Source organism: Pikeienuella piscinae (genome assembly GCF_011044155.1).
GTDB classification, from domain to species: Bacteria; Pseudomonadota; Alphaproteobacteria; order Rhodobacterales; family Rhodobacteraceae; genus Pikeienuella; species Pikeienuella piscinae.
In genome coordinates, this window is record NZ_CP049056.1 from 3,486,909 (window position 1) to 3,542,992 (window position 56,084).

54 protein-coding genes and 2 tRNA genes (2 of these 56 cut by a window edge) are annotated in these 56,084 nt (G+C 65.6%); 33 read left to right on the forward strand and 23 right to left on the reverse strand.

Features of this window, described 5'->3' with window-relative positions:
- On the forward strand, positions 1-71 hold the 3' end of the coding sequence (locus tag G5B40_RS16565) for a GAF domain-containing sensor histidine kinase (RefSeq protein ID WP_165100850.1). 1,207 nt of this gene lie to the left of the window's left edge; the window shows 71 of its 1,278 coding nt (coding positions 1,208-1,278); the start codon falls outside the window, past its left edge; it ends in the stop codon at positions 69-71.
- Here G5B40_RS16565 and G5B40_RS16570 read toward each other — a convergent pair.
- The gene (locus tag G5B40_RS16570) at positions 49-1,017 is read right to left on the reverse strand and encodes a metallophosphoesterase family protein (protein WP_165100853.1); all 969 of its coding nucleotides are present in this window, start codon (positions 1,015-1,017) and stop codon (positions 49-51) included. The genes G5B40_RS16565 and G5B40_RS16570 overlap by 23 nt on opposite strands.
- Positions 1,018-1,111: 94 nt before the next feature.
- Here G5B40_RS16570 and G5B40_RS16575 point away from each other — a divergent pair, with 94 nt between their 5' ends.
- From G5B40_RS16575 to G5B40_RS16585, 3 genes are all read left to right on the forward strand, one after another.
- Complete coding sequence (locus tag G5B40_RS16575; RefSeq protein ID WP_165100856.1) at positions 1,112-1,918, forward strand: diacylglycerol kinase family protein; 807 nt, start codon at positions 1,112-1,114, stop codon at positions 1,916-1,918.
- Between the two features lie 65 nt (positions 1,919-1,983).
- On the forward strand, positions 1,984-2,796 hold the full coding sequence (locus G5B40_RS16580) for an aspartyl/asparaginyl beta-hydroxylase domain-containing protein (protein WP_165100859.1): 813 nt from the start codon (positions 1,984-1,986) through the stop codon (positions 2,794-2,796).
- Between the two features lie 4 nt (positions 2,797-2,800).
- Positions 2,801-3,598: a hypothetical protein gene (locus G5B40_RS16585; RefSeq protein WP_165100862.1), complete on the forward strand. Its 798-nt coding sequence runs from the start codon at positions 2,801-2,803 to the stop codon at positions 3,596-3,598.
- Between the two features lie 168 nt (positions 3,599-3,766).
- Here the strand turns inward: G5B40_RS16585 and spt are convergent, their stop codons facing one another.
- Positions 3,767-5,092: a serine palmitoyltransferase gene (gene spt / locus G5B40_RS16590; protein ID WP_165100865.1), complete on the reverse strand. Its 1,326-nt coding sequence runs from the start codon at positions 5,090-5,092 to the stop codon at positions 3,767-3,769.
- A gap of 28 nt (positions 5,093-5,120) precedes the next feature.
- Positions 5,121-5,372 carry an acyl carrier protein gene (locus G5B40_RS16595; protein ID WP_165100868.1) on the reverse strand — a complete coding sequence of 84 codons (252 nt, stop codon included), beginning with the start codon at positions 5,370-5,372 and terminating at the stop codon, positions 5,121-5,123.
- Positions 5,373-6,520: 1,148 nt separating this feature from the next.
- Here G5B40_RS16595 and G5B40_RS16600 point away from each other — a divergent pair.
- Complete coding sequence (locus G5B40_RS16600; RefSeq protein ID WP_165100871.1) at positions 6,521-7,261, forward strand: class II aldolase/adducin family protein; 741 nt, start codon at positions 6,521-6,523, stop codon at positions 7,259-7,261.
- A 7-nt stretch (positions 7,262-7,268) separates the two neighbouring features.
- Here the strand turns inward: G5B40_RS16600 and G5B40_RS16605 are convergent, their stop codons facing one another.
- The 3 genes from G5B40_RS16605 to G5B40_RS16615 all read right to left on the reverse strand — a co-directional run bounded on the left by G5B40_RS16605 (position 7,269) and on the right by G5B40_RS16615 (position 11,574).
- Entirely contained in the window at positions 7,269-9,110 is a 1,842-nt protein-coding gene (locus tag G5B40_RS16605; RefSeq protein WP_165100874.1) for a TRAP transporter permease, read from the reverse strand.
- Between the two features lie 70 nt (positions 9,111-9,180).
- Complete coding sequence (locus tag G5B40_RS16610; RefSeq protein WP_165100877.1) at positions 9,181-10,164, reverse strand: TAXI family TRAP transporter solute-binding subunit; 984 nt, start codon at positions 10,162-10,164, stop codon at positions 9,181-9,183.
- A gap of 126 nt (positions 10,165-10,290) precedes the next feature.
- Positions 10,291-11,574, reverse strand: coding sequence for a Rieske 2Fe-2S domain-containing protein (locus tag G5B40_RS16615; RefSeq protein WP_165100880.1), 1,284 nt, complete (start codon positions 11,572-11,574; stop codon positions 10,291-10,293).
- 109 nt (positions 11,575-11,683) lie between these two features.
- Between G5B40_RS16615 and G5B40_RS16620 the strand changes: the two genes are divergently transcribed.
- Genes G5B40_RS16620 through G5B40_RS16635 form a run of 4 tightly spaced genes read left to right on the forward strand, consistent with a single transcriptional unit; the run spans position 11,684 to position 15,210 of the window.
- Positions 11,684-12,634, forward strand: a complete 951-nt coding sequence (locus G5B40_RS16620; protein ID WP_165100883.1) for a PDR/VanB family oxidoreductase — start codon at positions 11,684-11,686, stop codon at positions 12,632-12,634.
- A complete protein-coding gene (locus G5B40_RS16625) occupies positions 12,624-13,790 on the forward strand; it encodes a Gfo/Idh/MocA family protein (RefSeq protein WP_165100886.1) in 1,167 nt (388 codons plus the stop codon). The genes G5B40_RS16620 and G5B40_RS16625 overlap by 11 nt, the downstream gene beginning before the upstream one ends.
- Complete coding sequence (locus G5B40_RS16630; protein ID WP_179961586.1) at positions 13,787-14,773, forward strand: PhnD/SsuA/transferrin family substrate-binding protein; 987 nt, start codon at positions 13,787-13,789, stop codon at positions 14,771-14,773. The genes G5B40_RS16625 and G5B40_RS16630 overlap by 4 nt, the downstream gene beginning before the upstream one ends.
- Before the next feature lie 8 nt (positions 14,774-14,781).
- Positions 14,782-15,210 carry a hypothetical protein gene (locus tag G5B40_RS16635; RefSeq protein ID WP_165100889.1) on the forward strand — a complete coding sequence of 143 codons (429 nt, stop codon included), beginning with the start codon at positions 14,782-14,784 and terminating at the stop codon, positions 15,208-15,210.
- Positions 15,211-15,213: 3 nt separating this feature from the next.
- Here G5B40_RS16635 and G5B40_RS16640 read toward each other — a convergent pair whose 3' ends face one another.
- The 9 genes from G5B40_RS16640 to hslV all read right to left on the reverse strand — a co-directional run bounded on the left by G5B40_RS16640 (position 15,214) and on the right by hslV (position 22,489).
- Positions 15,214-15,771: a MarR family winged helix-turn-helix transcriptional regulator gene (locus tag G5B40_RS16640; RefSeq protein ID WP_165100892.1), complete on the reverse strand. Its 558-nt coding sequence runs from the start codon at positions 15,769-15,771 to the stop codon at positions 15,214-15,216.
- A 280-nt stretch (positions 15,772-16,051) separates the two neighbouring features.
- Positions 16,052-17,380, reverse strand: a complete 1,329-nt coding sequence (locus G5B40_RS16645) for a M16 family metallopeptidase (protein WP_165100895.1) — start codon at positions 17,378-17,380, stop codon at positions 16,052-16,054.
- A complete protein-coding gene (locus G5B40_RS16650) occupies positions 17,377-18,714 on the reverse strand; it encodes a M16 family metallopeptidase (RefSeq protein WP_165100897.1) in 1,338 nt (445 codons plus the stop codon). The genes G5B40_RS16645 and G5B40_RS16650 overlap by 4 nt, the downstream gene beginning before the upstream one ends.
- 98 nt (positions 18,715-18,812) lie before the next feature.
- On the reverse strand, positions 18,813-19,364 hold the full coding sequence (locus tag G5B40_RS16655; RefSeq protein ID WP_165100900.1) for a DUF3035 domain-containing protein: 552 nt from the start codon (positions 19,362-19,364) through the stop codon (positions 18,813-18,815).
- A gap of 80 nt (positions 19,365-19,444) precedes the next feature.
- On the reverse strand, positions 19,445-19,918 hold the full coding sequence (gene lspA / locus G5B40_RS16660; protein WP_165100902.1) for a signal peptidase II: 474 nt from the start codon (positions 19,916-19,918) through the stop codon (positions 19,445-19,447).
- 18 nt (positions 19,919-19,936) lie between these two features.
- Positions 19,937-21,247: an ATP-dependent protease ATPase subunit HslU gene (gene hslU, locus G5B40_RS16665; RefSeq protein WP_165100905.1), complete on the reverse strand. Its 1,311-nt coding sequence runs from the start codon at positions 21,245-21,247 to the stop codon at positions 19,937-19,939.
- Positions 21,244-21,612 carry a hypothetical protein gene (locus G5B40_RS16670; RefSeq protein ID WP_165100908.1) on the reverse strand — a complete coding sequence of 123 codons (369 nt, stop codon included), beginning with the start codon at positions 21,610-21,612 and terminating at the stop codon, positions 21,244-21,246. The genes hslU and G5B40_RS16670 overlap by 4 nt, the downstream gene beginning before the upstream one ends.
- Before the next feature lie 19 nt (positions 21,613-21,631).
- Complete coding sequence (locus G5B40_RS16675) at positions 21,632-21,949, reverse strand: DMT family transporter (RefSeq protein WP_165100911.1); 318 nt, start codon at positions 21,947-21,949, stop codon at positions 21,632-21,634.
- Between the two features lie 3 nt (positions 21,950-21,952).
- On the reverse strand, positions 21,953-22,489 hold the full coding sequence (hslV, locus tag G5B40_RS16680; protein ID WP_165100913.1) for an ATP-dependent protease subunit HslV: 537 nt from the start codon (positions 22,487-22,489) through the stop codon (positions 21,953-21,955).
- Between the two features lie 156 nt (positions 22,490-22,645).
- On the opposite strand from hslV, the gene G5B40_RS16685 reads away from it, so the two are divergent.
- The 5 genes from G5B40_RS16685 to G5B40_RS16705 all read left to right on the forward strand — a co-directional run bounded on the left by G5B40_RS16685 (position 22,646) and on the right by G5B40_RS16705 (position 27,506).
- Complete coding sequence (locus G5B40_RS16685) at positions 22,646-23,908, forward strand: adenylate/guanylate cyclase domain-containing protein (RefSeq protein WP_165100916.1); 1,263 nt, start codon at positions 22,646-22,648, stop codon at positions 23,906-23,908.
- 61 nt (positions 23,909-23,969) lie between these two features.
- Positions 23,970-24,560 carry an imidazoleglycerol-phosphate dehydratase HisB gene (gene hisB, locus G5B40_RS16690; protein ID WP_165100919.1) on the forward strand — a complete coding sequence of 197 codons (591 nt, stop codon included), beginning with the start codon at positions 23,970-23,972 and terminating at the stop codon, positions 24,558-24,560.
- Positions 24,557-25,192, forward strand: coding sequence for an imidazole glycerol phosphate synthase subunit HisH (gene hisH / locus G5B40_RS16695; protein WP_165100922.1), 636 nt, complete (start codon positions 24,557-24,559; stop codon positions 25,190-25,192). The genes hisB and hisH overlap by 4 nt, the downstream gene beginning before the upstream one ends.
- Positions 25,193-25,292: 100 nt before the next feature.
- A complete protein-coding gene (locus G5B40_RS16700) occupies positions 25,293-26,681 on the forward strand; it encodes an MATE family efflux transporter (RefSeq protein WP_165100925.1) in 1,389 nt (462 codons plus the stop codon).
- A gap of 36 nt (positions 26,682-26,717) precedes the next feature.
- Positions 26,718-27,506 carry an alpha/beta hydrolase gene (locus G5B40_RS16705; protein WP_165100928.1) on the forward strand — a complete coding sequence of 263 codons (789 nt, stop codon included), beginning with the start codon at positions 26,718-26,720 and terminating at the stop codon, positions 27,504-27,506.
- Here the strand turns inward: G5B40_RS16705 and G5B40_RS16710 are convergent.
- Positions 27,479-28,141, reverse strand: coding sequence for an SDR family oxidoreductase (locus tag G5B40_RS16710; RefSeq protein WP_165100931.1), 663 nt, complete (start codon positions 28,139-28,141; stop codon positions 27,479-27,481). The genes G5B40_RS16705 and G5B40_RS16710 overlap by 28 nt on opposite strands.
- Before the next feature lie 222 nt (positions 28,142-28,363).
- On the opposite strand from G5B40_RS16710, the gene G5B40_RS16715 reads away from it, so the two are divergent.
- The 3 genes from G5B40_RS16715 to tuf all read left to right on the forward strand — a co-directional run bounded on the left by G5B40_RS16715 (position 28,364) and on the right by tuf (position 30,238).
- A complete protein-coding gene (locus G5B40_RS16715) occupies positions 28,364-28,639 on the forward strand; it encodes an HU family DNA-binding protein (protein ID WP_165100933.1) in 276 nt (91 codons plus the stop codon).
- A gap of 33 nt (positions 28,640-28,672) precedes the next feature.
- Positions 28,673-28,746: transfer RNA gene (locus tag G5B40_RS16720), tRNA-Gly, on the forward strand.
- A gap of 316 nt (positions 28,747-29,062) precedes the next feature.
- The gene (tuf, locus tag G5B40_RS16725; RefSeq protein ID WP_165100936.1) at positions 29,063-30,238 is read left to right on the forward strand and encodes an elongation factor Tu; all 1,176 of its coding nucleotides are present in this window, start codon (positions 29,063-29,065) and stop codon (positions 30,236-30,238) included.
- A gap of 258 nt (positions 30,239-30,496) precedes the next feature.
- Here tuf and G5B40_RS16730 read toward each other — a convergent pair whose 3' ends face one another.
- Complete coding sequence (locus tag G5B40_RS16730) at positions 30,497-31,699, reverse strand: glycosyltransferase (RefSeq protein WP_165100939.1); 1,203 nt, start codon at positions 31,697-31,699, stop codon at positions 30,497-30,499.
- A 106-nt stretch (positions 31,700-31,805) separates the two neighbouring features.
- On the opposite strand from G5B40_RS16730, the gene G5B40_RS16735 reads away from it, so the two are divergent.
- The 14 genes from G5B40_RS16735 to G5B40_RS16800 all read left to right on the forward strand — a co-directional run bounded on the left by G5B40_RS16735 (position 31,806) and on the right by G5B40_RS16800 (position 49,331).
- Entirely contained in the window at positions 31,806-32,252 is a 447-nt protein-coding gene (locus G5B40_RS16735) for a hypothetical protein (RefSeq protein WP_165100943.1), read from the forward strand.
- Between the two features lie 4 nt (positions 32,253-32,256).
- Positions 32,257-32,850 (forward strand): hypothetical protein, encoded by a 594-nt coding sequence (locus tag G5B40_RS16740; RefSeq protein WP_246209586.1) that lies wholly within the window; start codon positions 32,257-32,259, stop codon positions 32,848-32,850.
- Positions 32,850-33,515, forward strand: coding sequence for an SCO family protein (locus G5B40_RS16745; RefSeq protein ID WP_165100946.1), 666 nt, complete (start codon positions 32,850-32,852; stop codon positions 33,513-33,515). The genes G5B40_RS16740 and G5B40_RS16745 overlap by 1 nt, the downstream gene beginning before the upstream one ends.
- Positions 33,516-33,565: 50 nt before the next feature.
- Positions 33,566-33,641, forward strand: a tRNA-Trp gene (locus G5B40_RS16750).
- Between the two features lie 27 nt (positions 33,642-33,668).
- Positions 33,669-33,866 carry a preprotein translocase subunit SecE gene (secE, locus tag G5B40_RS16755; RefSeq protein WP_165100949.1) on the forward strand — a complete coding sequence of 66 codons (198 nt, stop codon included), beginning with the start codon at positions 33,669-33,671 and terminating at the stop codon, positions 33,864-33,866.
- Positions 33,867-34,024: 158 nt separating this feature from the next.
- Positions 34,025-34,558: a transcription termination/antitermination protein NusG gene (gene nusG, locus G5B40_RS16760; RefSeq protein WP_165100952.1), complete on the forward strand. Its 534-nt coding sequence runs from the start codon at positions 34,025-34,027 to the stop codon at positions 34,556-34,558.
- Between the two features lie 103 nt (positions 34,559-34,661).
- A complete protein-coding gene (gene rplK / locus G5B40_RS16765) occupies positions 34,662-35,090 on the forward strand; it encodes a 50S ribosomal protein L11 (protein WP_165100955.1) in 429 nt (142 codons plus the stop codon).
- A 4-nt stretch (positions 35,091-35,094) separates the two neighbouring features.
- A complete protein-coding gene (gene rplA / locus G5B40_RS16770; protein ID WP_165100958.1) occupies positions 35,095-35,796 on the forward strand; it encodes a 50S ribosomal protein L1 in 702 nt (233 codons plus the stop codon).
- Between the two features lie 251 nt (positions 35,797-36,047).
- The gene (gene rplJ, locus G5B40_RS16775) at positions 36,048-36,563 is read left to right on the forward strand and encodes a 50S ribosomal protein L10 (protein ID WP_165100961.1); all 516 of its coding nucleotides are present in this window, start codon (positions 36,048-36,050) and stop codon (positions 36,561-36,563) included.
- Between the two features lie 75 nt (positions 36,564-36,638).
- Entirely contained in the window at positions 36,639-37,019 is a 381-nt protein-coding gene (rplL, locus tag G5B40_RS16780) for a 50S ribosomal protein L7/L12 (protein ID WP_165100964.1), read from the forward strand.
- Between the two features lie 235 nt (positions 37,020-37,254).
- Complete coding sequence (gene rpoB / locus G5B40_RS16785; RefSeq protein WP_165100967.1) at positions 37,255-41,385, forward strand: DNA-directed RNA polymerase subunit beta; 4,131 nt, start codon at positions 37,255-37,257, stop codon at positions 41,383-41,385.
- Between the two features lie 5 nt (positions 41,386-41,390).
- A complete protein-coding gene (gene rpoC, locus G5B40_RS16790) occupies positions 41,391-45,638 on the forward strand; it encodes a DNA-directed RNA polymerase subunit beta' (RefSeq protein ID WP_165100970.1) in 4,248 nt (1,415 codons plus the stop codon).
- A 233-nt stretch (positions 45,639-45,871) separates the two neighbouring features.
- The gene (gene fdhF, locus G5B40_RS16795) at positions 45,872-48,652 is read left to right on the forward strand and encodes a formate dehydrogenase subunit alpha (RefSeq protein WP_165100973.1); all 2,781 of its coding nucleotides are present in this window, start codon (positions 45,872-45,874) and stop codon (positions 48,650-48,652) included.
- A 103-nt stretch (positions 48,653-48,755) separates the two neighbouring features.
- Entirely contained in the window at positions 48,756-49,331 is a 576-nt protein-coding gene (locus G5B40_RS16800) for a lipid-binding SYLF domain-containing protein (protein WP_165100976.1), read from the forward strand.
- A gap of 6 nt (positions 49,332-49,337) precedes the next feature.
- Here the strand turns inward: G5B40_RS16800 and G5B40_RS16805 are convergent, their stop codons facing one another.
- Complete coding sequence (locus G5B40_RS16805) at positions 49,338-49,994, reverse strand: RluA family pseudouridine synthase (protein ID WP_165100979.1); 657 nt, start codon at positions 49,992-49,994, stop codon at positions 49,338-49,340.
- Positions 49,995-50,078: 84 nt separating this feature from the next.
- Between G5B40_RS16805 and G5B40_RS16810 the strand changes: the two genes are divergently transcribed.
- Together G5B40_RS16810 and G5B40_RS16815 are read left to right on the forward strand one after the other, a co-directional pair.
- Entirely contained in the window at positions 50,079-50,819 is a 741-nt protein-coding gene (locus G5B40_RS16810) for a sulfite exporter TauE/SafE family protein (RefSeq protein WP_165100982.1), read from the forward strand.
- A 4-nt stretch (positions 50,820-50,823) separates the two neighbouring features.
- Complete coding sequence (locus G5B40_RS16815; RefSeq protein WP_165100985.1) at positions 50,824-52,128, forward strand: NAD(P)/FAD-dependent oxidoreductase; 1,305 nt, start codon at positions 50,824-50,826, stop codon at positions 52,126-52,128.
- 72 nt (positions 52,129-52,200) lie between these two features.
- On the opposite strand, the gene G5B40_RS16820 is transcribed toward G5B40_RS16815, so the two are convergent.
- The 5 genes from G5B40_RS16820 to G5B40_RS16840 form a co-directional block, all read right to left on the reverse strand.
- Positions 52,201-53,574 (reverse strand): aminotransferase, encoded by a 1,374-nt coding sequence (locus G5B40_RS16820; protein WP_165100988.1) that lies wholly within the window; start codon positions 53,572-53,574, stop codon positions 52,201-52,203.
- 113 nt (positions 53,575-53,687) lie between these two features.
- On the reverse strand, positions 53,688-53,987 hold the full coding sequence (locus G5B40_RS16825) for a 4a-hydroxytetrahydrobiopterin dehydratase (RefSeq protein WP_165100991.1): 300 nt from the start codon (positions 53,985-53,987) through the stop codon (positions 53,688-53,690).
- Positions 53,980-55,167 carry a GNAT family N-acetyltransferase gene (locus G5B40_RS16830; protein WP_165100994.1) on the reverse strand — a complete coding sequence of 396 codons (1,188 nt, stop codon included), beginning with the start codon at positions 55,165-55,167 and terminating at the stop codon, positions 53,980-53,982. The genes G5B40_RS16825 and G5B40_RS16830 overlap by 8 nt, the downstream gene beginning before the upstream one ends.
- Positions 55,164-55,928, reverse strand: a complete 765-nt coding sequence (locus G5B40_RS16835; RefSeq protein ID WP_165100996.1) for a glycerophosphodiester phosphodiesterase family protein — start codon at positions 55,926-55,928, stop codon at positions 55,164-55,166. The genes G5B40_RS16830 and G5B40_RS16835 overlap by 4 nt, the downstream gene beginning before the upstream one ends.
- A 7-nt stretch (positions 55,929-55,935) precedes the next feature.
- Positions 55,936-56,084, reverse strand: partial view of a RidA family protein gene (locus tag G5B40_RS16840; protein ID WP_165100999.1) — the 3' end only. Its footprint extends 316 nt past the window's final position; 149 of the gene's 465 nt are visible here — the last part of the coding sequence; the start codon falls outside the window, past its right edge; the stop codon is at positions 55,936-55,938.

Here is a 56,084-nt window from a genome sequence, read left to right on the forward strand (position 1 = left end):
AGGAGGGCAAGGGCGCGCTCTTCTGGTTCAATCTGCCGCTGGAACGGGTCAAGACGCAGACGGAAGGCTGAACCGGCCGCGATCGGCGAATTCTCCCGTAGCCGTGACGGCGCGGCGCAGGATTTCGATCCGGTGCCCGCGTCCCTCCGCTGAAATGGTTATAAGCCGCCATTCGGCCGGCTCATGACCCGTTCCTGGCGGGGTCGAGGCCGAGGGCGCGCCGAGCACCGGAATACGGATCGCGCCGGCGTCGATCCAGCTCAGCTGGCTCTTGTGGTTATGACCATGGAGGACCAGGTCCGCGCCGGCCTCCGCGATGGCCGCGGCGACTGCCTTGCGGTCGCGGAGCGCCTTGCGCGGCTTGCTCATCGCGGTCGGCGGATGGTGGATCAGGACGATGCGACAGAGTCCGCGCGTCGCGGAGAGATGGGCGCGAAGGCCGTCGATCTGCGCCAGGCCGGCCGCTCCCTTGGCGTATAAGAGGGGCGTTGCGATCGCGGTGGAGACGCCGATCAGCGCGACCGGGCCGCGCCGACGAACCCACGGCCAGCCGGCGCCCCGGTCGCTGGCGATGAAGGGCGCAAATCTGGCGTCGCGCTCGGTTTCGACGCCGGCGACAAGGGCCTCGTGATTGCCGGGAACGAAGCTGACCTGCTCGCCCGGCCCGAACCCCGCCAGCCATTCTGCGGCGCCTCCAAACTCGCGCGGGAGTCCGAAATTCACCGCGTCTCCGGTCATTGCGACATGATCCGGACGGTGCGCCATGACGTCCGCGCGCAACCTGTCGGCGATGGTGCGCAGATGCAATGCGCGCCGGCTCCGCGCCCAGTTCAGCGCGCTGAGCGCCCGCTTGCCGAGAAGCTCGCGGGCGCTGAAGCCGCCGTGGAGCGGCAGATGCGCGTCGGTGAGATGCGCGATGGTGAACCCGGTCATGCATCCAGCCTTTCGCAACCCGTCCTTGCCCGGCGCCAACTCAACCGATAGGGGAGAGTGGGTCAATCCGCCGGGTGCGTTCATGTCCTCCTCCCTCACGCCTCCCACTGTCGGCCATATCCGCAATCCGGCCGCGACACGCGTAGGCGCGCACGCGCTCGACGTCAGAGCGGGTTTTATGACTCGCGCGCCCGAAGGGTTACCGGCGCTCGACGCGGCGCTGGCGGAAATGCGCGCCGCCGGAGTGCGCCGTCTGGTCGTGGAGGGCGGCGACGGCACGGTGCGCGAGGTGATGAGCCGCGCCTTCACGCTATGGGCCGGATCGCCGCCGGAATTCGCGATTCTCGCCGCTGGCAACAGCAATCTTATCGCGAGAAGCGCCGGTCGGATCGAAGAGGCGGATCTGGACCGTCTCATCGCCGCGAACGGCGCGCGCCGCCGTGCGCTGGCGGTGCTCAGGGTCGCGCGCGCGCGGGCGCCCGAGATTCGCGGCTTCGTTCTCGGCGCAGGCGCCTATGTCGCTGCGACGCGGCTGGCGCGTGAGGAGATCGGCGCGCGCCACGGCCCGCAGATCGTGCTGGCGGTGCTTCGCCTTCTCCGCTCGAAGGCGCTTCGCGCGCCGTCATCGATCGGCTTCGGATGCGACGGGGCGCCGGACGAGCCCCGCCAGCGGATGCTGGTCGGGCTCACTTCGCTCCCCGGCGCGCTCATCTATGGGCTCGAGCCGTTCTGGGGCGGGGGAGACGGGGCGATCCGCTGGCTCGATATCGCGGCCGATGCGCCGCGCCTGATGCTGGCTGCCCCTTTCGTCGCGTTCGGCGCGCCGCGACGCTGGATGCGTGGCGGTTATGAAAGCGGCCGGGCGGCGCGGGCGACATTGGCGCTCGACGCTCCCTTCGTCATGGATGGCGAGGAGTTCGAGGCCGGCGCCGACGGGCGGATCGAAGTGACGGCGGCCGAGAGCGCGACCTTTCTCTCCTTCTGATCGGCTCGACATCGGCCCGTTGAGACGCTATCTCCGCCGGGAACGGAAAGGAGCGTGTGAAATCCATGGCCGCCGCCGAAGATCTCAAGTCCACGAAACCGAAGACGCTGAACCGGCCGGTCCGGAAATTCGTCAAGAAGCGTGGCAAGAAGCTGATGCGCTGGATCGCCGGATTCCAGAGTCGGCAGAGTCTCGTGCCCGACACCCCGTTCATCGACGTCTCTCATTTCCCCTTTCTCGCCGAGTTTGAGGAGAAGTGGCGTGAAATGCAGGACGAGGCGCGCGCCATCCTCAAGCATCGGGACGCGATTCCGGGCTTCGAGCAGGTCTCGCCCGACCAGCATCGCATCGCCAAGGCGCAGAAGTGGAAGACTTTCATCCTCTATGGCTTTGGCGATCGGCTGGAGAAGAACTGCGCCATGGCCCCGGTCGCGGCCGAAGTGCTGTCGCGGGTGCCGAACGTGCAGACCGCGTGGTTTTCGATTCTCGCGCCCGGCTATCACATTCCCGCGCATACCGGCGTCACCAAAGGCATCGTGCGCGCCCATCTCGGCCTGATCATCCCGAAGGAGCGGGAGAAATGCCGCATCCGCGTCGCGGACGAGGTCAGAGCGTGGAAGGAGGGTGAAGTCTTCGCCTTCGACGACACGTTCGAGCATGAGGTCTGGAACGACACGGATGAGGAGCGGGTCATCCTGCTCTTCGATTTCGACCGACCGATGAAATGGCCGGGCCGGATGCTTAACAAGCTGATGCTGCGGCTGATGAAATTCACCGCCTTCTATCAGGAGCCGAAGAAGAACCTCGCTGATTTCGAGGCGCGGTTCGAGGCGGCGACCCGGCGCGCGGACGAGAATCTCGAAAAGCTGAGCGACTGACGCCGTGCGAGCGCCCGACCCGGCGCTCACCGCCTTCATCGCGGATGAGCTGGCGCGGCCGACCCTGCCGGAAGCCGGCGCCTTCGCCGCGCATCTCGCCGAAAGGCCGGGAACCGCCGCCGTTCTGTTCTATGGCTCCTGCCTCCAGCGCGGGACGACCGAGGGCGTTCTCGATTTCTACGTCCTCACCGATGGCGGCGACTGGGGGCAGGGCGCGCTCGCCGCCGCGGCCGGGCGTGTCCTGCCGCCAAATGTCTATGTCGTGGCGTGGAAAGGGCTGAGAGCGAAGGTCGCCGTCACCCGTCTTGCCGATTTTGGCGCCCGTTGCGGGTTGGAGACGCTGGACACGACCTTTTGGGCCCGGTTCTGCCAACGCGCCGCCATCGTTTGGGCGCGCAACGACGAGGCGGAACGGGCGGCGGCGGAGGCTGTCGCTACTTCGGTGGAGACGGCGGCGATCTGGGCCGCCCGCCTCGCGCCGGGCTTGCAGGGCGCGGCCGCCTGGCGCGCCCTCTTCGCGCGCACCTATCGGGTGGAGATCCGGCCTGAGCGGAAGGGGCGCGGCGACGCAATTGTCGATGCGGATGAAGCACGATTCGCCCGTTTGTGGGCGCTGACGTCGCCGGCGCGGTCGGTTGCGCCCCCGGCCTCGGCCAACGCCTGGCGCGCGCGCTGGTGGGTGGGCAAGCCGCTCCACCTCGGGCGGTTGGCGAAGGGGGCGTTCACCTATGAAGGGGGTGTGCGCTATCTGATCTGGAAGATTCGCCGACATCGCCGCGACCCGTCGCGCCAGACGCGATAGCGCCGCCGTCGCAGGCTCCTACTTTCCGAACCGGGAATGCGCGTGCAGCCGGACGCCAGATCGAAAGGAGCGCCGGACGATAGGCGCGGCCTTCGAAAACGCCGCCATGAACGCGGAACCGCCCCGAACGCGGCGCGCTCGGGGCGGTTCAATTCGATGAGATCGAGATCAGCGCTCGGCCGCGGTCTTGGCTTCGGTATGCGCCTTCTGCTTGTCGATCGGACGCGCGGGCGAGCCGCCGCCGGTGACGATACGGAGCGCACCCTGAGCCGCGGCGAGGCGGCGGCGGTCCGCCTTGGAGGCCGGGATCAACTCCATCTCCGCGCCGACCTGCGCGAAGATATCGAGCGCAGTGGCGATCTGCTCACGGCTATGCGCCGCGGAGATCGACGATCGCAGCAGCGAAAGCGCGCCCGGAGTCGAAGGCGGGATCGCGATGTTCGTGTACACGCCGGCCTCGATCAGCGCATTCCAGAACCGGACAGCGACTTCCTTGCCGGAGAGCTTGACCGCGACAACCGGGGAAACCTCCGGGCCAAGTTCGAAGCCGAGCGCCTCCAGCCCGTCATAGAAAGTCCGGGCGTTGCGCCAGAGCTGCTCGCGCAATTGCGGGTTCGCCTCGATCTGGTCGAAACTCTGCCGCGCCGCCGCGATCACCGCCGGCGGCAGCGAGGCGGTGAACATGTAGGGCCGTGAAATTGAACGGAGGATCTCGACGCCCTCATGGTCCGAGACGCAGAACCCGCCGACCGTGCCGACCGACTTCGAAAATGTGCCGACGATGTAGTCGCAATCCGCTTCGACCCCTGCCTGCTCGCAGAGCCCGCGACCCTTTTCGCCGAGCGTGCCGAGCGAATGCGCTTCATCGACCATCAGGTATGCGCCGTATTCGCGCTTCACCGCCGCGATCTCCGCGAGCGGCGCAGTGTCGCCGAGCATCGAATAGATGCCTTCGGTGACGATCAGCTTGTCACCGGGCTTGCCCTTGAGGCGCGCCAGTTTCTTGGCCAGGTCGTCAGGATTGTTGTGACGAAAGCGGATCACCTCCGCGTCGGAAAGCCGGCAGGCGTCATAGATCGAAGCATGGCTGTCCGCGTCGATCAGCAGATAATCGCCACGCTGCGCCAGCGCGGAGATTGCGCCGAGATTCGCCGCGTAGCCGGTCGAGAACACTACGGCGCATTTCTTGCCGTAAAAATCCGCGACCCGCCGCTCCAGCGACTTGTGCAACTCATAGGTGCCGTTCGCAATTCGCGAACCGGTCGTGCCGGTGCCGAAACGGTCGATCGCGGCCTTGGCCTCGGCCACGCAATCCGCGTCGAACGTCATCCCGAGATAGTTGTTGGTGCCGAGCAGGATTGTCCGCCGACCCTCCAGCGTGGCCTCGGTCGGCGAAATGACCTCGTCGAACTCGAGCCGGGTCGGGTCGCGGCCCAAAGCTTTTAGCGCGCCAAAGGCCTTTTCGACGGCCATGACCTTATCTTCGATGCTCACTGCCTTCTCCTGCGTCCCGCGTGGCGCTTCAGGCGTTTTCCAGTATCAGGCCATGGATCGTGGCGGCGAGTTGCCTCACCGTTTTCACGTCCGAGATACGGTCCAGAGGAACCGTGATCCCGAACTCGTCTTCCAGCTCGAAGACGAAATCCATGACGCTGACGGAGTCGAGGCCGGTATCGGAAACGATATTCGTATCCGCGCTGAGCTTCAGGTCGCCTTCGACCTTTTCGCTCAGCAAGCGGATGATGTCGTCCTCGACGGAATCCAGCGTCGCCATTAGCGTCTCGTTTTACTGTCCAACGCCGCTTTTGCGACGATCGTTCCCACTCTGGGCATACGTTCTGGATGCGCTCTTCCGGCGCGACATTCGCCCTTCAGTCTCAGATAGACGAACATGCCCGGAAGTGACAGAAATTTAAAGATCAATTCCGTTTTGGCATCACAAGTCTTGCAGCCTGAAATCTTTCCGCGAGTGCGAGATTGCAAGGGGTGCGGCGGTTCGCCGCTATTCTTGAGCGATGTTCATCTCCGAGTTTGCATGAACTGACGGGTGACGGCCGACAGGATGAGATCGATTGTGTTTCTGTTTCCTGGACGCAAGCCAATGGTTTTCAACCGCCGCGCTACGGCGCGTATTCCGATGAAGTTCCGATCCGGGCGCGGCCCCCTCGGCCGACGAATTCATGGGCGGAACAGATGTTCATCGCCTGACGGATTAGCGAACACGCGAGAGTATTTCCAGCTTCATGAACCTCCATTCGCCCGCCATAGCTGGCGATCGGTCACATTCGCTTGTCACGAAGCTTCGATCGTGGAGATGATCGGGCGCCTTCTGCGAACGAGATACGGAAGATCGGATCGGGCCGCCCGCGCGGGGCGCCGGGCGTCCGTGGCGGCCGTTCTCCATGCCCCTTCGCATCGGTGACGCCGGGTCGGAACGATCCTTCAGTGCTGAACATTGGATGTCAGCCGCCGGGTGGCGGTCGTGAAACCATCGCCTGTCCATCATATCCCTTCCGACACGTCCGGAAATTGAAGTCCAGCTCGCGGACGCTCGCGAATTTGTAATCCAGCCGACGGGTTCAACGGCCGGTCGGGCGTCGAACAGAGGGGTGGAATCAGCGGCGATGATTCGATTGACACGCGAACTGACCCGATTTTGGATGGTGAAACGAACCGGCGCCGTGCGCCCGACCGGAGGGAAGAGTCCATTCTCACGCCGCGCGATTCCACCGCTATCGCCCTTCCCGGCTCTGGCGCACTCCGGGCGTCGAGCTTTCGGACGATGTTCGACGTTCCCGATCCGCCTTGCACCACCAGCCGGAGGACAGGTCCGGCGCTTTTCGTCCGCGGCAACGCTGGTATTCGCTCGCGCTCCGGACTGTCGGCGCGGCTCGCGTCCTGGATGGAAGAACGGGCGCCGTTTTGACAGGCGGTGATGCGGAGGCGACGGAGGTCGAACGGGTTCTGGGCGAACTCGTTCTCGCCAACAGAATACTGGCGAACGAACGCGTGATCGACGATTTCGGCCATGTCAGCGTCCGTCATCCGGCCGACCAGGGCCGTTATTTCATCGCCCGCGCCCTGAGCCCTTCGCAGGTTACGCGCGAGGATATTCAGGAGTTCACGCTGGATAGCGCTCCGACGACTGATCTTGGCGGCCGCCGCCCCTACGCCGAGCGGGCGCTTCACGGCTGCGTCTACGCCGCGCGGGCTGATGTCGGCGCCGTCGTTCATCATCACGCGCCTCCCATCCTGCCGTTCACGATTACGGGAGAACGGCTGCGGCCGGTCGTTCATCTCGGTTCGGTGATGGGCGAGGCGGCGCCGCTATGGGACAGTCAGGACGAATTCGGCGACACGACGCTTCTTGTCGATGACAACGACAAGGGCGCATCCATGGCGCGGGCCCTGGGCGGCGCGGCGATGGTCCTCATACGCCGGCATGGAGCGACCGTGGTCGGCGATTCGATCCGGGATGCGGTCTTCACCGCGATTCATTCGACGGCGAACGCAAGACTTCTGCTGCAGGCGCTGGCGCTCGGCGCCGTTCAGGAACTGACGAAGGGCGAGATCGAAAAAGCCCGCGCGCTTCATCGCTCCGCGTTCGCCCAAGGGCGGGCCTGGGATTTCTGGCTTCATCGGGCCGGCCTCTCCGAGGCATGACCGGGCGTCAGAGAAAGTGAAGCGTGACCGGTCGCGCGAAGATAAGGAAAAGTCCGATTCCAAGGCAAAGCAGCCTTCCCCCCGCGCCGATCGGTCGGTTCAGGTAACCTTCCTGCGCGACGGCGACGAGCGCCAGCCCGCTGGCGACCAGAACGCAGGCGAGGGCGATCTCCGGGGCCGCGCCCTGAAGGATCAGCGCGCCGTCGAAGATGAACGCGAATGGGATGAGAAACGCGCCGATGGCGATGCTGACCGCAGTGACGGCGATCTTCAACGGCGCCTCGTCGGCGATCGCGCTCGCGGCGTAGGCGGCGACGGCGACCGGCGGCGTCAGCGCCGACATGACCGCGAAATAGAGGAGGAAGAGATGGCCCGCCATCAGGTCCACGCCGAGCCGGCTCATCACCGGCGCGATCAGCGTCGCGGCGAGGATATAGGCGCTCGGCGTCGGCATGCCGAGACCGAGGAGAATCGTCAGCGCCGCCGCGACGATCAGTGATATGATGAGCTGATGACCGGAGACGAAGAACACCAGCGTCCCGAATTTCGAGGCGAGGCCGGTCATGGTTATGCCGCCGATGACCAGCCCGGCGGCGGCGCAGGCGCCTGTGACCGCGACCATCTTCACGCATGAATCAGCCAGCACATCCAGCGCATCGCCCGGCGTCATCCGCGTTTCGCGACGCAGCATGGAGACCACCACCACCGCCGCCATCCCGTAGATGGCGGCGTAGGTCGGCGTATAGCCGTCCACCAGCGCCCAGGTGATGACGAGAAGCGGAACGATGAAAAGCCCGCCCTTTCGCAATGTCGCGCCGATCGGCGGGATCTGCTCCGGGTCGAGGCCCTTCAGCCCGATCTTGTTGGCGCGCAGATGCACCTGGAGATAGATCGGCAGATAGTAGAGCAGCGCCGGGATGATCGCGGCGAGGGCGATATCGACATAGTCGATACCGGTGTATTCGGCCATGATGAAGGCCGCCGCGCCCATCACCGGCGGCACCAGGCTGCCGCCGGTCGAGGCCGCCACCTCCACCGCGCCGGCGAATGCGGGTTTGTAGCCGAGCCGCTTCATCATCGGTATGGTGATCGAGCCGGTGGTGACCACGTCAGATGTCGGGCTGCCCGAGATCGTGCCGTAGAGACCGGATGAGATCACCGCGATCTTCGCCGGCCCGCCGCGTGAGCGACCGGTCATCGCCGCCGCGATGTCGAAGAAGAAATCCGCGCCCCCGGTCTTGGCGAGAGCCGTGCCGAAGATCACGAACAGGAAGGCGTAGGTGGCCGCGACGCGGATCGGCACGCCGAAAAGCCCGTCCGTGGTGAAGACCATGATGTCGAGAAAATGCGACAGCGAAATCTCGCCATGGCCAAAGGCGCCCGAAAGCCGGTCGCCGAAGAGGTTGTAGGCGATGAAGAGGAGGACGATCACCAGAAGCCCGAGGCCGACCGCCCGCCTCGTGGCCTCCAGCGCCAGAATGACGATGGTCGATGCCGCGATCATGTCGGCGGTGCTCAACGGGTCGAGCAGCGTGATCCGCTCGGCGATCTCGTCGCCATGCGCGACGAAATAAAGCCCGCAGCCAAGCGCCGCGGCGGCGAGCAGCCATTCAAAGGGTGGGATCCGGGTCCGCTCTCCGCCCGGCCCGGGCGTGATCAGAAGGAATGTCAGCACCAGCATCAGCGAGACGAAGGTGATCGTCAACGTCAGCGTGTCTGCGCGGGAGAACCCGGCGGCGTAGATCGACCACGCGGCGAAGACGCCCGCATAGAGCCGGACAATCCGACCGATCAGGCCTTCCGGTCTGCGACGGGCGCCGGTGTCGAACGCCAGGGCGAAGATGTTCACGAAATTGGGTTTCCTGTCGGCCGGATCAGGCCGGCGGCGCGCGCCGCCGGCCCGCCGGACCGGGCTTCGTTCAGCGCAGGCTTCTGGACTTGAAAGCCTCTTCTGCCGCCGGATGATAGGCCGCCGCCGCGCCGGAGACCATCAGTTCGGTGGTGAGGCCGGCCATCGCCTTGTGGACCGAGCTCACCTTGTCGACATGGTCGACCAGCGCCCCGGCGATGTCCTCGACCATCTTCGGATCAGCGTCTTCGCGCACGAAAAGCTGCGCCGAGACGGTGACCGTCAGCGTGTCGTTCGGGGCGAAGTCATAGACGCCGCCTGGGATCGTGAATTCGCTGATCGTCCATTCCTTGGCCACCGCGGCAGCCGTATCAGGGCTGACCGGCAGAAGCGCCAGATCGATCGCGGAGGCGAGTTGCCGGATCGAGCTGTGATTGACGAAGAGCGAGTTCAGCATTGCGTCCGCGCGTCGGTCGCGCATCAACTCGCCCTGCTCTTTCGACGCGGCGTAGGTGACGCTGCCGCCCCAGGATTCGAGGTTCTCCGGCGACGCGCCGGCCGCGGACAGAAGGGAGGCGCCGATATCGCTGACAACGTTGCCCTTCTTGTTCAGGAGGATGTTGATGGGCAGCTTGTTCGCCGCGATGTCCTCCATCGACTTCAGGCCGTGTTCGTCGGCGTAGTCCTTGTTCACGAGCAGCTGGAGCGGCGCCCATGTGTACATGACCGCGAGCGTTCGCATGCTGTCGACCGTGGCGGAGAAGGGCGGCTCTCCAGCCCGCGCCGCCTTGACCTCGGCGTCATGGATGATCGCGAGGTCGCATTTGCCCTGATCGAGTTGCACGACATTGGCGAAACCGCCGCCGGAGGTCTGATAGGTGACGGTCGATCCGGGGAAGCTGGCCTTGACCGCGGCGTCGACGCCGGCGCCGAGCAGCGACCAGAGGCCGCCCGGACTCGCGCCGCAAAGGGTGAGATTGTATTCGGCGGCGCTGACTGGCGCGCCGACCGCTATCAGCCCTGCGGCGAGCAGGTTGATTGATTTCAGCTTCACGTCATTCTCCCTGTTTTCGGGTCTCTCGCCCTTGCGCGCGGTCTTTTCTCGCGGACCCTGTCTTAGATATCTAAACATATGCGGGCGCTCTCGCCGCCGTCAATTCAATCCTTCGACCGAAAGGACCTATTGCGCCGCGACGCTCGCCGCGCCTCCGCTCAGGTCGCGCCAGTCGACATCCTTGCCGATGACCCCTTCGAAGGAGGCGATTTCGCCCGGCGCGATATTCGGATCGTCGGCGCCAAGCGCTCCGCCGCCGGCGGCGACGGTGTTCGCAGCGTCCACCATCAGACGCCGGAACTCGACAATCGCGAGGTCGGACGCCCCAAGCACGTCCCTCGTGCGGTCCACGATCGCGCCCATGCTGACCCACATCGCGATGTCCTGGTTCGGAATGCCGGCGATTCCGGTGAAGTTCCCCTCTTTCATCAGCGCGCGATCCTGGCCGAACCGGTTCGCCATCGTTCGCTTCGGCGACCAGTCCGCCTCCAGATCGACGCCGGGAACCGCGTGGGTGAAGGCGCGCCATTCCGCCGTGTCAGGTGTCGTCGCGGGATCGCCCCAGGCGATGAAGTGGAAGGCCGTCGTCTCATCGTCGATCGGCACGATCACGCTCGCGACCTTGTAGGAGCCGTTCGGCGGGATCAGCGAGATATAGGGGGCGATATACTCCGTCACGCGAACGTAATTGTGCGTCGCCGCGTTTCGGATCGGGCGACGAATCGCAGCGTAGTGAAAGCCGTAGCTTGTCGTCTGCGTCTGCATCCGCGGCGACTTGTCGGTGGACGGACGATACCAGGCCTTGTCGTCCGCCGCCGCCCGCTCGACCCGCGCCGGCACCATGTCGGATGAGTGCAGGGACGAGGAATGGGCGCTGTCGATCTGGCCCTCGGTGATCTGCGCCCAGTTGGCCGGGATGCGAATCTTGAGGATCGAGACCCGCGCATCGGGCGTCGATGCGAAGCCGGGGGCGCGAAACGCCGGCGCCTCGTCGGCGTCGCCGAGCCAGGCCCAGACGAAACCGCCGGCCTCATGCACCGGATAGGCGCGGTGCTTCACCTTGCTCAGGAGCGGGCTGCCCTCCGGCTCAGACGACATGGCGACGACATTGCCTGCGACATCCATCTTCCAGCCATGATAGAGACAGCGCAGCCCGCACTCCTCGTTCCGCCCCAGAAGCAGGGAGGCGCGGCGATGCGGGCAAAGCTCATCGAGAAGCCCGATCCTGCCCTCCGTGTCGCGGAACGCCACCAGCCGCTCGCCGAGAACCTCGACCAGCAATGGCGCGCCGTCAGGCTCAGGCAATTCTTCCGAGAGGCAGACCGGCGTCCAGTGACGCCGCATCAGCCGGCCCATCGGACGGTCGGCGCCGACGCGAGTCAGAATGTCGTTTTCCTCTGCGGTCAGCATGACCGTTCACCTTTCGCTCACCTTGGAATCGACCGCCAGCATAGCGGGGAAGGTGTGATTGACAAGAAATTCTTAGATATCTAACTAGATTGAGGGAGGCGGAGAACCGATGGTGGATCGAGAGGGCGAAATCGACTTGCGGGTGGCTGCCCGTCGGACGCTCTCGGCGGATATAGCGGAGTTCACGCTGGTCGCTGCGGACGGCGCGGCGCTGCCGGGCGGCGAGGCCGGCGCGCATATCACCGTCCGCACGCCATCAGGCGCGATGCGCAGGTATTCTCTTCTGGACGGCGACCGGAACCCGACGAACTATCGCATCGCGGTGAAGCGCGAGGCCGCCTCCCGCGGCGGGTCGGCCTCCATGCACGACGATCTCCGCGAGGGCGACCCGATCTGCGCGGAGCCGCCGGTCAACGAATTTCCGCTACGGGAGGCGCCGGAATATTTGCTGATCGCGGGGGGAATCGGCGTCACGCCGATCCATGCGATGGCGACCGCCCTGAGCGAGGCTGGAAAGCCCTTCCACGTCATCTACTGCGCGCGCGAAGTCGAAAGCGCCGCCTATCTCGATGATTTGCGGACGCTTTGCGGCGACCGGCTGATCGCGCATTTCGATGGCGGAGAGCCGGCGCGCCTCTATGATTTCTGGGATCACTTCGAGACGCCCACGAAGGCCCGCGTCTATTGCTGCGGCCCGGCGGCGCTGATGGAGGAGATCAGGGCGATCTCCGGCCACTGGCCAGAAGGGGCGGTCTCGTTCGAGGATTTTAAACCCGTCGAAGTCGTCCGCGCCGACGATGTGGCGTTCAAGGTGAAACTGGCGAAGTCCGGCGAAACCATCGACGTTCCGGCGGATCGCACGATCCTGGAGGCGGCGCGCGCCGCCGGCGCGGCGATGGCCAGCTCCTGCGAAAGCGGAACTTGCGGCACCTGCAAATGCCGGCTGATCGAAGGCGCCGTCGATCATCGCGACATGGTGTTGATGGATGAGGAGCGCGAGACGCATATCATGATCTGCGTCTCACGCGCTTTGGAAGGGGATCTGGTCATTGACGTCTGACCCCGTCCGTCTCGGCGTGGTCGGGCTTGGGCGGGCCTTCGCATTGACCGCGCCGGCGTTCGCGGCGCATCCGGGCGTCCGCCTGGTCGCGGCGGCGGCGCCGCGCGCCGAATCCCGGCGGGCGTTCGAGACGGCGTTCAGCGGGCGCACGTTCGAAAGCGTGGAGGCGCTCTGCGCCGACAGCGACGTCGAGGCGGTCTATGTGACCACGCCCCACGGGATGCACCGCGACCACGCGATCGCGGCGGCGCGCGCCGGCAAGCATGTGCTGCTGGAAAAGCCGATCGCCGTTGAACTGGATGACGCTGAGGCGATCGTCGCCGCCTGTGAGTCGGCCGGCGTGCGGCTGATCGTCGGGCCGAGCCACAGCTTCGACGCGCCGGTGGAGCAGGCGGCGAAGCTGATTCGGAGCGGCGAATTGGGGCGCGTCCGGATGGTTCAGGCGCTCAACTGCACCGATTTTCTCTATCGCCCGCGCCGGCCGGAAGAGCTTCGGACCGAGCTGGGCGGCGGGGTGATCTTCAGTCAGGGGGTTCATCAGGTCGACATCGTGCGCCTTCTTTGCGGCGGGCTGGCGACATCGGTATTCGCCAGAACCGGAGCCTGGGATCCGGAGCGCCCGACCGAAGGCGCCTACGCCGCGCTGATCGATTTCGCCGGCGGCGTCTTCGCGTCGCTCACCTATTCCGGTTACGGCCGGTTCGACAGCGACGGATGGCAGGGGGGCGTCGATGAACTTGGCCGCGACAAGGATCCGGGTCTTTATGGCGCCGCGCGGCGCGCGCTCGGCGCTGCGGATGATGAAACGGCGCTCAAGGCGGCGCGGAGCTTCACCTCGATGGCGGAGACCCCCGCCGCAAGCCATCACGAGCATTTCGGCCCGATCATCGCTTTCTGCGAGAAAGGCGACATTCACCTGACGCCGGACGGGATTGAGATTTTCGGCGACGAACGGCGAGAGACACGCCCCGCCCCCTTCCGCACCGCGCGGGCGGAGGTCGCAGATGCGCTTGTCGCGGCGGTTCGGGGTGGGGCGTCGCCGCTCCAGACCGGGCGGTGGGGGCTCGCTTCGCTGGAGGTATGCCACGCAATGCTTGAAAGCGCCGAGAGCGGCCGCCCCGCCGCCCTTCGCCGCCAGATCGGAGTTCCATCATGAGCCGACTTCGCCTCTCGATCGCCATGGGCGATTACGACCGGACCCGGCCGATCGTCGACGGGCGCGTCGCGATCGACGGGGTCGATCCGATCTGCATGCTGCAGTCGCCAGAAGAGATGTTCTTCCGCGCCTTCCGCCATCAGGCCTATGACATCAGCGAGCTTTCGCTCAGCTCCTATTGCGTGTCGCTCGCGAAGGACGATGCGCCCTATGTCGCGGTTCCGGTCTTTCTCAGCCGCGCCTTCCGGCACAGCTCGATCTATATCCGCACCGATCGCGGTATCGCCGCGCCGGAGGATCTGCGCGGGCGAAAGATCGGGATCGCGGAGTATCAACTTACTGCGAATGTCTGGGCGCGCGCCCTGCTCACCGACGCTGGCGTCCCGCCGGACGAAATCTCGTGGGTGCGGGGCGGGATGGACACGCCCGGCCGACCGGAGAAGATGAAGCTGGACCTGCCGCCGGAGATCCGGATCGAAGCCGCCCCCGAGGGCGCGACGCTGAATGGCATGCTCGCCGCGGGAGCGATCGACGGTTTCATGGGGCCGCGCTGGCCGCGCTGCTTCCACGAGGGGCATCCTCATGTCGGACGACTTTTCGCCGACACGATGGCGGCGGCGGAAGCATATCACGCCCGAACCGGGATTTTTCCAATCATGCATGTGCTCGGCGTTCGCCGGTCGCTTGCGGAGCGGCATCCCTGGTTGCCCGGCGCGCTTTTCAAGGCGTTCTCGGAAGCGAAACGCATGGCGGTCGCGGCGCTGTCGGATACGTCGGCGACAAAGGTGACCATGCCGTTCGTCGAGGATACGCTGGCGCGCGCGGCGCGTCTTTCTGATGATCTCTGGAGCTATGGCGCGCGCGCCAACGAGCATGTCCTCACGCATTTTCTCGATCAGCACCACAGGCAGGGGCTTTCGCCCCGAAAGCTGGCGTTCGAAGAGCTGTTTCATCCCTCCACGATGGAAAGCTACAGTCTTTGAGACGCGGAATGAACCCGGGCGATCTGGTCGAGATCAACACGGAAGCCGGCCGCGGTTACGTGCTGGTGACGCATCTGCATCCGGCGTACCCGGAGGCCTTGCGCGTCTATTCCGGGCTCCATGTCGCGCGCCCCGCCAAACTGGCGGAGGCGACCGCGGCGCCCTTCAGCATCGTCCTCTTCCCGCTTTCGGCGGCGATGCTCGACGGGGAGCTGGCCGGAGAGGTCGTTGACCGCCTACCTGTTCCGGCGGCGGAACGGGCCTATCCGCTCTTCCGCACGCCAATCCGCGACCGGAACGGCGACGCGATCTACTGGTGGCTCTGGGATGGCGACGCGATCACCCCTGCCGAGGAGGGGCGCGACATCGCCCATCTGCCGGTGCGCGAGGTGGTCGGCGTCGAGACGTTGCTCGGACTTCTCGCCGGGCGGAGCTAGTTTTCAGGTTCGCCCCGCGCGGCGTCGTGTCGGCAGAATACGTTGGCCGCTGTCGAGCGCCCTGATTTCATCCGCCGCGAGGTTCTTCACCATGAGAAGCAGGATGGCGCGAAGCCGCGCTACGTCCTCCTCGGCGGCGCCGGCGAGCGCCACGTTGTTGGCTTCTTCCGCGAGCGGGACGAGTTCGGCTTCCAGGGCCCTGCCGTGCGGGGTGAGATAGATATGGCTACGCTTGCGCCCCGGCTGCGCCTGCCTGCGCTCCACGAGCCCCAGCGTCGCCATCTTCGCGATCGCCGTATGTGTGGTCGGCTCCATCACGCCGGCGCGGATACTGAGTTCCCGCTGCGAAAGACCGTCCTCGAGCCAGAGTATGCGCAGAAAGGTCCAGTGTCCGAATGAAATAGAATGTTTGGCGAGACGAAACTCCAGCGCCCGCCTCAGCCCGCGCGAAACGTGCCGCAACAGATGCGCCGGCCGGTCGTCGGGCGCAGAATCCCGCCAATGCGCCAGCACCGCTTTCGTCGTTTCGCTTGAAATGTCACTTCGGCGCCGGCTCGCCATCTCCATGTCCTTCCTTTGATCCCGCCCTTATGTCACGCCGGCGGCCGTCAATCGACGTCCGGGCGCCGCAAGACAGGTCGGGGTGGCGCCGGCCCGCCCCCATCACGGTCACAGATCCGGGGAAACGCCACTCGCGAAGCGCGCGATCGGACGCGCGCCCGGTCGGAAGCCATACTAAGACCCAGGCGGCGACGCGAACGACAGGCGGGTCATTCGCGGCGGGGCCGCGTTCGCTTTCGCATCGGGCCGCGCTTGCGCCGCGCTCCGGTATCCCACGCGTTCACTCAGGGTCTTTCTCGCCCTGATCTCCGGGCAGGCCCTCGGGGCGGCCGACGACGACGAAACTGAGCGCGTCGACGTCGAGGATGCGTCTCGCGACGCGCTGGATATCCTCCGTCGTCACTGCTTCAACCAGCGCATTGCGGCTCTCCGGATAGTTTATCGGAAGGCCGGCGGACTGAAGGCCGACGAGCATGTTGGCGATCTTCGCGTTCGAATCGAATTGCAGAGCGTAGGCCCCGGTCAGGTACCGCTTCGCTTTTTCGAGCTCCTCTTCGCTGACGCCGGTCTCAGCCATCCTGCGCCATTCCGCGCGAACGAGATTGACGGTTTCCGCCATCGCGCCGTTCCCCGAGGCGACGCCGCCGATCACCAGCCCGGCGCGCTTCAGGGGGTAGAGGTAGGAATAGACGGAATACGCGAGGCCGCGCTTCTCGCGCACCTCCTCGGTCAGCCGCGACGAGAAGCCGCCGCCGCCGAGAATGTAGTTCATCACATAGGCCGGAATGAAATCCGGATCGTCCCTCAAGATCCCCTTGTGTCCGAAAACCGCTACCGATTGCGGCACGTCGAGGTCGATCACCGTCAGGCCGGGCGGGGCCGCGACGGTGGCCGGAGGCGGCGGAGCGAACGGCGTGTTCGGCAGATCGCCGAGCAACCGGTCGAGGAGAGGGCCAAGCTCCTCGGCGCTGATCGCGCCGACGACGCCGATATGCGCGGCGCCGACATCGAGCAGAAGCGGGCGCTGGGCGCGAAGGTCGTCGGCGCTGAGCGCGGCGACGCTCTCCAGCGTGCCGTCGCTCGGCCGGCCATAGGGATCGTCGGGAAAGGCGGCTTCGAACCACGCCTTGCCGGCGATGGCGTTCGGTTCCGTCTCGTCCGAGCGGATCGAGGAGGCGATCTGCCGTTTCACCCGTGTCAGCGGCTCCTCGTCGAAGCGCGGCTCCGTGAGCGCGAGGCGTAGAAGGTCGACGGAGGCTTCGCGGTTCTCCGCCAGCATTGAGGCGGAGACCGACAGGCTTTCGCGGCCCGCCGAGAAACGGAAACGCGCCGCGAGCGCGTCGGCGGCTTCGGCGAACCCCACCGCGTCGAGATCGCCGGCGCCTTCCTCGAGCAGCCCGGCGAGGAGATTGGCGAGCCCCTCTTTGCCTTCCGGATCGAGCAGGGCGCCGCCCTCGAATTCAATGCCGATGGAGACGATGGGAATCGAGTTCTCCTCCACCAGCCAGGCTTCGATTCCGCCCGGGCTGATGACGCGCTGGATCGGCGCGGCGGCGAGGGCGGGCAGGGCGAAGGCGATGAGCGCGAGCGGCGCGAGAAAGCGGATCATTGCGTCGTCTCCTTCGCTTCGACGAGCCGGCCGGTGACGGAGGCCTCGAGACGGAGCATGGTCGCCGCGCGCTTCACGTCATCGGCGCTCACGCCCGCCAGAATGTCGGGCCAGGCTTCGATCCGCTCGACGGTCAGGCCGGTGGCGAGGCCCGCGCCGTAACGCTGCGCGAGGCCCTGCTGGCTGTCCTGCGCATAGATTTCGGAGGCGCGGATCATGACGCGGGCGCGATCGAGTTCTGCGTCCGTCGGGCCGGTTTCGGCGAGTTCGGCCATCACAGCGTCGAAGCCGGTCTCGATATCGTCGAGCGCGACCCCTTCGGCCGGCACGCCGTAGACCGAGAATTCACCATAATCGAGCCCGGATCCGTTATACGAGGCGCCGGAGCTGATCGCGATCCGATCCTCCAGTTGAAGCTTTTTCGCAAGCCGCGAGGTGACGCCGCCGCCGCCGAGAACCTCAGCCAGAATCGACAGCGCGGCGGCGTCCTCATCGCCGCCTGAACGCCGCGATGGCGTGAGATAGGTGCGGATCACATAGGGCTGGCGGACACGCGCATCCGCCATTTCGAGCCGGCGAGGGGCGAGCTGCGGCGGCTCCTGCGGCCGGCGTCGGGGTTCGACGCCCGCGGCCGGTATCGGGCCGAAATGCGCTTTCGCCAACGCCTCGACCGCCGACGGTTCGACATCGCCGGCAACGACAAGGATGGCATTGTCGGGCGCGTAATGCGCGGCATAGAATTCGAGCGCGTCCTGCAGCGTCAGTTCGGCCATTTCCGACCGCCAGCCGATCACCGGCCGGCCATAGGGGTGGTTGAGATAGAGCGCGGCGTCCATCTGCTCGCGAAACAGCGATCCGGGGTTGTTTTCCGTCCGCTGGTTGCGCTCCTCAAGAATGACGTCGCGTTCGGGCAGGACAAGCGCATCGGTGAGGCGAAGATTGCGCATCCGGTCCGCCTCCATCCCCATCACCAGGTCCAGCCGGTCGGCGGCGATTCGTTGAAAATAGGCGGTGTAGTCGTAACTGGTGAAGGCGTTGTCCTGTCCGCCATTCTCGGCGACGATCTTGGAGAACGCCCCTTCGGGGATCTTGTCGGTGCCCTTGAACATCAGGTGTTCGAGGAAATGAGCGATGCCGGAATTTCCGGATGTCTCGTCCGCCGAGCCGACCTTGTACCAGACCATCTGGGTGACGACCGGGGCGCGATGATCCTCGATCACCACGCCCTGCATGCCGTTTTCCAGCGTGAAGGTGGAGACTTTCGAAGCAGCGAGGGCGGGGAGGGCGAGAAGCGTGAGGATCGTGGCGAGTAGGACGGGCGCGCGGGGCGTCATGCGGCGTCTCCGGGTCTTGGCGCGCCGGAGCCGGCGCGCGGGTGCTCTGGGGAGATGTGGCGGCCCCGGCGCCAGCGCCAGCGCCGTTCACAGGGTCGTTACTCGTCGTCCTCTTCTTCGACCGGCGGCGCCGTTGGCGTAAGGAGACCCTGCTGGCGAAGCCGCTCGTTTTCTCCCTGGCTGTCGACGACGATGTTGGGGTTGTCGAGATTGGCCGGGATCGGCATGCCGAAGAACGAGGTCAAGCCGAATTTCCGTTCGGTGTCGACCTCGGCGTCGATTTCGGCGCGCACGGCGCTGTTGTCCGTGGTGGCCCCGGCCCCTGCGAGAAGCGCCTCTTCGCCGGTGCTGGTCGAGGCGAGACGTTCCGGCTCCTCGGGCGAGCCGAAGAGGGATTCGCGGGCCTCGGCGTAGGGGTCGGGCATCCGCGGGCTCGCGGCCCCGGGCTGCGGCGTCGGCAGACTGTTGTCGGGCGGCATCTGGATGGGTTCGCGCGCGATGATCATGAACGCGTCGGGCGAGCCGACGGCGAAACCGAGCTGCTCGCCGATCGTGCCGTCCTCGGAACTCAGCGTGCAGCCGGTGAGCAACGCCGCCGCCGACAGGAGCGCGACTCGCGCTGAACATGCGGTCAGAAGCGTGCGCGGCATCGACCGGCTCCGTATGGTTGTCTCAGTCATCGGCGGCATAATGCCCGCTCCCGGCTTTCGTCGCAATGCGGCGCACGCGCTCACCGTCCGGCCGCGCGCTTTTCGCCGCTGGTCAGGATCATCAGGCCGGCGCCGGCGAAGATCGCCACATCGGCGAGGTTGAAGACATAGGGGTTGTCGATACCACAGCATGACATGTTCAGGAAGTCCGCGACAGCGCCATAGCGGACGCGGTCGAGCGCGTTGGCGAGCGCGCCGCCGATCACCATGCCGGCCCCGACCAGGAGCCATCGGCCGCCGCGCCGCAGCGCCCAGACGAGCAGAAGGGCCGAAATCGCGATGGCGAGCACGACAAGCGCCCAACGGGCGAGGTCGGCTTCGGTGGTGAGAACGCCGAAATTCACCCCGCGATTCCAGGCCATGATGAAATTCAGGAAGGGTGGCATCACGTCGATTGTCCGCTTTCCGATCAGGTCGAGCCATTCCATGACGAAGAACTTGGAGGCCTGGTCGAGCGCGAAAACCGCGATTGCGGCGAGGGCGATCAGGCGCATCCGATCGCTCCTGCCGGCTCAGAGCACATAGCGGCTGAGATCTGCCGAGGCGGCGAGATCGCCGACATGGCGCTCAACGAAAGCGGCGTCGACGGTCACCGTCTCGCCGTCGCGGTCGGGGGCGGTGAAGCTGATTTCCTCAAACACCCGTTCCATTACGGTGTAGAGTCGGCGGGCGCCGATATTCTCCACCGCCCTGTTCACCTCGGCGGCGATCCGGGCCAGCGCGCTGACGCCGTCCTCGGTGAATTCGAGCGTCACGCCCTCCGCCTTCATCAACGCCTCATACTGTTTGACGAGCGAATTGTCGGGCTCGGTCAGGATTCGGACAAAATCCTCCTCCGTCAGGTCGCGGAGGCTGACGCGGATCGGAAGACGTCCCTGCAATTCAGGGAGGAGATCAGAGGGCTTCGCGACATGAAAGGCGCCGGAGGCGATGAAGAGAATATGATCGGTCTTAACCGCGCCGTGCTTGGTGGTCACCGTCGTGCCTTCGATCAGCGGAAGCAAGTCGCGCTGCACGCCCTCCCGGCTGACATCGGCGCCGCGCACGCCGCCCTCGGATCGAGCGCAGACCTTGTCGATCTCGTCGAGAAAGACGATGCCGTCCTCCTCGACCGCGCTGATGGCGTCTCGGGTGATCTCCTCCTGATCGACCAGCTTGTCGGCCTCCTCGGCGATCAGCAGCTCGTAACTGTCGGCGACCTTCATCCTTCGCTTCTTGGTGCGTCCGGAAAAGGCTTTCCCGAAAATGTCCCCGATATTGACCATACCCATCTGGCCGCCGCCGCCGGGCAGATCGAGCATGCCCAACGGATTGGCGGTGTCGGCGACGGCGACCTCGATCTCCTTTTCGTCAAGCTCGCCCTCACGGAGTTTCTTCCGAAAGGTCGCGCGGGTCGATTCGCCGGCGTTCTCGCCAACGAGCGCGTTCAGCACCCGTTCCTCCGCAGCGTCATGGGCGCGGGCCTTGACGCTTTCGCGCCGCGTCTCGCGCTGCATGACGATGGCGGCTTCGACGAGATCGCGGACGATCTGCTCGACATCGCGACCAACATAGCCGACTTCGGTGAACTTAGTCGCCTCGACCTTGATGAACGGGGCGCCGGCGAGTTTCGCGAGGCGGCGGCTGATCTCCGTCTTGCCGACGCCGGTCGGGCCGATCATCAGGATGTTCTTCGGCGTCACCTCGGCCTGGAGCGGCCCTTCGATTCGCTGTCGACGCCAGCGTGAGCGAAGCGCGACCGCGACGGCGCGCTTCGCCTCCTTCTGGCCGATGATGTAGCGGTCGAGTTCCGAGACGATCTCGCGGGGGGTCAGTTCGGTCATTCTTCCTCGGTGTCTTCTCCGCCGCTCTGCGTGCGGTTGCGTTCGATGAGTTCGGGGTCATCCGCGTCCTTCAGCGGCGCGCGGTCGATCAGCGCCCAGGCCTCGCGCCCGTCGCTGAGAAGTCCGCCGCGCGCACTGAGCGCGATCAGGAGCGAGCGGCATTCTTCATGGGTCGTGCCCGTGGTGCGGCTGAGGATGTCGAGCGAGCGAAAGACCAGCGGCCCGGAAAGCAGCTTCGTCAGAAGCGCCTTTCGCGGCCGCTCCCATTCGCGCTCGCGTCGCCAGGCGCGGTAATGCTCAAGGATGATCGGGCCGATGACGCCGCCGACGGCGGCGGCAATCACGATCTTCAGAATGTCATCCACGCCGCCGCTCCCGCATCGGTCATTCCGAAACCAGTTTCAGGCCGATGATCGATGCGATCAGCAACCCGATGAAGAACATGCGCGCTAGCCCGGCCGGCTCGCCGTAGAATAAGATTCCGACCAGCGTCGCGCCGACGGAGCCGATGCCGACCCAGACCGTGTAGGCGGTGCTGATCGGCAGGGTGATCGCGGCGCGGGTTAGGAACCAGAAGCTCAGCGAAGCGGTGATGAAAAACAAGATCGACGGCCAGAGCCGGGTCAGTCCCGCCGATTCCTTCATCGCGGTGGTGAATGCGACCTCGAGAAAACCTGCGACGACGACATAGATCCAGCCCACCGTTCACTCCTCAGCGGCGGGGATGGATTCTAGGACGAGCATGTCATTGGTGAAGACGCAGATCTCTGAAGCGATCTTCATCGCCTTCCGCGCGATCTCCTCTGCCGTAGCATCAGTGTCGATCAGCGCGCGAGCGGCGGCGAGGGCGAAATTGCCGCCTGAACCCACCGCGGCGACGCCGCCCTCAGGCTCCAACACGTCGCCGGCGCCGGTGATGACCAGAAGATCCCGGCCATCAGTCACCACCAGCATGGCTTCGAGATTGCGCAGATACTTGTCGGTTCGCCAGTCTTTCGCCAACTCGACGGCGGCGCGGGTGAGTTGGCCGGGGACGGCTTCGAGTTTCGACTCCAGCCGTTCGAACAATGTGAAGGCGTCCGCGGTCGAGCCGGCGAAACCGGCGATAACATCGCGCCCGCCGGGCGAAAGGCGGCGGACCTTCCGCGCCGAGCCCTTGATCACGGTGTTGCCGAGGCTGACCTGCCCGTCGCCGGCGATGACGATCTGGCCATCCTTCTTCACGCCCACGATGGTGGTCATGCGCGTCTCCCGCAACCTGTTTCCGTTTTCCGTTCGGTGGCACATATAGCCTCGCCACGGGAATTTAAACGCCCTTGCATCCGCCGCTCGCACGCTGGCCTCCGGGTGCGCGAGCGCCTAGTCTCTGGGCGAGACCCGCCCTTGGAGGAGCAAGCGATGCTGGGAGAGGACGCGCCGGCCGGGCGCGCGAAGTCAGCGGCGCAACTCAGGGAAGCCGCGCTGCGGAACGTGCTCGAGGTCATCAGCCGCTCCCGCGACGACGAGAAGCCCGTTTTCGACGTGATCCTAGAGAGCGCGGCCCGGCTCTGCGACGCGCCGATCGCGCGACTGGAACTAGCGAACGAGACGCGCTCGCATTTCAAGATGGCGGCGGCCTGGGGCGAGGAGATGCGCGTAACCTCCATCGGCGAGGAATGGCCGCTGGACCTGCCGCATATCGTACCCACGACGATCCGTGAGGCGCGCGCGCATCTCGTCCCGGACCTCGCCGACACGGAGGAATATCGAGCGGGGGACCGAATCCGAAAACGGCTCGTGGACGAAGAGGGGATGCGAAGCTACCTGACCGCGCCGCTCGTCAGCGGCGGGACCGGAATAGGCTGCATCGTGCTGAGCCGGCGCCACGTTCAACCCTTCACCGAAGATGATCGCGACCTTCTGGACGCCTTCGCCGCACAGGCGGTGATCGCCATCGAGAATGTTCGCCAGTTCCGGGAGCTTGAGCGGCTCAACGGCGAACTTGGAGCGCGGGTGGAGGCGCAGGTCGCGGAACTGGCGCGGCTCGCCCGATTGAAGCGCTTCCTGCCGCCGCAGGTCGCAGAAGTCGTCGTCACGCGGGGCGAGCAGATGCTTTCCTCCCATCGCGCGCTGATCGCGGCGCTGTTCTGCGACCTGCGCGGCTTCACCGCCTTCTGCGAGCGAGCCGAGCCCGAGGAGGCGATCGAGGTTCTGCAGAGCTATCACGAGGAGATGGGGCGCCTCCTGGACGCCCATGGCGCCGGCGTCGATCATAGATCCGGCGACGGGATAATGGCGATCTTCAACGACCCCCTCCCCTGCGACGACCCGGCCGGCGACGCTCTGCGGCTCGCCCTCGCGATGCGAGCGCGGATGGAGTCGCTCTGCGCGCAATGGCGGCGTCTGGGGCACAGACTCGGCTTCGGCGTCGGGGTCTCCTTCGGATACGCCACGATGGGCATGGTCGGGTCCGAAGGGCGGCGTCAGTACACCGCGAGCGGGACGGTGGTGAATCTCGCCTCGCGGCTATGCGACCGGGCGGAGGATGGAGAGATTCTGCTCAGCCCGCGCGCGGCGGCGGCGCTGGAGGCGGAATTCGCGCTCGAGCCGCATGGCGAGGTGACGCTGAAAGGGCTTCATGAGCCAGTTCCCGTGCGCCGCGTAGCCGTCCCGGACGCGTGACGCCGCTTGGCCTTGGCCCGCGCCGCGCATATAAGCGCGGCGCAAGCCTGAGGAGAGCGTCATGGCCCGCGTCGCCAAGCAGAACCGCAAGACCGCCGAAACCGAGATCGAGGTCGCGATCGACCTTGACGGGACCGGGGCCTATGACAATGAGACCGGGGTCGGCTTCTTCGACCATATGCTCGACCAGCTCGCGCGTCACAGCCTGATCGACATGAAGGTCCGGGCGACGGGCGATCTTCATATCGACGATCATCACACCGTTGAGGACACCGGGATTCTGCTCGGGAAAGCGCTGGCGAAGGCGATGGGCGACAAAACAGGGATCCGGCGCTACGGGTCCTGCTATCTGCCGATGGACGAGTGTCTCACGCGCGCCGCGCTCGACCTGTCCGGACGGCCATTCCTCGTGTGGAATGTGGATTTCACCGCGCCGAAGATCGGGAGTTTCGACACCGAGCTTGTGCGCGAGTTCTTCACCGCGCTGGCGATGAATTCCGGCATGACGCTGCATGTCGAGACGCTCTACGGCGTCAATTCCCACCATATCGCCGAGACATGCTTCAAGGCTGTCGCGCGGGCGCTCAGGGATGCGCTGGAGACCGACCCGCGCAAGACGGACGCCGTGCCCTCGACCAAGGGAACGCTATGACGGTCGCAATCGTCGACTATGGCTCCGGCAATCTCCATTCCGCCGAAAAGGCGTTTCAGCGGATGAGCAGGGAAGGGACGGGCGAAGCGATCACCGTCACCGCCGATCCGGAGATCGTGCGCCGGGCCGACCGGATCGTGCTGCCTGGCGTCGGGGCCTACGCGGACTGCCGGGCTGGGCTCGACGCGGCTCCAGGTATGGTCGAGGCGCTGGAGGAGCGGGCGCATCGGGGCGGCGCGCCCTTCCTCGGCATCTGCGTCGGGATGCAATTGATGGCGACAGTGGGGCGGGAGTTCCAGGACACCGCCGGTCTCGACTGGATCCCCGGCGAAGTGGTGAAGCTCCGGCCCGATGACGATAGGCTGAAGGTGCCGCATATGGGCTGGAACGAGTTGATCTTTGGCGCTCATCCGCTCTTCGAGGGGATAGCGGAGGGCGCCCACGCCTATTTCGTCCATTCCTACCAGTTCCGCCCGCGCGATCCAGCGCTCCGGCTCGCCCATGTCGCTTATGGCGAAATGGTCACTGCGGCGGTCGGGCGCGACAACCTCGCGGGGACGCAATTCCACCCGGAGAAGAGCCAGGAGACCGGGCTGCGGCTGATTGCGAATTTTCTCGCCTGGTCTCCCTGATCTTTCCGCGGCGCCGGGCTGGAAGCGCGGCGAGAAATGGTGGAAACCGCTCGCGCGTACGCCGATCGGGGTCGTAGGCGCCTGAGAGCGGAGCGGTGAGATGATCCGGAAGCCGGATTTCACGCGAGGGGAGGAGGCGAAACGGCTGCTTCTGATCGCGGCGCCGCTGATGGCGGCCTATATCGCCGAATTCTCCATGTTCTTGACCACCAAGCTTGTCGTGGGGTCTCTCGGCTACAAGCACCTCGCGGCCGTCGGGCTTGGCGGCTCGCTGAGTTTCGAGGCGCTGGTGGTGACGATGGGGCTCCTCTCCATCACCGGCGTCCTCGCGGCGCAGGCCGAAGGCGCGGGCCGCAAGGCCGAAGCCGGGCACGCCGCCCGGCAGGGTTTGATCGTCGCGGCGCTGCTCTCGATCCCGCTTGGCGCGCTGGTCTGGAACCTCGACGCGGTGATGCGCTGGACCGGGCAGGACGCGGAGGTGGCGGCGCTCGCGAAGCCCTATCTACATGTTCTCTCTTTCTTCGCGCTGCCGACGCTTCTTTTCACCGTGCTCCGCGATTTCGTCGCGGCGCTTTCGCGCACCGGGCCGGTCATGGCGATCACCGTCGCCGCCGTCCTCGTCAACTGGACGTTGGCGGAGGGGCTGGTGCACGGGCGCTGGTTCCTGCCGGAGATGGGCATCGCCGGAGCCGGGGCTGCGAAGGTCATCGTCGCCTGGGCGATGCTGGCGGCGCTGACGCTCTATATCTGGCGCAAGCCCGCGCTTCGCGGCTACGGGCTCTTTCGTGCGCGGCTGCGCTTCGATCCGGCGATCGTGAAGGTGATTTTCCGGCTCGGCCTGCCGATCGCCGGGCTGGTGGGGGTGGAGGCCGGGCTTTTCAGCGCAGTCGGCCTCCTCTCCGGAATCATCGGGGCGGAGATGCTGGCGGCGCATCAGGTGCTGATGGGCTGGATCGGCATCCCCTTCGTCATCGCTCTCGGGCTGGCGGAGGCGGCGATGGTGCGCGTCGCGCACGGCGTCGGGCGCGGCGACCCGGCCGGCGCGCGGCAGGCCGGGCTGGTCGCGCTCGGCATCGGCGTCGCGATCCTGACGCTGATGGTGGCGGCGCCGCTTCTCCTCGCCGAAACGATCACCCGGATTTTTATATCCGCGGACGATCCGGGGTTTGAAGCGGTCTCCGGCATCGTCTCGCAATTGATGGTGATCGCCGCGATCTTTCAGGTATTCGACGGGGCGCAGGCAATCATGTCGCGCGCGCTCCGTGGGGTGCGCGACGCCTATTATCCGCTCTGGCTCGGCGCGTTCGGCTATTGGGCGCTCGGCGTCGGCGGGGGCTGGTTCCTGGCCTTTCCGATGGGCCTGGGCGGCGTCGGGCTCTGGGTCGGGCTCGCGGTCGGGCTGATCGTGACCGCGTGTCTTCTGACGCTCCGCTTTCTCGCGATCACAGGGCGGGCGGCGAAGGTTTCGTCGCGCGCGCCGGCGATCTAGTCTTGGCGCGACCGCATCGACGCAGGAGCCGAAGAAATGTCAACGCCCACCTATCTCGACCTCGGCCCCGACCGTCGCATCGCGCATGTCAGGACCAAGGCGCAGGGAGCCGGACGCGCCGCGCCGGGCGTGGTCTTTCTCGGCGGGTTCCGCTCCGACATGGAGGGCACGAAGGCGCTGGCGCTGGAGGCCTGGGCGCGAAGAGAGGGCCACGCGTTCCTGCGCTTCGACTATCGGGGGCATGGCGCGTCCTCCGGCGCGTTTGAGGATGGCTGCGTCGGCGACTGGGCGGATGACGCGATCCAAGCTGTGACGCGACTGACGGAAGGGCCGCAGGTCGTCGTCGGATCCTCCATGGGCGGGTGGATCGCTCTGCTCCTGGCGCGCGCGGCGCCGGCGCGCGTCGCGGCGCTGGTCGGCGTCGCCGCAGCGCCCGATTTCACCGTGGAGATGGCGGCGTCGATGAACGAAGCGGCGCGAGCGGAGATGGCGGCGACGGGCCTCTGGCGCCGTCCTTCGGCCTATTCGGACGATCCCTATCCAATCACGAGAAAGCTGATCGAGGACGGAGCGCGGAACCTCGTCCTCGACGCGCCGCTTCGCGTCGGCTTCCCGGTGCGGCTTCTGCAGGGGACAGCCGACGAGGATGTGAGCGTCGATGTCGCCATGAGGCTTCTCGGCCATGTCGAGGGGCCGGACACTCGGCTGACGCTGGTGAAAGGCGCCGATCACCGGTTCAGCGGCGCGCGTGAGATCGATTTGCTGATCGCAACGGTGGAGGAGGCCGGGTTGGTGGCTCAGAAGGGGATTTCCTCACCGGAATAGAAAAGGAGCCGCCCGGCGTTGGCGACGTTCAACTCGTCGAAGCGGGCGATCAGCCCGGCGGCGCTCTCCTCGACTGAGATCGCCGCGCCGCCGCCGCCCATATCGGTCCGAACCCAGCCCGGGTGATAGGCCCCGACCGCGATCCCCTCGTCGCCGAGCTCCTTGGACAGCGAGACCGAAAGGTTGGTCGCCGCGGCTTTCGAGGCGCGGTAGAGATATGCGGCTCCCTTCGCGCGCGCGCTCGAACCCATTTGCGACGAAATTACCGCGATTCTCCCCTTCGCCCGCCGCAGCGCAGGGAGGCAGGCGCGGATCGTCATGAACACGCCGGTGACGTTCACCGCGAGAACCTCGGCGAAGGCCTCGGCGCTATAGGCGGGATCGTCGACGCCGCCGCGCCCGATCAGCCGTCCGGCGTTGCAGACCAGCAGATCGAGCGCGCGCCCGTCCAGCCGCGTTGAAAGCGCCGCAAGCGAATCTTCCATTGTCACGTCGAGTTCGACGGGCTCGAACCTCTCGCCCGTGGGTGGATGAGCGCGCGCGCAGGCGAGCACATTGTCGCCCCGCGCCGCGAGACGGCGGCTGATCTCCAGCCCGATACCGCGATTTGCTCCGGTGATAAGCGTCGTCGGCATGGATCTCTCTCGTGCTGTTCAGCCTGGATATGCATGGCCCGTCGCCGCGGATCCGGCAAGAGAGCGGCGAAAATAACCTGCGACGGCGCTTTCCTGAGGGTTTTAGCGGGATTTTCGGATTCCATGTCGATTTGGCGGTTTTCTTGACGGAAATCTTGACTAATAAGGGGGCGCGACGGTGCAGGGGGCCATCGGTCGCGCAACAAAGGCAGGAGACAATCCATGGACAAGAAATCCGAAGTCGTCGCGGCCGTCGCCGAAGGCGCCGGCATCACCCAGAGCCAGGCCGCAGCTGCGCTCGAGGCATTCGCCGATGCGGCGATCGCGGCGCTGAAGGACGGCCGCGTGGTCGCGGTGCCGGGCCTCGGTCGTCTCTCGACCGTCCATAAGGACGCCCGCCAGGGTCGCAACCCGCGGACCGGCGAGACGATGACCTTCGCCGCCAAGACCAGCGTGAAGTTCAAGGCCGCCAAGGCCGCGACCGACGCGGTCAACTGATCGCGCGCGGCCGGCGGCGCCGGCCGCAACCGAGCGGGTGTAGCTCAATGGTAGAGCAGAAGCCTTCCAAGCTTACGACGAGGGTTCGATTCCCTTCACCCGCTCCATCATCACTACGGTTCTGATTGCGGTGGCGCGCGCCGGGTCGCGCCGCAACCGGCCATCACGCGGAAACCTGTCTATCGAAGGTCATTCGCGCCGCCGGAAGATGTACTCCTCACACCGATGAACAAGGTGAGAGCGCCGCTTCGGGCGGTGTGGGCGTGGTCTCTTCCGCGCGGTGAGCGTCGGCGCGCTCCGGTATGGCCGTCGGGCGACAATGATTCCCTGTTGCCTCGCCCCCGGTTATCGCCTATCTCGCCGCGCGAGAATGGCGAGGCGCGAACGGCGCGCCGCATAATTGAATTCGAGGACCCTGGAGCGATGGCGAAAGCGAAGTTTGAGCGTACGAAGCCGCACTGCAACATCGGGACGATTGGTCATGTTGACCATGGCAAGACGACGCTGACGGCTGCGATCACGAAGCAGTTCGGCGAGTTCAAGGCCTATGACATGATCGACGCGGCGCCGGAGGAGAAGGCGCGCGGGATCACGATCTCGACGGCGCATGTCGAGTACGAGACGGAGGCGCGCCACTACGCGCATGTCGATTGCCCGGGCCACGCGGACTACGTGAAGAACATGATCACGGGCGCGGCGCAGATGGACGGCGCGATCCTGGTGGTGAACGCGGCGGACGGTCCGATGCCGCAGACGCGCGAGCATATTCTCCTGGCCAAGCAGGTCGGCGTTCCGGCGATGGTGGTTTTCCTGAACAAGGTTGACCAGGTCGACGACCCGGAGCTTCTCGAGCTTGTCGAGATGGAGGTGCGCGAGCTTCTGACCGAGTACGATTTCCCGGGCGACGACACGCCGATCATCGCCGGCTCGGCGCTCGCGGCGCTGGAGGATCGCGACCCCGAGATCGGGGCGGAGAAGATCGCCGAGCTGATGGCGGCGGTGGACGCGTTCATCCCGCAGCCGGATCGTCCGATCGACCAGCCGTTCCTGATGCCGATCGAGGACGTGTTCTCGATTTCGGGTCGCGGCACGGTGGTGACGGGGCGTGTCGAGCGCGGCGTGATCAAGGTCGGCGAAGAGATCGAGATCGTCGGGATCAAGGACACGAAGAAGACGATCTGCACCGGCGTGGAGATGTTCCGCAAGCTTCTGGACCGGGGCGAGGCGGGCGACAATATCGGCGCGCTTCTGCGCGGCGTCGACCGCGAGGGCGTGGAGCGGGGCCAGGTGCTCTGCAAGCCGGGCTCGGTGAAGCCGCACACGAAGTTCACGGCCGAGGCCTATATCCTGACCAAGGACGAGGGCGGGCGGCACACGCCGTTCTTCACCAACTACCGGCCGCAGTTCTACTTCCGGACGACGGACGTGACCGGCACCTGCGCGCTGCCCGAGGGCACCGAGATGGTGATGCCGGGCGACAACGTGAAGATGGAAGTGACGCTGATCGCCCCGATCGCCATGGAGGAGCGCCTGCGCTTCGCCATCCGCGAAGGCGGCCGCACCGTCGGAGCCGGCGTCGTCGGCAAGATCATCGAGTAAGCGTCCGCCCACTTATGAATGCGAAAGGCCGCCTGATAGGGCGGCCTTTTTCCGCTGGTAAGCGGCGAAGAGTCCGGGCGGCCTTCCGCTCTTGTCATTCTGCAGCTTTGGCGATGCGGGGCTTTGCAGCACGGCGCGCGCCATGCGACGCCAGTCTGGCGGGAAAACCGTCTCCAACGTTCTGCCGACTTGCTGGGAATGGCGACATCGCGTCGCTCGCGCGGCTGAGCAAGACGCTACACATCCGCGCGCGAACCTTCAGAGCAGGCTCGTGAGCAACTTCTCTTTCGCCGGCCAGATCGTCGCCCGATCGCAGCGCGCCATGACCGCCGTGCGGGCGACGGCGCCCTTGGCGCGCATCGTTTCCGGATGGTCGAGGGCTTCCGCGATACGCCGCTCAAGCGCCGCCTGGTCATGGAGGCCGCAGAAGAGTCCGGTCTCCTCGTCCATGAACTCGCGCACCGGCGCGCAGTCGGAGACGATGAGCGGGCAGCCGATCGCCATCGCCTCCAGCATCGACCAGGAGAGGACGAAATCGGCGGTGAGGTAGACATGGGCGTCGCTCGCTTGAAGCAGCTTCACATATTCGGCGCGCGGCTGCAGGCCGACGAAGTGGATGCGCGCGTGGTCGAGCGTGTCGTCGAGCTCGGCGAGCATTCGCGCCTTCCAGCTTTCGCCTTCGGGGAGTCGCGCGCCATAGGAAACGCGATCCTCGCCGCCGATGATCGCGTGAAGGCCGGGCCGGGCCGCCTGAAGCGCGCTGAGCGCCCGCATGAACTGCGGAAAGCCGCGATGCGGCTCCATCCCCCGCGTGATGAAGGTGACGATTTCCGGCATCGCTGCAAGATCGAGCCCGGCGGCCACCGTCACCGGGCGCTCGGCCGGGCGGTGGAGGGCGCAATCAATGCCGTCATGCATCACCGTCAGTTGTCGACGAAGCGCGGCGGGGAAGCGGGCCGCCTGAAATTCGGTCGGACAGAACGCCAAGTCCGCGCCCTCCAGATCCAGCAGGAAAGGGGCGTTCCGCACTCTTTGCAGGAGTTGGGCGTGAAGATCCGACTTGTGGATCCCGAGTGAGAGATCGTCCGGCGGCGGATATTCGTACCACCACTCGAAATAGGGAACGAAGCGCGCCTCCGGCCAGATGTCGCGCGCGAACATGCCCGAACCCCAGCCGGAATGGGCCATGACGATATCGGGGGCGTAGCCGTTCGCGCGCGCCTCGATGAAGGCGCGGGCCGCGGCCTGGCCGTTGATCGCGGCTTTCTCCAGATTGGCGGCGTAGGGATGAACGCCCTCCGTCGGGCCGCGGTGCGCCGCGTAGCGCAGGAAGCGCGGATCGTTCGGCTCTCCGCCCCGCCAGGCGGTGGCGAAGCGCGCATCCCAACCCCGGCCGGAAAGCCAGCGGCCGAAGGCGCCGAACTGCGCCGGGAAATTCTCATGCACAAAGAGGATTTTCATGCGCCGCCCCTCATCCCGGGGGAGCATACCCGCGCCGCGAGTCTCGGCAAGTTTATCGGGGCGCGAGCGGTTTTATGGCATGATCCGATGAACAGGGAGGCGGACGATGCGTGCGATAGCGGGAGTTGCGGCGGCCCTCGCCGCTGGCTGGGCCGGAGCGGCGGCGGCGGAGAAGATCACCGTCACCGGCGAGGCGATGGACACCTGGTGCTATTTCTCGGGCGTCATGGGCGCCGCCGAGGCGACGCTGGGAACCGCCCACCACACATGCGCGGTCTGGTGCGCGGCCGGCGGCATACCGGTCGGGCTGCTGGCGGAGGACGGAACCGTCTACATGATCCTGAAGATCGAGGACAGCGACAAGACCAACGGCGGCGACCGTCTGGTGACGACCGCGAGCCGCCAGCTCACCGCCACGGGCGAGCATTACCGGCGCGACGGCATCGACTACATCGTGATCGGCGAAGTGGTCGGGGACGCCGGAATCGTAAATCTGAGCCATGAGGACTACGGCGTGACGCCAGGGTTCGCGATCCCCGAGCCCGAGGAGTGACGCCATGACCTGCGAAATGAACCCATGGATTGTCCGGCTGGCCGCCGTGGCGCTGACCCTGTTCGCCGCGCCACTTTCCGCCGCGGACTTCGCGGCCGGCTCCAATGCGAAATCCTGGGGGCTGCTGGGTGAGGAGAAAGCTCTATTCACGGCCAGGGTGGTCGACATCCTCTGCGAGATGACTGGCGATTGCCCGGCGGATTGCGGGGGCGGCGATCGCCAACTCGGACTGGTGCGCGCGTCGGATGGCGTTCTGGTGTTTCCGATGAAGAACAGCCAGCCACTCTTCAACGGCGCCGTCGCCGACCTTCGGCCCTGGTGCGGCGAGGAGGTCGAGGTCGATGGCCTGCTGGTCGGCGACGAGGAGCGCGCGCCCGCCAAGTTCTACATGGTGCAGTTCATCCGCGCGGCGGGCGAAGCGGAATGGATCAAGGCCGATCGATGGACGAAGGTTTGGGCCGGGAAGAACCCCGAAGCCGCCAAGAAGGACGGCCCGTGGTTCCGCAAGGATCCGCGCGTCGAGGCGGAAATCGCAAAGGGCGGGTATCTCGGTCTCGGCGCGGAGGCGGACAAGGCGTTCATCGAGGACTGGTTCTGATGCGGTTTTCGGCCGGTAGGAGGGGTTGGCGCGCAAGCTGGACCGCCGGCGCGGCGACAGTCGTGATGGCGGCGGCGGCTTTCGCCCATGACGGTGTGACGCATGAGGACAAGGAGGAGGCGCTTCGTCACCTCTCGGACAGGCCGCTGGAGGGCGATGCGACGCCGTTTCCCGTCGATCTCGGCGGCGCCTTCACGCTGACGGACCAGAACGGGGCGAAGCGGACCGAGGCGGACCCCGAGGGGCGGATGCAGCTCTTCTTTTTCGGCTACTCCCATTGTCAGGCGATCTGCTCCACCGCCCTGCCGCGCATGGCCGAGATTGCGGAGATCGCCGGCGCGGCCGGTTTGCCGGTGCGTCCGGTGCTGATCACGGTCGACCCCGCGCGCGACACGCCGGAGGGCATGACAGAATCGCTGGCTGAATTCGGCCCCGGAATCGTCGGCCTGACCGGAACGGAGGCGGAGCTTGAGCGCGTGCGCGCGCTATTCCAGATCGAGGCGAAAGAGGTGTTCGTCGACCCCGAATACGGCCCGGTCTTTGCGCATGGCTCCTTCATTTACCTGATGGACGGAGCGGGAGCGCTGCTGACGGTGATCCCACCGATCATCTCGCCGGCGCGCGGTGCGGAGATCGTCGCGCGCTACGCCGCGCCGGGCGAGTAGCGGCGCTTGCATCGCGGGGCGATTCAACTTAGATCGCTCTCGCCCGCGCTAGGGGTGTAGCTCAGTTGGTAGAGCATCGGTCTCCAAAACCGAGGGTCGTGGGTTCGAGTCCCCCCGCCCCTGCCAGCGCCGGCGAGAGAGAAAGGCGACGACATGGCGCGCACGAATCCCGCGCAGTTCATCCAGCAGGTCCGCGTCGAGGCGTCGAAAGTCGTCTGGCCGACGCGCAAGGAGACTGTGCTGACGACGATCATGGTGTTCATCATGGCCTCGCTCGCGGCCCTGTTCTTCTTTTTTGCGGACATGATCATCGGGTTCGGAATTGATCAGATTCTACGGCTCGGCGCTTGACTTGATCTCGAGCGGGGTCTAGGTCGCCTTCCTCTGGACATGGGGGAGGCGCGCGTCGATTCGCAACGCGCGCCCTTTCAGTTTGGAAAAGGCGCGGCGAGTTGCGCGACGGGACCCGAAAGGGCGACAGCGCGAGAAGCGGAGAGGCGGCGAAGAGAATGGCCAAACGCTGGTATGCCGTGCACGTTTTTTCGAATTTCGAGAAGCGTGTGGCGGAGACATTGCGCGAATCCGTCGAGCAGCAAGGGCTGACGGACGAGATCGAGGAGATTTTCGTCCCCACCGAAGAGGTGATGGAGATTCGGCGCGGCAAGAAGGTGAAGGCGGAGCGCCGTCTGATGCCGGGCTACGTTCTTGTGAAGATGGAGATGACCGACCGGGCCTATCTCCACATTATCGACACCAACCGCGTCACCGGCTTCCTCGGCCCGCAAGGCAAGCCGAGTCCGATGCGCGATTCGGAGGTCAACCAGCTCCTCAATATCGTCGAGGAAGGGGCCGAGCGGCCGCGGCCGAAGATCTCCTTCGAGGTCGGCGAGCAGGTGCGCGTCACCGACGGTCCGTTCGAGAGCTTCACCGGCATGGTCGAACAGGTCGACGAGATCAGCGCCCGGCTGAAGGTCATGGTTTCGATCTTCGGCCGGCCGACGCCGGTCGAACTGGAATACGCCCAGGTCTCAAAACAGGTCTGAGGCGCATATTGCGGGAGGCGAGAGGGGCGCGCCCCTCGGACCGCACCGCGCTCATCGAGCTTCGGGGTCGCGACCCGCGGGGCGGCATGGAAAGGAGGCCGCGATGGCCAAGAAGAAGATCGGCGTGATCAAGCTGCAGGTGCCCGCGGGCAAGGCGAATCCTTCGCCGCCCATTGGCCCGGCGCTGGGTCAGCGCGGCATCAACATCATGGAGTTCTGCAAGGCGTTCAACGCCAAGACGCAGGAGATGGAGTCCGGGGCGCCCTGCCCGACGATCATCACCTACTATCAGGACAAGTCTTTCACGATGGAGATCAAGACGCCGCCCGCGTCGTATCTTCTGAAGAAGGCCGCGAAGTTGAAGTCCGCGTCGAAGACTCCGGGCAGGGCGACCTCCGGGACGGTTTCGGTGAAGCAGGTCCGCGAGATCGCCGAGACGAAGATGCAGGATCTCAACGCGAACGACGTGGAGGCCGCGATGAAGATCATCGTCGGGTCCGCGCTTTCGATGGGCATCGAGGTCAAGGGGTAGGGTCATGGCGAAGCTTGGAAAAAGAGTAAAAGCGGCGCGCGCGGCCTTCGACGGCAAGTCGAACCTTCCGCTGGCCGACGCGGTGGCGCTGGTCAAGGCGAACGCCACGGCGAAATTCGACGAGACGGTCGAGATTGCGATGAATCTCGGTGTCGATCCGCGCCACGCCGACCAGATGGTTCGCGGTACGGTGACGCTGCCCTCGGGCACCGGAAAGACCGTGCGCGTCGCGGTCTTCGCGCGCGGCCCGAAGGCCGAGGAGGCCGAGGCCGCCGGGGCCGACATCGTCGGCGCGGAAGAGTTGATGGAGACGGTTCAGTCCGGCAAGATCGAGTTCGACCGGTGCATCGCGACGCCAGACATGATGCCGATCGTCGGTCGGCTCGGAAAGGTGCTCGGACCGCGCAACCTGATGCCGAACCCGAAGGTCGGCACGGTGACCATGGATGTCGCCGAGGCGGTGAAGGCCGCCAAGGGCGGACAGGTGCAGTTCAAGGTCGAGAAGGCCGGCGTCGTCCATGCCGGGATCGGCAAGGCCAGCTTCGACGAAGAGAGCCTTCTCGCCAACGCCAGGGCCTTTGTCGAGGCGGTCGGCAAGGCGAAGCCGGCGGGCGCCAAGGGCACCTATATGAAGAAGATTTCGCTCAGTTCCTCGATGGGGCCGGGCGTGACGGTGGATGTGGCTGACGCCAATTCCGCCCAGTGAGGTTCCGCCGGGTTCGCCCGGCGGGATGACGGGCGGCGCCCTCGGGCGGCGCTCTTCCGGTCCGAGACGGTGGGCGGGGGGTAAACCCCGTAAGGCCCGCCATAGACGGGAAACGCAGGATCGGTCGTCTTCCATGGCGGCGGTTTTGGCTGACCCGGGACGGGAGCAGAAGCGGGCAGGCGGGGAACCGGCTGTCTGAACTTGAGCCGGCGGAAGGGACGTTCCTGACCGCCTGAACCTTGGAGAAGACTGTGGATAGAGCCCAGAAGGAAGCTGTGGTCGAGGAACTCGGCCAGATCTTTTCTGACTCTGGCGCCGTCGTGGTGTGTCACTACGTCGGTCTCTCGGTCGCTGAGATGTCGGACTACCGGGCGCGCATGCGCGCCGCGGGCGCGTCGGTCCGCGTCGCCAAGAACAGGCTCGCCAAAATCGCCCTGGAGGGCAAGCCGTGCGAGGGTCTGAAGGACCTTCTCACGGGCCAGACGGTGTTCGGTTACGCCGAAGACCCCGTTTCGGCGGCGAAAGTCACCGAAGCTTTCGCCAAGGACAACGCGAAGCTCGTTGTGCTCGGCGGAGCGATGGGGTCGACCATTCTGGACGCGGCCGGCGTGAAAGCGCTCTCCGCGATGCCTTCGCGCGAGGAAGTTCTGGCGTCGATCGCGGGATGTCTCATCTCGCCCGCCGCCAACCTCGCGGGCGCTATTGGCGCACCGGCCTCGAACATCGCCAGCGTTCTGACGACGCTGAGCGAGCGCGAGGCCGCCTGAACCTGGCAAGCAATCGGGAGGCGCGGGCAGACGCCCGACGCCGGAACCACGAAGACAAGCGAATGGAAAAACGAAATGGCTGATCTGAAGAAACTTGCAGAAGATCTCGTTGGCCTGACCCTCCTCGAGGCGGTCGAGCTTAAGAACATCCTGAAGGACGAATACGGCATCGAGCCCGCCGTGGGCGGCGCCGTGATGATGGCGGGTCCGGCCGCCGGCGACGCTGGCGAGGCCGCCGAGGAGCAGACCGAATTTGACGTCATCCTCAAGGCCGCGGGCGACAAGAAGATCAACGTCATCAAGGAAGTCCGCGCCATCACCGGCCTGGGCCTCAAAGAGGCGAAAGATCTCGTCGAAGCTGGCGGCAAGGCTGTCAAGGAAGGCGCCTCGAAGGCCGAGGCCGAAGAGATCAAGAAGAAGCTCGAAGAGGCTGGCGCCGAAGTCGAGCTGAAGTAATCCCTTGCCCCTCGGGGGCCAAGGGTCGGAAAGACGGCTGGATCCGGAGCTTGCCGGGTCCAGCCCGCGTCGTCTAAGGCCCTCCCGGCCGAAATCGGGGTGAGGGTCTTGGAAGACGCGGCGAACCGGGAAGTCGGCATGGGAAGTCGGCTGGTATTGGAACGCCTTGTCACACGGGACGCCGTCTCGCCGTTTCCCCACCGGCGAGCAGCGCGCGAAAGACCAGAGGAATCAAATGGTTCAGACGCATTCCGGACGTAAGCGCATTCGCAAGTTCTTCGGCAAGATCAACGAAGTCGCGAAGATGCCGAATCTGATCGAGGTGCAGAAAAGCTCCTACGATCTGTTTCTGCAATCTGGCGACGGACCGACGCCAACGGATGGCGAAGGCATTCAGGGCGTTTTCCAGTCTGTATTCCCGATCAAGGACTTCAATGAGACGGCTGTTCTGGAGTTCGTGAAATACGAGCTCGAAGCGCCGAAATACGATGTCGAGGAATGCCAGCAGCGCGACATGACCTACGCCGCGCCGCTGAAGGTGACGCTGCGGCTGATCGTATTCGAGGTCGACGACGACACTGGCGCGCGCTCGATCAAGGACATCAAGGAGCAGGACGTCTTCATGGGCGACCTGCCGCTGATGACGGATAATGGCACCTTCGTGGTGAACGGCACCGAGCGGGTGATCGTCTCCCAGATGCACCGGAGTCCGGGCGTCTTTTTCGACCATGACAAGGGCAAGACGCATTCCAGCGGGAAGCTTCTCTTCGCCTCGCGCGTGATCCCCTATCGCGGCTCCTGGCTGGATTTCGAGTTCGACGCCAAGGACAACGTGTATGTCCGCATAGACCGGCGCCGGAAGCTGCCGGTCACCACGCTGCTCTATTCGCTCGGCATGGACCAGCAGGCGATCTGCGACGCGTTCTACGACAAGGTCGACTATGTGAAGACCAAGGAGGGTTGGGCGGCTCCGCTCGACACCGAGCGGCTGCGCGGCGCCAAGCCGGCCTTCGATCTGATCGACGCGAATTCCGGCGAAGTGATCGCCGAAGCGGGCGCCAAGCTGACCCCGCGCAAGCTGAACAAGCTGGCGGAGGATGGCGTCACCAACTACCTCGCGCCCTTCGAGGCGATCATCGGGCGCTTCGCCGCCAACGACATGATCAACGAGGAGACCGGCGAGATCTGGGTCGAGGCCGGCGACGAGCTGACCTGGGAAGTGGACAAGAACGGCGAGCCCACGGGCGGAACGCTGAAGACCCTGTTGGACAATGGCGTCACCACCATCCCGACGCTCGACATCGATAATGTCACCGTCGGTCCGTATATCCGCAACACCATGGCGGTGGACAAGAATCTCGGCCGTGAGACCGCGCTTCAGGATATCTACCGGGTGATGCGGCCCGGCGAGCCGCCGACGCTGGAGGCGGCGGAGACGCTGTTCAATTCGCTCTTCTACGATCCGGAGCGCTACGATCTTTCGGCGGTCGGTCGCGTGAAGATGAACATGCGCCTGCAGCTTGACGTGGAGGACACGGTCCGCACGTTGCGCCCTGAGGACATGCTGGCCGTCATCAAGGCGCTGGTCGGGCTTCGCGACGGCAAGGGCGAGGTCGACGATATCGACCATCTCGGCAACCGGCGCGTGCGTTCGGTCGGCGAGTTGATGGAAAACCAGTATCGAGTCGGGCTCCTGCGCATGGAGCGGGCGATCAAGGAGCGGATGTCCTCGGTCGAGATCGACACGGTGATGCCGCAGGATCTGATCAACGCCAAGCCGGCGGCGGCGGCGGTGCGGGAGTTCTTCGGCTCCTCGCAGCTTTCGCAGTTCATGGACCAGACCAACCCGCTTTCCGAGGTCACCCACAAGCGCCGGCTCTCGGCGCTCGGGCCGGGCGGCCTGACGCGTGAGCGGGCGGGCTTCGAGGTTCGCGACGTTCACCCGACCCATTACGGCCGGATGTGCCCGATCGAGACGCCGGAAGGCCCGAATATCGGCCTGATCAACTCGCTCGCCTCCTTCGCGCGGGTGAACAAATACGGATTCATCGAGACGCCTTACCGCACCGTGAAGGACGGGCAGGTGACGGATGACGTGAACTATATCTCCGCCACCGAGGAGATGCGCTACACCGTCGCCCAGGCGAACGCCAATCTCGACGAAGAGGGCCGGTTCATCAACGAACTGGTCTCCACCCGGAAGAGCGGCGATTATCTGCTTTCGCCGCGTGAGAAGGTCGACCTGATCGACGTCAGCCCGAAACAGTTGGTTTCGGTCGCAGCGTCGCTCATCCCCTTCCTCGAGAACGACGACGCCAACCGGGCGCTGATGGGCTCCAACATGCAGCGCCAGGCGGTTCCGCTCCTGCGCGCCGAGGCGCCGTTTGTCGGCACCGGCATGGAGGAGGTCGTGGCGCGCGATTCGGGCGCCGCGATCACGGCGCGGCGGGGCGGCGTGATCGACCAGGTTGACGCGATGCGCATCGTCGTCCGCGTCACAGACGAGATGGATGCGGGCGACCCCGGCGTCGATCTCTACCGGCTGCGGAAGTTCCAGCGCTCCAACCAGAACACCTGCATCAACCAGCGTCCGTTGGTGAAGGTGGGCGATCGGGTGAAGAAAGGCGACGTCATCGCCGACGGCCCGTCGACCGATCTGGGCGAGCTGGCGCTCGGCAAGAACGTGCTCGTCGCGTTCATGCCGTGGAACGGCTACAATTACGAGGACTCGATCCTGATCTCCGAGCGGATTGTGAAGGACGATGTCTTCACCTCGATCCATATCGAGGAATATGAGGTCGTCGCGCGCGACACCAAGCTCGGGCCGGAGGAGATTACCCGCGATATCCCGAACGTGGGCGAGGAGCAACTTCGCAATCTCGACGAGGCCGGCATCGTCTATATCGGCGCGGAGGTCGGCCCGGCCGATATTCTCGTCGGCAAGATCACGCCGAAGGGCGAGAGCCCGATGACGCCGGAGGAGAAACTCCTCCGCGCCATTTTCGGCGAGAAGGCTTCCGACGTGCGCGACACGTCGCTGAAGATGCCTCCGGGCGATTTCGGCACCATTGTCGAAGTGCGGGTCTTCAACCGGCATGGCGTCGACAAGGACGAGCGCGCGATGCAGATCGAGGGCGAGGAGATCGAACGTCTCGCCCGCGACCGCGACGACGAGGTCGCCATTCTCGACCGCAACACCTATGCGCGGCTTCGCGATCTTCTGCTCGGAAAGAACTGCGTCAAGGGGCCGAAGGGCGTGAAGGCGGGTGAGACGATCACCCCCGAAATGCTCGACAGCGTGCTTTCCAAAGGGCTCTGGTGGCAACTCGTTCTGCCCGAAGAGGCCGACCAGAAGGTGCTGGAAGCCCTGAACCAGCAATATGACGCGCAGCGCCGCGCGCTCGAGGCTCGCTTCGAGGACAAGGTCGAGAAGGTCCGCCGCGGCGACGACCTGCCGCCGGGCGTGATGAAGATGGTCAAGGTCTTCGTCGCGGTGAAGCGGAAGCTGCAGCCGGGCGACAAGATGGCCGGCCGCCACGGCAACAAGGGCGTCATCTCCAAGGTGGTGCCGGAGGAGGACATGCCGTTCCTCGCCGACGGCACTCCGGTCGATGTCGTGCTCAATCCGCTCGGCGTGCCGAGCCGGATGAATGTCGGGCAGATCCTCGAGACCCATATGGGCTGGGCGGCGTCCGGTCTTGGCCGCGCCATCGGATCGGCGCTCGACGGATACAAGCGCGACGGCGACCTTACGCCGGTGCGAACGGCTATGGAGGTGGCTTACGGGGCGGAAACGCTGGCCGAGGCGACCGCCGATATGTCCGAGGAGGAGTTTGTCGAAGCGGCGTCCAATGTCCGCCGCGGCGTGCCGATCGCCACCCCGGTCTTCGACGGCGCGAAAGAGGCGGATGTGAACGCGCATCTCGTCGCTGCGGGCTTCGATCAGTCCGGCCAGTCGACGCTCTATGACGGGCGGACGGGGGACGCGTTCTCCCGGCCGGTCACGGTCGGCTACAAGTACATCCTGAAGCTTCATCACCTGGTGGACGACAAGATCCACGCCCGCTCCACCGGCCCCTACAGCCTCGTGACCCAGCAGCCTCTGGGCGGCAAGGCGCAGTTCGGCGGCCAGCGCTTCGGCGAAATGGAGGTCTGGGCGCTGGAGGCCTACGGCGCCGCCTACACCCTGCAGGAGATCCTCACGGTGAAGTCGGACGACGTCGCGGGCCGCACCAAGGTCTATGAGAGCATCGTCAAGGGCGAGGATAATTTCGAGGCCGGCGTGCCGGAATCGTTCAACGTTCTCGTCAAGGAAATCCGCTCGCTCGGCCTGAATGTCGAGCTGCTGGATTCGGAAACGGAGTGAACCAGATGAATGAGCTGAGCAACATCTTTACTCCGGGCACTGCGGCCCCTGTCGCGACCTTCGACGAGATCCGCATCGGGCTGGCCAGCCCGGAGCGGATCCTTTCCTGGTCCTTTGGCGAGATCAAGAAGCCGGAGACGATCAACTACCGGACTTTCAAACCGGAGCGGGACGGGCTTTTCTGCGCCCGGATCTTCGGGCCGATCAAGGATTACGAGTGCCTGTGCGGCAAGTACAAGCGGATGAAGTATCGCGGGGTCACCTGCGAGAAATGCGGCGTCGAGGTCACGTTGCAGAAGGTCCGCCGCGAGCGGATGGGTCATATCGAACTGGCCTCGCCGGTCGCGCATATATGGTTTCTGAAATCGCTGCCGTCCCGCATTGGTCTGATGCTGGACATGACGCTGCGCGATCTGGAGCGGGTGCTCTATTTCGAACAGTATGTCGTGATGGAGCCGGGGCTTACCGACCTCACCGCGGGTCAGCTCCTGACCGAGGAGGAATTCCTCGAAGCGCAAGACAGCTTCGGCGAGGACGCCTTCACTTGCGGCATCGGCGCCGAAGCAGTGCGCGAGATGCTGGCGGCGATCGATCTTCAGGAACTGCGCGACAGGCTGCGTGAAGACCTTCGCGAAGCGACCGGCGAGCTGAAGCCGAAGAAAATTATCAAGCGGCTGAAACTGGTCGAGAACTTCCTCGATTCCGGCAATCGCCCGGAATGGATGGTGCTGACCGTGGTTCCGGTCATCCCGCCCGAGTTGCGCCCGCTGGTGCCGCTCGACGGCGGTCGCTTCGCAACCTCGGACCTCAACGATCTCTATCGCAGGGTCATCAACCGCAACAACCGCCTGAAGCGGCTGATCGAGCTGCGCGCGCCGGACATCATCATCCGCAACGAGAAGCGGATGCTGCAGGAATCCGTCGACGCGCTCTTTGATAACGGTCGGCGCGGCCGCGTCATCACCGGCGCCAACAAGCGGCCGCTGAAGTCGCTTTCCGACATGCTGAAGGGCAAGCAGGGCCGTTTCCGGCAGAACCTTCTGGGCAAGCGCGTCGATTTCTCCGGCCGTTCGGTGATCGTGACCGGTCCCGAGTTGAAGCTGCATCAGTGCGGGTTGCCGAAGAAGATGGCGCTCGAGCTCTTCAAGCCCTTCATCTACGCCAAGCTGGATGCGCAGGGCTATTCCTCGACCGTCAAGCAGTCGAAGAAGCTGGTCGAGAAGGAGCGCCCGGAGGTCTGGGACATCCTCGATGAGGTGATCCGCGAGCATCCGGTGCTTCTCAACCGCGCGCCAACGCTTCACCGTCTCGGCATCCAGGCATTCGAGCCGGTGCTGATCGAAGGCAAGGCAATCCAGCTTCACCCGCTGGTCTGCGCCGCCTTCAACGCCGATTTCGACGGCGACCAGATGGCCGTGCATGTGCCGCTGAGCCTTGAGGCCCAACTCGAAGCGCGCGTTCTGATGATGTCCACGAACAACGTGCTCTCGCCGGCGAACGGCAAGCCGATCATCGTGCCCTCGCAGGACATGGTGCTTGGGCTTTATTACCTCTCCCTTGAGAAGGAGGGTGAGCCGGGCGAGGGCATGATGTTCGCCGACATGGCGGAGATCGAGCATGCGCTTCATGAGAAGACGATCACGCTGCATACGAAGATCATCACCCGCCGCGACACGGTCGACGCCGACGGCAATCCGGTGCGTGAGCGGCTGGAGACGACGCCGGGCCGGATGAAGATCGGGGCGCTCCTGCCGAAGAACGCCGCGGTCCCATTCTCGGTCATCAACCGCATCCTTCGCAAGAAGGAGGTCGGCGAGGTGATCGACGAAGTTTACCGCCATTGCGGGCAGAAGGATTCGGTCATTTTCTGCGACCGGATCATGACGCTCGGCTTCACCGAGGCGTTCAGGGCAGGCATCTCCTTCGGCAAGGACGACATGGTCATCCCCGATTCGAAATGGGAGATCGTGAACGGCACCCGCGACGCGGTGAAGGATTTCGAACAGCAATATCTCGATGGCCTGATCACCCAGGGTGAGAAATACAACAAGGTCGTCGACGCCTGGTCGAAATGCACCGACAAGGTTGCGGATGCGATGATGGCCGAAATCTCCGCCGTCAAGAAGGACGAGACCGGCCGGACGATGGAGCCGAACTCGGTCTACATGATGTCGCATTCCGGCGCGCGCGGTTCGCCGACCCAGATGCGCCAGCTCGCCGCCATGCGCGGCCTGATGGCGAAACCTTCCGGCGAGATCATCGAGACGCCGATCGTTTCGAACTTCAAGGAAGGGCTGACCGTTCTTGAATATTTCAACTCGACCCACGGCGCCCGCAAGGGCCTCGCGGATACGGCGTTGAAGACGGCGAACTCGGGCTATCTCACCCGCCGGCTGGTGGACGTGGCGCAGGACTGCATCGTCAAGATGGAGGAATGCGGCACCGAGAACGGCATCACGCTTCAGGCCGTCGTCACCGGCGGCGAGGTGGTCTCGCCGCTTTCCGAGCGGGTGCTGGGCCGGATTCCGGCCGAGGACGTTCTCGACCCTGCCGATGACAGCGTGATCGTCGCGCGGGGCGAGATGATCGACGAGAAGACGGCGCAGAAGATCGACGATCTTCATGTCGTCTCCATCAAGATCCGCTCACCGCTGACCTGTGAGGCCGAAGACGGTATCTGCGCCAACTGCTACGGGCGCGATCTCGCCCGCGGCACGCGGGTGAACATCGGCGAGGCGGTCGGCATCATCGCCGCCCAGTCGATCGGTGAGCCGGGCACCCAGCTCACGATGCGCACCTTCCATATCGGCGGGGCCGCGAGCGTGAACGATCAGTCCTTCGTCGAATCGACGCAGGAAGGCCGGCTGGAGATCCGCAATCCGTCGCTTCTGACCGACGCCGAGGGCAACATCATCGCCATCTCGCGCAACGTCCAGCTCGTCATCATCGACGAGCACGGGCGCGAGCGGGCGACCCACAAGCTGGCCTATGGCTCGCGCCTGCTGGTGAAGGAAGGCGACTCTATCGAACGCGGCCAGCGGCTGGCGGAGTGGGATCCCTATACGCTGCCGGTGATCGCCGAGAAGGGCGGCACCGCGAAGCTGGTCGATCTCATCCAGGGCATCTCGATGCGTGAGGAGATGGACGACGCGACCGGCATCAGCCAGCGCATCGTATCCGACTGGCGTTCGGCGCCGAAGGGCTCCGACCTGCGTCCGGCGATCAGCCTTGTCGGCGAGGACGGCGAGCCGCAGAAGCTGGATAACGGCAACCCGGCGCATTACTTCCTCTCGGTCGATGCGATCCTTTCGGTCGAGGACGGGCAGGCGATCCGCGCGGGCGACGTGCTGGCCCGAATCCCGCGTGAAGGCGCGCGGACGAAGGACATCACCGGTGGTCTGCCGCGGGTGGCGGAGTTGTTCGAAGCCAGACGCCCGAAGGACCATGCGATCATCGCGGAGATCGACGGCCACGTTCAGTTCGGGCGCGATTTCAAGAACAAGCAGCGGATCGCCATCGTTCCGACCGATGAGGACGCCGAGCCAGTCGAATACCTGGTGCCGAAAGGCAAGCATATCGCGGTGCAGGAAGGGGACTTCATCCAGAAGGGCGAATATCTTCTGGAGGGGAACCCGGCCCCGCACGACATCCTCGCCATTCTCGGGATCGAGGCGCTGGCGGACTATCTCGTCAACGAGGTGCAGGACGTCTACCGGCTTCAGGGCGTCAAGATCAACGACAAGCATATCGAGGTGATCGTTCGTCAGATGCTGCAGAAGGTGGAGATCACCGATGGCGGCGAAACGACGATGCTGAAGGGGGAGCATGTCGACCGGTTCGAGTTCGACGAGGCGAACGAGAAGGCGCTTCGCGAAGGCTATCGCCCGGCGGAGGGCGGGCCGGTCCTTCTCGGCATCACCAAGGCGTCGTTGCAAACTCGGTCGTTCTTCTCCGCCGCTTCCTTCCAGGAGACGACGCGCGTGCTGACCGAGGCGTCGACGCAAGGCAAGCGCGACCGACTGATCGGTCTCAAGGAGAACGTCATCGTCGGCCGGTTGATCCCGGCCGGCACCGGTGGCGCCGCGATGCGGATCAAGGCCGTCGCGGCGGAGCGTGACCGCAAGGTCATCGCCGAGCGCGAGAAGGAGGCCGCCGCGGCCGCCGCCGCCGCCGCGGCCGCCACCGAGGACGCCTTCGAGGTGATCGAGGGTCCGGCCGAGGACGATGGCGACGACAATCTGGTCGTCGAGTGAACGACGACTGAGCGGGCCTTCGGGCCCGGCGAGGAATCGGGGCCGCGGCGAGGGATCGCCGCGGCCCCGTTCGCTTTCCGGGTCGCGGCGTGATCGATAGCGAACGGCCGTCGTTGAAACGCGACGCCGTCGTTCCGACTTTGGTCGGGAATTCGCGCGGCCCTGTCGCTAACCCGTTCACCAAAACGATTTGCGCCGCTATCCTTCGCGCTGAAGCTAGAAGGACCCCTACGATGAGTGATGAAATCGAATTCACCCTCGACGGCGAGGCGGTCGTCGCGCGAGCGGATCAGACGATATGGGAAATTGCGAAGGAGCGCGGCGCCCGCATCCCGCATCTCTGCCATCTTGATGAGCCGGGCTATCGCGCCGATGGCAACTGCCGCGCCTGTATGGTGGAGATCGAGGGCGAGCGCGTTCTGGCCGCTTCCTGCATCCGCCGGCCGACTGCGGGCATGGTGGTGAACACCCGCGGCGAGCGGGCGAAGAAAGCCCGCGCGATGGTGATGGAGTTGCTCCTCGCGGACCAGCCGGAGCGCGAGGCCGCGCGCGACCGGTCTTCACACCTGTGGGAAATGGCGGACAGTCAGGGCGTTTCCTTGAGCCGGTTCCCCACGGTCGAGCGCGAGCGCGTGCCGCTTCTCGACGACAGCCACGTCGCCATGAAGGTGAATCTGGACGCCTGCATCCACTGCAATCTCTGCGTCCGGGCCTGCCGTGAAGTGCAGGTCAACGATGTTATCGGAATGACGGGGCGTGGTCGGGACGCGAAGATCGCCTTCGACATGAACGATCCAATGGGCGCCTCCACCTGCGTCGGCTGCGGCGAATGCGTGCAGGCCTGCCCGACCGGGGCGTTGATGCCGGCGACGGCGATGGACGGAGCGCAGCACGGCGACAGCGCCGACTATGACCGGGAGGTCCGCTCGGTCTGCCCCTATTGCGGCGTCGGCTGCCAGATCTCATTCAAGATCAAGGATGACAAGATCAAATATGTCGACGGCGCCCCCGGCCCCTCGAACGAGAACCGGCTCTGCGTAAAGGGACGGTTCGGCTTCGACTATATCGCGCATCCGCATCGGCTTTTGAGGCCGCTGATCCGGCGCGACGATGCGCCGGAAAAGGGGCTGAACGTCGACCCGTCGAACCCGCTGACGCATTTTCGCGAAGCGAGCTGGGAGGAGGCGCTGGATTTCGCCGCGGCCGGTCTCGGCCGGCTACGCGAGGAGCGGGGCGGGCGCGCCATCGCCGGTTTTGGTTCAGCCAAATGTTCGAACGAGGAGGCCTATCTCTTTCAGAAGCTGATCCGGCAGGGCTTCCGGCACAACAATGTCGATCACTGCACGCGGCTCTGTCATGCGTCCTCGGTCGCGGCGCTGATGGAGAATGTCGGCTCGGGCGCCGTCACCGCGACCTTCAACGAGATCGCCAACGCCGATGTCGCTTTGGTGATTGGCGCCAACCCGATCGAAAATCATCCGGTCGCCGCGACCTATTTCAAGCAATTCACCAAACGTGGCGGCAAGCTGATCGTCGCGGACCCGCGCGGTGTCGGTCTCCGGCGGTTCGCGACCCACATGCTGCAGTTCCGCCCAGGCGCCGATGTCGCGCTGCTGAACGCGATCATGCATGTGATCGTCGAGGAAGGGCTGACGGATGAGCAGTATATCGCCGCCTACACGGAGAACTTCGAAGCCCAGAAGGAGCACCTGAAAGGCTTTAGCCCGGAGAAGATGGAGCCACTCTGCGGAATCCCGGCGGAGGAGGTGAGGGCGGTCGCGCGCGCCTTCGCAACCGCGCGCTCGGCGATGATCTTCTGGGGCATGGGCGTCAGCCAGCACATCCACGGCACTGACAATTCGCGCTGCCTGATCTCGCTCGCGCTGATGACCGGGCAGATCGGGCGGCCGGGCACCGGGCTGCATCCGCTCCGTGGCCAGAACAATGTGCAGGGCGCCTCCGACGCCGGCATGATCCCGATGTTCCTGCCCGATTATCAACCTGTCGGCGACGATGGCGTGAGAAGCCTCTTTCAGTCGATCTGGGAGATGGAGGGCTGGGACGCCGAGCCGGGCCTGACTGTCGTCGAGATCATGGACGCGATCCACGCGGGCGATATCCGGGGGATGTACATTCTCGGCGAGAATCCCGCGATGTCGGACCCCGATGTGGAACACGCGCGCGCCGCGCTCGGGAAGCTGGAGCATCTGGTGGTGCAGGATCTCTTCATCACAGAGACGGCGAATTACGCTGACGTGATCCTGCCGGCTTCCGCCTGGGCTGAGAAGACCGGAACCGTGACCAACACCAACCGCCAGGTGCAGATGGGCCGCCCGGCGCTCACCCCGCCGGGCGAAGCGCGAGAGGACTGGCGGATCATCGTCGATCTGGCGACGCGGCTCGGGCTCGACTGGACCTATAGGCACCCGTCCGAGATTTTCGCCGAGATGAAACGTGGCATGAAATCCCTCGACAACATTACCTGGGAGCGGTTGGAGCGTGAGAACGTCGTCACCTATCCCTCGCTCTCGCCGGAGGATCCGGGCCAAGCGGTGGTCTTCGGCGACGGTTTTCCGCGGCCGGAGGGACGGGCCCGTTTCACGCCGGCCATGGTGACCGCGCCGGCGGAGACGCCGGACCCCGAGTTCCCGATGATCCTGACCACGGGACGGCAATTGGAGCACTGGCACACCGGCTCGATGACCCGCCGCGCCAAAGTGTTGGACGCGGTCGAGCCGGAGGCGAACGCTTCGCTCCATCCGAAGACGCTGCGCGCCCTTGGCGTCGCGCCCGGCGGAATGATCCGGATCGAGACGCGCCGGGGCGCGATCACGGTCATGGCGCGGGCCGACCGGGCGGTGGCCGAGGACATGGTCTTCATCCCCTTCGCCTTCGTCGAGGCGGCGGCCAATGTTCTGACCAATCCGCAGCTCGACCCTTATGGCAAGATTCCGGAGTTCAAATTCTCCGCATGCCGCGTGACCGACGCCGGGGAGGCGGTTGCGGCGGAGTGAATAATTCAGTTTTGGACGTTCTGCGCCTTCGGTTATGATCCAGCGAAAGACGCGCCGCCGTCGTCCGGCTGTCGGATGAGGGGCGCAGAAGCGAGGGCCAGGCATGATCGAGAGTATCTTCCGCACCACCGGCCGGAGCATCGCCGGGTTTTGCGCGGCGCTCCTCCTGGCGATATTCACAGCGGCGCCGGCCGCAGCGGGTCAGGCGGAGGCCGAAGCGTTGCGGCAGGACTCATTGGCGGCGCTATCGCAGCTTGTAGCGAAGGACGGCGCCGTGGCGGCCGTCAGCGAAAAGGCTGTGGCGGTGCTGGTCTTTCCCAAGATCCTGAAGGCCGGATTGCTGGTCGGCGGCGCCGGCGGCAAAGGCGCCCTGTTACGAGGAGAGGAGGCGGTCGGCTACTATTCGTCCCTCGCCGTCTCCTATGGCCTTCAGGCCGGGGCGCAGACATTCGGCTACGCGCTCTTCTTCATGAATGAGGACGCAATCGACTACATGGACGAGAATGACGGCTGGGAGGTCGGCGCGGGACCGAGCGTCGTGGTACTCGAACAGGGCGCCGCCACGAAATTTTCGTCCTCGATGCTTGGCAAGGATATTTACGCGGTGATTTTCAACCAGTCGGGCCTGATGGCCGGCCTCGGTCTCGAAGGCTCGAAAATCTCCTCCTATACGCCCTGAGCCGCTTCAAAGCGCGACGCGAATCCAGGCGCCGTCCGCCGGGCTGCGCCAGCCGAGCGCGACCGCGCGCAGCGCGAGGGCGGGCGCGGCGTCAACGGCGGATCCGGTCGCGTAGAACCTGTCGCCAAGGATCGGCAGTCCGAGCCCGTGGGCGAGGTGAACCCGCAACTGGTGGCTGCGTCCGGTGAGCGGACGCAGCGCGAGGCGGGTGGTCTCGGGTCGCCTTTCGATCACTTCCCAATCAGTCACCGCGCGGCGGCCGTCCGCCGCGATCATCTGTTTCGGCCGGTTCGGCCAGTCGACGCGCATCGGCGCGTCGATACGTCCGCTTTCCGCAGCCGGGGCGCCCCAGACTTCCGCTTCGTAGCGCTTTTCCACGATCCGCTTCTCGAACTGGCCGGAAAGAATGCGGTGCGCGCGCGCGTTGAGCGCGAAGAGCAAAAGGCCCGAGGTCGCCAGGTCGAGCCGATGCACGCTCCGCGCGCCCGGGTGCGTCGCCCGCACCCTGCTCTCCGCGCACTCGGCGAGATCCTCACCCTTGCCCGGCACGGAGAGAAGGCCTGCTGGTTTCTCCACCACCAGGATGTCCGCATCGTGGTGGACGACGCGTAGCGTTCCTGCCGGCGGGCGATAGTCGAGAGGGGGCGGCGGGCCGATGTTCATGTCGGGCTCGATAGCGTCGGCGCGCCTCTCGCGCCAGCCCTGCGGCGGTGCTATCGAGACGGAGACAGTCGCTGGGGGGCGCAATTGGAATCGATCATCTGGCTGGCGCCATTCGTCTTTCTTCTCGCCGGGACAGTGAAGGGCGCGCTCGGCATCGGCTTGCCGACCACGGTGATCGCGGTGCTATCGCAGGTCACCGACCCGCGCGTCGCCATCGCCGTCGGGCTCCTGCCGGTCATCACGTCCAACCTTTGGCAGGTCTATCGCGAGGGCGGTTGGCGAGAGCCGTTCCTACGATTCTGGCCCTACGCGGCGACGCTCGGCGTTTCGATATTCCTCTTTTCCGGCGTCGCCGCCGAAGCGACCCCGGAGACGGTCACGCTGGCCACCGGGATTGCGATCGCGATCTTCGCGGCCGCCAACCTTTACCGCCGGCCGCCCCCTCTTCCCCGGCGGTGGGAGAGACCGGCGCAGATCGGATTCGGGCTCGCGTCCGGGGTGATGGGCGGGCTCACCGGTCTCTGGTCGCCGCCATTGCTGATCATGCTCCTGTCGATGCGGCTGCCGAAATCGGAGATGGTGCGCTCGATGGGGCTGCTCTTTTTGCTCGGCGGGGCGCCAATGTTCGCGGGCTATGTGGTCAACCGTCTGATCACCATGGAGATATTTCTCTGGTCGCTGGTTATGCTGATCCCGACCTTTCTTGGCTTCACGCTCGGCGAACGGGTGCGCCGGAAAATGGCCGACGCGCGGTTTCAAAAGGCGGTGCTGGTGTTCTTCCTGTTGATGGGGCTGAACATGATTCGCCGCGGCTTGATGGGATAAGATGATGAAAATGACGCCCTATTGGTGGGAGGACACGGCGCCCGCGCCGGAGTTCGCCGCCGAGCCGCCGCGGCGGGTCGATCTCGCGGTTATCGGTGGCGGCTTCACGGGCATGTCGGCGGCTCTGACTGCGGCCGGGGCCGGCGCTTCCGTCGCGCTCTTCGATGCGATGCGGCCGGGCGAGGGGGCCTCGACCCGAAACGGCGGCATGATCGGCGCGCCGCACAGGCCGGGTTTCGTCGAGGAACTGAAGACCTATGGCGAGGAGGTGGGAACGCAACTCGCGCGTGAGGGACTAGAGGCCTACGCCTACACTCGCCGGCTCTACACCGGGCGCGGGTTCGACGCCGGATTCCAGCAGGCGGGGCGCATTCAACTCGCTTACACCAAGGCTCATTTCGAGGCGATGAAGGCCCGCGTCGATGTCATCGAACGGGTCGCCCCGCAGTGCGTGCGGATCGTCGAGCGCGACGAACTCGCGCAGCATGTCCGCTCGGACCTCTATTTCGGCGGCGCGCTTTACCCGGACCATGGAGGCGTCCATCCGCGCCGCGCGCATGACGGGCTGACGCGGCTGGCGATGGAGGCCGGGGTCTCGATCAACGCCGAATGCCCGGTGACGCGGGTCGCCGGCGGCGCGGGGGGCTTTCGCCTCACCACGCCGCGCGGCGAAGTCACTGCGCGCCGGCTGGTGATCGCCACCAACGGCTATACCGGGCGTGGGCTCGGCTGGGTCGCGCGGCGGATTTTCCGCCTGCCGAGCTTCATCGTCGCGACGGAGCCGCTGCCGGCGGAGGTGATCGACCAGGTGGCGCCGGGCCGTCACATGATGGTGGAGAGCCGGGCGCGGCATTCCTATTTCCGCCCCTCGCCGGACGGAACCCGAATTCTCTTCGGCGGCCGCGCGGCGCTTTACAACATGGATCAGCGGACTGCGGCTAAGCGACTTCAGCGCACGATGGCGGAGATCTGGCCCGAGGCGGCGGCCTGGCGGCTCAGTCATTCATGGCGCGGCTGGACCGGCTTCACCTTCGCCCGCATTCCGCATGTCGGCGAACATGAGGGGGCGCATTTCGCCTTTGGCTATTGCGGCAACGGCGTCGCGCTCTCGCCGTGGCTGGGGCGGAAGGCGGCGCTCAGGGCGCTCGGCGACCCGGCCGGCGAGACGGCCTATGCGAAGACGCGGCTGGAGAGCCGACCCTATCATATCGGCGGCGCGCCCTGGTTCTTGAACCTCGCGCATTTCTGGTGGTCCGGTCCGGTCGATTGGCGCGAGGGGCGGGAAGCTCGCCGCGACCGACGCGGCTGATCCCGGCGCTGAGCCGGGAGCTCAGTAGATAGGGGGTGCGGTTCGGGGTCCCGGTTCAAGGTCGGGAACACATTACGCTTTCAATCCCTCCGCGACCTTGTCGAGCGCCGTCTCCAGCTTGTCGAACATTTCGTCGAGCAGCGTCTCGTCCATGATGAAGGGCGGACAAAGGACGACGGCCTGGCCGAGCGGGCGGCAGATCAGCCCCTGATCTAGGCAGGCGTTGGCGATGCGTTCCGAGACCGAGAGCGCGCCGTCGAACGGGGTCTTCGTCGCCTTCTCCGCGACCACTTCGAGCGCGCCCATCAGCCCGATCCCGCGCGCTTCGCCGCCGAGCGGATGATCCGCCAGCGCATTGAGGCGCTTCATGAAATACGGGCTGATCATTCGCACATTCGCGAGCAACCCCTCCTCGAGAATGATCTCTATCGCCTTCAACCCGACCGCGCAGGCGACCGGGTGGCCGGAGGAGGTGAAGCCGTGTGGAAACTCCTCGATCTTCTCCGCCGCCGCCTGCATCCGCTCAGCGAACGCGTCGCCGAGGATCACCGCGCCGAGCGGCATGAAACCGCAGGTCAGAGCCTTGGAGGCGATGATCGCGTCCGGCTCGATTCCGTAGGTCTCCGCGCCCCAGACCGCGCCCGTGCGCCCGAAGCCGCAGATCACCTCGTCGGAAATGAAGGGTATGCCGTGTCTTTTCAGGACCGGTTGGATCGCCTCGAAATAGCCCTTCGAAGGTGGGATGACGCCGCCGGCGCCCATTACCGGCTCGGCGAAGAAGCCGGCGATGGTCTCCGGACCCTCCCTCTCGATCAGCTCCTCCAGATTCCGGGCCATCCGCGCGGTGAACTCCGCTTCGCTCTCCCCCTCCTCGCCGAAACGCCAGTAGTGTGGGCAGTCGGCATGGAGAAATCCGGGGAGCGGCAGGCCGAAATGCTCATTATAGGGCTTTCCGGTCATCGACGCGGAAACCGCGGTGACGCCGTGATAGGAATTGATCCGCGTGATGATCTTCCGCCGCTCCGGCTTGCCCTCGGCGCGGTTCATCATCCAGAGCATTTTCACCATCGTGTCGTTGGCTTCCGAGCCGGAATTGGTGAAAAAGACGCGGCCGGTCGCGAAGGGCGAGACTTCGATGAGCTTTTCCGAAAGCTCCACAGAAGTGTCCGCCATCCGGCCGAAAAAGGCGTGATAGGCCGGAAAGCGGCGGGTCTGCGCCACCATCGCCTCGATCAGCCCTTCATGGTCCCAGCCGCATACGACGTTCCAGAGCCCGGAATTCGCGTCGAGATAATCGCGCCCGGCGGTGTCATAGAGCCTCACGCCCTTGCCGTGGGTCAGGATCATCGGACCGCGCTCATGCAGCGTCGGAAAGTCGGTGAAGCCCGCCATGACGTTCGCCATAGCGCGCGCTTCCCATGAGTTGGGCTCGTGGGGTTTGTTCATCGCGGACCTCGTTGACTGACCGGTCCGGAAGCTACGCTTGCGGCAAAGCCGACGCAATCGCTTGCGGACGTCAGGGCGCGTCTCGCCGGCGGCCGCAGTCGGCGCGCGCGCGCTTAGCCGCGCGCGAGTGCGTCCATCTTCCGAGCCAGTTTCAGGTCGAGCTCGGTCAACCCGCTTGCGTCATGGGTGGTGAGTGTGACCTCGACCGTTCCATAGACGTTCGACCATTCGGGATGGTGGTTCAGTTTTTCCGCCTCGAGCGCGACCGCGCTCATCCAGCCCCAGGCGCGGACGAAGCTCTTGAAACGGAAAGTCTTTTTCAGCACGTCCCGCTCCGGCTCGTGCGCCCATGACGCGGCGTTGAGCGCCGGCATCGCGGCGGCGCGTTCGTCTTCGGTGAGTTTCTTAGCCATCTTCGGCTCCTTTCCGGTAGGGGCCCCGGCGCTTCAGGAATTCGATCTCTTCATCGACCGCGCGGCGTTCGCGTTCAAGATAAGCGCCGACGGCGCGTCGAAAGCGCGGCTCGGTGATGTGGTGAAGCGACCAGGTTGGGGTTGGCATGTAGCCGCGCGCCAACTTGTGCGCGCCCTGCGCGCCGGCCTCGACCCGGGTGAGGCCAAGTTCCAGCGCGGCGTCGATCGCCTGATAGTAACATGTCTCGAAGTGCAGGAAGGGGTGATCCTCGACGCAGCCCCAATATCTGCCGAAAAGCGTCTCGCGGCCGATGAAATTCAGTGCGCCGGCGATCCAGCGCCCGTCGCGCGCGCAGAGGATGAGCATGATGTCGCCGCGAAGTCGTTCCTGCGCTATGTCGAAAAAAGCGCGGGTCAGATAGGGGCGGCCCCATTTGCGCGCGCCGGTGTCCTGATAGAAGCGCCAGAAAGCGTCCCAGTGCTCAGGGCGGATTTCGTCGCCGGTCAGGCGGTGGATCGTGACGCCGTTCGCTGTCGCCGCCGCGCGCTCCTTGCGGAGGTTTTTGCGCTTGCGGCTCGCGAGGTCGACGAGGAAATCGTCGAAAGTCTCATATCCCCGGTTCTGCCAGTGAAACTGCTGGTCCTCGCGTTGCAGCAGTCCGAATTCGCCGCCGCGCCGCCACTCCTCTTCGGTGCAAAAGGTGATGTGAAGCGAGGAGAGCCCATTCGTCTCCGCCAGCCGGATCGCGCCCTGGATCAGCGCCAGATCGGCCCCTTCGGGCGCATCCGGAGGGGTCAGGAGGCGCCGCCCCGGGGCGGGGGTGAAGGGAACCGCGCCCTGCAATTTGGGGTAGTATTCGCCGCCGGCGTGCTCGAACGCATGCGCCCAGTTCTGGTCGAACACATACTCGCCCTGGCTGTGGGTCTTGCCGTAAAGCGGCATGACGCCGGAAAGCCGTCCGTCGCCGGCCCGCGCCGCGAGATGACGCGGATACCAGCCGGCGGCGTCGGAGACGGAGCCGCTGTCCTCCAGCGCCAGCAGGAAGCGATGCGTGGTGAACGGGTCGATGGGTCGGCCGCCATCGGCGGCCTCCGGGCAGGCGCAATGGTCCCAGTCCGCCGGATCGATGGCGGCGATACCGTTCAGCACATCGATCGAGAAGAGCGCCTCCTCGCTCACGCGGCGTAACCCTCGAAGGTGATGTTGTCGGCGACTGCGCGCGCGGCTTCCTCCTCCTCCCGGCTGCGGATCGTCCAGGCGAGGACCGGACGCCCGGAAGCCTTCACCTTCGCCACCGCATCGGACCGAAGATCGTCATGCTGATGCGAAATGAAGCTGCAGCCGAGCGCGTCAAGGTCGTCCAGCCGCGCGAGGGCGGCGCGCCGCGCGGCCGGCAGCCGGCCCCAAGGCCCCTCCGCAAAGGCGCAGGTGGTGCGGCCGCGCGGAATCTCCGGTGCGGCGCCGCGGCATTCGGTCACGGAATGCGGGTTGAACGACATCAGCGCCGCCGGGCCGTCATAGGCGCTGAGCAGCGCCGCCGCCCGCCGCTCCAGCCGCCCGTCCACGGACGCCATGGCGCGGCTCTGATCCTTGATCTCGACGAGAAGCGGGACGCGTCCGGCGACGAGAGAGAGAACTTCCGTCAGCGTCGGGATCGTCTCGTCACCCTCGCCAAGTCGGATTTCGCCAAGTTCGGTGGCGCTGCGGAGGCCGACCGGCCCCTCGGCCTCGGTAAGGCGGTCGAGGTCGTCATCGTGAAAGACCATCGCCTCGCCATCGGCGGAAAGCTGAAGGTCGAGTTCGATTCCGTAGCCGCCCCGGATCGCCGCCTCGAATGCGACGCGGGAATTCTCGATCACGCCAGCCGCGCGGTCATGAAGCCCCCGGTGCGCCAGCGGCAGGGCCAGAAAGACGGCCGGAAGAGCGGGGCGGGGCGACATCGCGCGCTCAGTCGATCTCGAAGATCGCTTCGACCTCGACCGCGACGCCGAAAGGGAGATTGGCGACGCCGACGGCGGAGCGCGCGTGGCGTCCCTTGTCGCCGAAAACCTCGACCATCAGATCGGAGCAGCCGTTGATCACTTTCGGGTGATCCG

Excerpts from the sequence above, each read along its gene's own strand:
- G5B40_RS16820 (WP_165100988.1), bottom strand. The coding sequence starts at position 53,574 with ATGAACAAACCCCACGAGCCCAACTCATGGGAAGCGCGCGCTATGGCG.
- G5B40_RS16640 (WP_165100892.1), bottom strand. The coding sequence starts at position 15,771 with ATGGCGAGCCGGCGCCGAAGTGACATTTCAAGCGAAACGACGAAAGCG.
- hisH (WP_165100922.1), top strand. The coding sequence starts at position 24,557 with ATGACGGTCGCAATCGTCGACTATGGCTCCGGCAATCTCCATTCCGCC.
- G5B40_RS16825 (WP_165100991.1), bottom strand. The coding sequence starts at position 53,987 with ATGGCTAAGAAACTCACCGAAGACGAACGCGCCGCCGCGATGCCGGCG.
- G5B40_RS16620 (WP_165100883.1), top strand. The coding sequence starts at position 11,684 with ATGGTGGATCGAGAGGGCGAAATCGACTTGCGGGTGGCTGCCCGTCGG.
- lspA (WP_165100902.1), bottom strand. The coding sequence starts at position 19,918 with ATGCGCCTGATCGCCCTCGCCGCAATCGCGGTTTTCGCGCTCGACCAG.
- G5B40_RS16800 (WP_165100976.1), top strand. The coding sequence starts at position 48,756 with ATGATCGAGAGTATCTTCCGCACCACCGGCCGGAGCATCGCCGGGTTT.
- rplL (WP_165100964.1), top strand. The coding sequence starts at position 36,639 with ATGGCTGATCTGAAGAAACTTGCAGAAGATCTCGTTGGCCTGACCCTC.
- G5B40_RS16630 (WP_179961586.1), top strand. The coding sequence starts at position 13,787 with ATGAGCCGACTTCGCCTCTCGATCGCCATGGGCGATTACGACCGGACC.
- G5B40_RS16835 (WP_165100996.1), bottom strand. The coding sequence starts at position 55,928 with ATGTCGCCCCGCCCCGCTCTTCCGGCCGTCTTTCTGGCCCTGCCGCTG.
- fdhF (WP_165100973.1), top strand. The coding sequence starts at position 45,872 with ATGAGTGATGAAATCGAATTCACCCTCGACGGCGAGGCGGTCGTCGCG.
- G5B40_RS16740 (WP_246209586.1), top strand. The coding sequence starts at position 32,257 with ATGACCTGCGAAATGAACCCATGGATTGTCCGGCTGGCCGCCGTGGCG.
- hslU (WP_165100905.1), bottom strand. The coding sequence starts at position 21,247 with ATGACCGAACTGACCCCCCGCGAGATCGTCTCGGAACTCGACCGCTAC.
- G5B40_RS16685 (WP_165100916.1), top strand. The coding sequence starts at position 22,646 with ATGCTGGGAGAGGACGCGCCGGCCGGGCGCGCGAAGTCAGCGGCGCAA.
- G5B40_RS16595 (WP_165100868.1), bottom strand. The coding sequence starts at position 5,372 with ATGGCGACGCTGGATTCCGTCGAGGACGACATCATCCGCTTGCTGAGC.
- G5B40_RS16580 (WP_165100859.1), top strand. The coding sequence starts at position 1,984 with ATGGCCGCCGCCGAAGATCTCAAGTCCACGAAACCGAAGACGCTGAAC.
- hslV (WP_165100913.1), bottom strand. The coding sequence starts at position 22,489 with ATGACCACCATCGTGGGCGTGAAGAAGGATGGCCAGATCGTCATCGCC.
- G5B40_RS16710 (WP_165100931.1), bottom strand. The coding sequence starts at position 28,141 with ATGCCGACGACGCTTATCACCGGAGCAAATCGCGGTATCGGGCTGGAG.
- G5B40_RS16575 (WP_165100856.1), top strand. The coding sequence starts at position 1,112 with ATGACTCGCGCGCCCGAAGGGTTACCGGCGCTCGACGCGGCGCTGGCG.
- G5B40_RS16815 (WP_165100985.1), top strand. The coding sequence starts at position 50,824 with ATGAAAATGACGCCCTATTGGTGGGAGGACACGGCGCCCGCGCCGGAG.
- G5B40_RS16745 (WP_165100946.1), top strand. The coding sequence starts at position 32,850 with ATGCGGTTTTCGGCCGGTAGGAGGGGTTGGCGCGCAAGCTGGACCGCC.
- G5B40_RS16700 (WP_165100925.1), top strand. The coding sequence starts at position 25,293 with ATGATCCGGAAGCCGGATTTCACGCGAGGGGAGGAGGCGAAACGGCTG.
- hisB (WP_165100919.1), top strand. The coding sequence starts at position 23,970 with ATGGCCCGCGTCGCCAAGCAGAACCGCAAGACCGCCGAAACCGAGATC.
- G5B40_RS16615 (WP_165100880.1), bottom strand. The coding sequence starts at position 11,574 with ATGCTGACCGCAGAGGAAAACGACATTCTGACTCGCGTCGGCGCCGAC.
- G5B40_RS16655 (WP_165100900.1), bottom strand. The coding sequence starts at position 19,364 with ATGCCGCGCACGCTTCTGACCGCATGTTCAGCGCGAGTCGCGCTCCTG.
- G5B40_RS16730 (WP_165100939.1), bottom strand. The coding sequence starts at position 31,699 with ATGAAAATCCTCTTTGTGCATGAGAATTTCCCGGCGCAGTTCGGCGCC.
- G5B40_RS16650 (WP_165100897.1), bottom strand. The coding sequence starts at position 18,714 with ATGACGCCCCGCGCGCCCGTCCTACTCGCCACGATCCTCACGCTTCTC.
- rplK (WP_165100955.1), top strand. The coding sequence starts at position 34,662 with ATGGCCAAGAAGAAGATCGGCGTGATCAAGCTGCAGGTGCCCGCGGGC.
- rpoB (WP_165100967.1), top strand. The coding sequence starts at position 37,255 with ATGGTTCAGACGCATTCCGGACGTAAGCGCATTCGCAAGTTCTTCGGC.
- rplA (WP_165100958.1), top strand. The coding sequence starts at position 35,095 with ATGGCGAAGCTTGGAAAAAGAGTAAAAGCGGCGCGCGCGGCCTTCGAC.
- rpoC (WP_165100970.1), top strand. The coding sequence starts at position 41,391 with ATGAATGAGCTGAGCAACATCTTTACTCCGGGCACTGCGGCCCCTGTC.
- G5B40_RS16735 (WP_165100943.1), top strand. The coding sequence starts at position 31,806 with ATGCGTGCGATAGCGGGAGTTGCGGCGGCCCTCGCCGCTGGCTGGGCC.
- G5B40_RS16705 (WP_165100928.1), top strand. The coding sequence starts at position 26,718 with ATGTCAACGCCCACCTATCTCGACCTCGGCCCCGACCGTCGCATCGCG.
- tuf (WP_165100936.1), top strand. The coding sequence starts at position 29,063 with ATGGCGAAAGCGAAGTTTGAGCGTACGAAGCCGCACTGCAACATCGGG.
- nusG (WP_165100952.1), top strand. The coding sequence starts at position 34,025 with ATGGCCAAACGCTGGTATGCCGTGCACGTTTTTTCGAATTTCGAGAAG.
- G5B40_RS16805 (WP_165100979.1), bottom strand. The coding sequence starts at position 49,994 with ATGAACATCGGCCCGCCGCCCCCTCTCGACTATCGCCCGCCGGCAGGA.
- G5B40_RS16715 (WP_165100933.1), top strand. The coding sequence starts at position 28,364 with ATGGACAAGAAATCCGAAGTCGTCGCGGCCGTCGCCGAAGGCGCCGGC.
- secE (WP_165100949.1), top strand. The coding sequence starts at position 33,669 with ATGGCGCGCACGAATCCCGCGCAGTTCATCCAGCAGGTCCGCGTCGAG.
- G5B40_RS16635 (WP_165100889.1), top strand. The coding sequence starts at position 14,782 with ATGAACCCGGGCGATCTGGTCGAGATCAACACGGAAGCCGGCCGCGGT.
- G5B40_RS16570 (WP_165100853.1), bottom strand. The coding sequence starts at position 1,017 with ATGAACGCACCCGGCGGATTGACCCACTCTCCCCTATCGGTTGAGTTG.
- G5B40_RS16645 (WP_165100895.1), bottom strand. The coding sequence starts at position 17,380 with ATGATCCGCTTTCTCGCGCCGCTCGCGCTCATCGCCTTCGCCCTGCCC.